Below are 42,614 nucleotides of genomic sequence, written 5' to 3' on the forward strand. Positions count from 1 at the left end.
CACGCCTCCCGCCGGGCATGGCCCGGCGCTACAGAAACGGCTCCTGACTTTCGTCGCCATCCGTCGGATAATCACCGGTCCGGCCCTGCGTGGCGCGAACCGAAGTCCCCCGAATGCCTATCCATTCTTCCGTCCTCGAACTCATCGGCCAGACCCCGATCGTCAAGGCCCAGCGCTTGGATGCCGGCGTCTGCGAGCTCTACCTGAAGCTCGAAAGCGCCAACCCGGGCGGATCGATCAAGGATCGCATCGGCCTGTCGATGATCGAGGCGGCAGAAAAGCGCGGCGACCTGAAGCCCGGCGCCACCCTGGTCGAAGGCACCGCCGGCAATACCGGCCTGGGCCTGGCACTGGTGGCCCAGCAGAAGGGCTACAAGCTGATCCTGGTGGTGCCGGACAAGATGAGCCGGGAGAAGATCTTCAACCTGAAGGCGATGGGTGCCGAAGTGCGCCTGACCCGCTCGGACGTGGCCAAGGGCCACCCGGAGTACTACCAGGACCTGGCCAAGACCATCGCCGAGCAGACCCCGGGCGCGTACTTCATCAACCAGTTCGGCAACCCGGACAACCCGGCTGCGCATGAATTCGGCACCGGCCCGGAGATCCTCGAGCAGATGGGCGGCGATCTGGATGCCATCGTATTCGGCTGCGGCAGCTCCGGCACCATGACCGGCCTGTCGCGCGCCTTCGCCACGCTGTCGCCGAAGACCGAGCTGGTGCTGGCCGATCCGGTCGGCTCGATCCTGGCCGAATACATCAATGACGGCGTGCTCAACGACAAGTCGGGCAGCTGGCTGGTGGAAGGCATCGGCGAGGACTTCCTGCCCTCGATCTCCGACTTCAGCCGGGTGAAGCAGGCCTATGCCATCACCGACGCGGAGAGCTTCCACACTGCGCGCGAGCTGCTGGCCAAGGAGGGCATCCTCGGCGGTTCCTCCACCGGCACCCTGCTGGCGGCGGCGCTGAAGTACTGCAAGGCGCAGACCACGCCGAAGAAGGTGCTGGTGCTGGTCTGCGATACCGGCAACAAGTACCTGTCGAAGATGTACAACGACTACTGGATGCTGGACAACGGCTTCCTTGAGCGCCCGCAGCACGGCGACCTGCGCGACCTGATCCTGCGCCCGTATGGCCAGCGTGACACCGTGGTGATCGGCCCGAACGACCTGCTGACCACCGCCTACCAGCGCATGAAGCTGTACGACGTGTCGCAGCTGCCGGTGATGGATGGCGACCAACTGGTCGGCATCGTCGACGAAAGCGACGTGCTGCTGCATGTCTATGGCGATGAAGCACGCTTCCGCGACCCGGTGGCCACCGCCATGGTCAGCAAGCTGGACCGCCTGGATGTGAAGTCGCCCATCGAGGCGCTGCTGCCGGTGTTCGACCGTGGCCAGGTGGCCATCGTGATGGATGGCAATGCCTTCCTGGGCCTGATCACCCGCATCGACCTGCTGAATTACCTGCGTCGGCGCGTTCAGTAAAGCGTTTATCGCCGCAGATCGCTGCTGAATCCCGGTTTATCCGCGTCAAAGCTCGTTAAGGCCGCGCTGATAGACTCCCGCTCCTTCGACGGCGCCGGTCATCGGCGCCAATCAGGAAACGACATGTCCCACGCTTCTTCCCCGGACCGCGCGCTGGCGCTGGCCACCCTGGCTATCCATGGCGGCCAGTCGCCCGACCCGAGCACCGGCGCGGTGATGCCGCCGATCTACGCCACCTCGACCTATGCGCAGTCCAGCCCGGGCGAGCACCAGGGCTTCGAGTACTCGCGTACCCACAACCCGACCCGCTTCGCCTACGAGCGCTGCGTGGCCTCGCTGGAAGGGGGCACCCGCGGCTTCGCCTTTGCGTCGGGAATGGCGGCCAGTTCGACGGTGATCGAACTGCTGGATGCCGGCAGCCACGTGGTGGCGATGGACGACATCTATGGCGGCAGCTTCCGCCTGTTCGAGCGCGTGCGTCGCCGCACCGCCGGGCTGGATTTCAGCTTCGTCGACCTGACCGATCTGGCGGCCTTCGAAGCGGCGATCACGCCGAAGACCAAGATGGTGTGGATCGAGACCCCGACCAACCCGATGCTGAAGATCGTCGACATCGCCGCGGTCGCCGCCATCGCCAAGCGCCATGGCCTGATCGTGGTGGTCGACAACACCTTCGCCTCGCCGATGCTGCAGCGTCCGCTGGAGCTGGGCGCGGACCTGGTGCTGCACTCGGCCACCAAGTACCTCAATGGCCACTCGGACATGGTCGGTGGCATGGTCGTGGTCGGCGACAACGCCGAACTGGCCGAGCAGATGGCCTTCCTGCAGAACTCGGTGGGTGGCGTGCAGGGCCCGTTCGACAGCTTCCTGGCACTGCGTGGCCTGAAGACCCTGCCGCTGCGCATGAAAGCGCACTGCGCCAACGCGATGGCACTGGCACAGTGGCTGGAAAAGCACCCGGCGGTGGAGAAGGTGATCTACCCGGGCCTGGCCTCGCACCCGCAGCATGAGCTTGCGGGCAAGCAGATGGCCGGCTACGGCGGCATCGTCTCGATCGTGCTGAAGGGCGGCTTCGACGCGGCCAAGCGCTTCTGCGAGAAGACCGAACTGTTCACCCTGGCCGAGTCGCTGGGCGGCGTGGAAAGCCTGGTGAACCATCCGGCGGTGATGACGCATGCCTCGATCCCGGTGGCGCGCCGCGAGCAGCTGGGGATCAGCGATGCGTTGGTCAGGCTGAGCGTGGGGGTTGAGGATCTGGGGGATCTGCAGGTGGATCTGGAACGGGCGTTGGCGGCAGGGAATCGCTGATCCATGCAGAAGCATGCAAATCTCCTGTTCCTGTTCCGGCAGTTGCTAGGTCGTGAGCTGGCAGCCCGTTATCGCACCACCGTGCTCGGTGTGTTGTGGTTGGTGCTGCAGCCATTGCTGATGCTCAGCGTCTATACGCTGGTATTCAGTGGCGTCTTCAAGGCGCGCTGGGCGGGCGCCGAATCCACTGGTGATTTCGCGCTGATGCTGTTCGCAGGCCTTGTGCCGTTTACCTTGCTGTCGGAGGTGCTGATCACCGCGCCGGGCATCATCGCTGGTCAACCCAACTTCGTTAAGAAGGTGGTGTTCCCGCTCCCAATGCTGTCTATTGTCAAGGTTGCGGCCGCACTGACCACGTCGGCAATCGGCTTGGCCATCCTGTTGATCGTGTTGACCTGGCAGTCCGGTCCGCCTTCGCCTTGGGCACTGGTCTCGCCGCTGATCCTGCTGGAAATGACCCCCATGCTGCTGGCCATCGCCTGGTCGCTGTCGGCATTGGGCGTATACCTGCGCGACATCGGCCAGTTTGTCGGCATCCTCAGCAGCGTGCTGCTGTTCCTCAGTCCGATCTTCTTCCCGGCACATGCGATGCCGGCGGCGGCCAAGGGGCTGGTGTACTTCAACCCTCTGGTGACTCCAATTGAACAGCTGCGGGCGGTAACGCTGCAGAACACGGCACCTGACCTGGCCGTGCTGCTGCCGCATTTCCTGCTGTCGATTGTGGCGGCCATGATTGCCTATGCTCTTTTCCGTCGCCTGTCGCGCGGTTTCTCGGACGTCCTATGACCAACACACAGCCCGCCCCGATGCAGGGCAACGCCGATTCGGCGATCGAAGTGCTGGGTGTGACCAAAGACTATCCGGTCTATGCCAGCCCACGCGATCGTTTGCTGTCATTGCTCAAGCCCTCCGGTGATCGTACCAGCCGCACCTTCCGTGCCCTGGATGGTGTCAATCTGGTTGTACCCCGAGGGGAAACCGTTGGCATCATCGGTCGCAATGGCGCCGGCAAGTCCACGCTGCTGCAGATATTGTGCGGCACCGTGCGACCCACCTCCGGTTCGGTTGCCATCCACGGCCGCTTTGCAGCTCTGCTGGAACTGGGAGCGGGATTCAATCCTGATTTCTCCGGGCGTGACAACGTCTACCTGAGTGCATCGCTGCTCGGCCTGAGTCGCAGGGAAGTGGATGACAAGCTGCAGTCGATCATCGAATTCGCTGATATTGGTGATTTCTTCGACCGTCCGGTAAAGACGTACTCCAGCGGCATGTATGTACGCCTCGCGTTCTCCGTGGCCATCCACACCGAGCCGGACGTACTGATCATCGATGAAGCCCTGTCGGTAGGCGACATCCGCTTCCAGATGAAGTGCCTGGCAAGGATCGAGCAGATCCGCGCGCGCGGCGCCACCATCCTGTTCGTCTCCCATTCGCTGGAGCAGGTAAAGCGCTTCTGCCAGACCGCCTTGTGGCTTGAGGGGGGCAAGGTCAAGCTGCACGGTGAGGCAAGTTTTGTCGCCGACCGCTTCCGCGATTATGAGTTGGGGCGCGAACAGGCCAGCGAGACGGCGACCGAGTCGTGCCGTGCGCCCCGTCCGGACAGCATCCCCGCGCACCTGGAGACCGTTGCGCTGAGTACCGACATGCTTGCGCCGTTCGAGCCGCTGAGCGTGGATATCAGCTACACCGTGGTCGATGACACTGTGCAGGGGCTGTTGCTTGGTGTGGCCATCAAGGGCATGGATGGCCTGCATATATTCGGCCCCAACACCTATCTGGAACGCGTGCAGATCCCAACCTCACGCGGGTCGCACAGGGTCACCTACCACATCCCGTCGATGACCCTGCTTACCGGCACCTACCGTATCGATGTTGGCCTGTTCACCGACAAGGGTCTTGTCTGTCTGGACTATCTGTCCGAAGCCAGCGTGTTCACCGTGGCCGCGCCGTACTTCAGTGAAGGCGTGGTCTATATCCCCCATGAGTGGAAGGTCCATGACGTCGACGCTTCTTGATATCCCGTTCGACCACTACCAGCGTTACGGTGCGGCCGCGTACCTGTTGAACGCACTGGACCTGGCCGCGCCACGCGTTCTGGAGGTCGGTGCCAACCGCCAGCGATTGCTGGGTCAGTTCCTGCCGGATGCTTCGTTCCTGTACACCGATCTGCACGCCGAAGGTGACGAAAAGGATTTCATCGTTGCCGACGCGACGGCCCTGCCATTCCCTGACCAGGGTTTTGACGCGGTGGTCTCGCTGGACGTGCTGGAGCACATTCCGGCACCCCTGCGGGCGCGCGCGGCTGCGGAAATGGCGCGCGTTGCTGGCCGTGCGGTCATTGTCGGTTTCCCGCCGGAGCAGGAGTGGGTCAAGGCAGCCGAGGTGGACGCGAACAACCGCTGGTTCGAGCTGTTCGGCGAGGATTACGTCTGGTTGCAGGAGCACAAGGAATTCGGCCTGGTCGATACTGCCGAGATCGTCGCCACGTTCGAGGCCGCAGGCCTGACCGTGCTGCGTTTCGGTCAGGGCAATGCCGAGCTGTGGGCCAGCTTGATGGGGGCACATTTCATCAAGGTGAAGTTCCCCGAGCTGGAACCGCTGGTGAGCGCAGCTGATCGTCTGTACAACAGCCGCGTGTTCGCCGGCGACCACAGCGACCAGCCCTATCGCGAATACTGCGTGGCGCTGCGCCTTGACAGCGATGTCTACCGGTTGCGGGCGGAGCCGCCCTTCCAGGCTGGGCAGGACGAAGAAGCCACCGCGCTGCTGAAGGGCCTGGCCCGTGGCCTGCGCGACCTTGCCGTGCGTACGCGCAATTCGGAAGCCGAATGGGAAGCGACCGCGCGTGCACTCGATGCCTACATCGTGGACCTGGACTCGGCCAAGCGCGAATGGGGCGATACGGCCCGTTACGCGCTGGAACTGCAGGCGGCCAAGGAAGCTGGCGATGCTCATTGGCTGACTCAGCAGCAGCAATGGGAATACCGCGACCAGCAATGCCGGCAGGAACTGGCACTGGCCAATGAGCGCAACGAGCAGCTGATCACAGAGGCATCCCTCATCGAACAGCGCGCCGAACAGGCCCGTCAGAAGAGCGCTGATGAGTTCGAACACCAGGCAGCTGCCTACGCGCGTTCGCGCAGGAAGTGGAAGGTCGCAATGCTGCTGGTAGGCATCGGTGGCGCCGCTGCAGGGGGCCTGCTGGGCTGGGCGGTCCTTTGAACCACTATGAATTTTGCAGCGTGTACGTGCTGAACAAGAGAGGAAACACTTGATGTCCAAGCTGCGCAACTTGACCAGAGGGATCTACTGGGGCCTGCGCCGAGCGAAGGGCCAAGGCATTCCCCTGCGTTCGATCTTTTCTGCCTTGGTGCGTGCATCGCGCAAGGGGCCACGCCATCTGGTGCATTCCATCCTGGCCTATGCCAACGGTAGCCACCCGGTGGTGGGTACGGTCACCACGATCGATGCCTATGAGCAGTGGCTCAAAGCGCAGCCGACGTTGCCGCTGCCAGCCGACGCCGGTCTGATCAGCATCGTGATGCCGGTCTGCAACACGCCGGAGACGTTCCTGCGTGAAGCAGTGGCCAGTGTTGAGGCACAGACCTATCGCAACTGGGAGCTCTGCATCCACGACGATGCCTCCGACAAGCCGCACGTCTCGCTTGTGCTGGACGAGCTCGCCAAGCGCTTGCCGAACCTGCGCGTCTCGCGCTCGGCCACGCGGCAGGGGATCGCTGCGACCACCAATGCGGCAGTGTCGGTGGCCCAGGGGCGCTGGATAACCTTCCTGGATCACGATGACCTGCTTGAGCCCGATGCGCTTGCGGCCGTGGTCGCCTGCCACGTGGAAACGGCCGCCGACGTGGTCTACACCGACCACGACGTGCTGGGCGAAGACGGGCGCTTGCGCAACCCGTATTTCAAGCCCGACTGGAATCTTGACCTGTTCCTTTCGCAGATGTATCTGGGCCATCTGGTGAGCTTCGAGTCAGGCCTCGTTCGCCGCATGGGAGGCCTGCGCAGTGATTGCGACGGTGCCCAGGACTACGATCTGGTGCTGCGGTGCGTGGCGGCAGGTGCGCGCGTGGCCCATGTGCCACGGGTGCTCTACCACTGGCGCGCGCACGCCGGTTCCACCGCGGCCAACGCCGCCTCCAAGCCCTATGCGCACCACGCCGGCCAGTTGGCGTTGCAGGAGCACGTGCAGGCTGGCCACCCCGGCGCCCGTGTGGATGAGGGCGAGCAGCTGTTCTGCTATGACGTGCGCTACTCCTATGCCGATGAGGGCCCGCTGGCCAGCATCATCATTCCCACACGCGACGGGCTTGACCTGCTGCGGACCTGTGTCGAATCACTGTATGCCAAGACCCAGTACCGCGATTTCGAGATCATCGTCGTCGACAACGGATCGACCCAGCCCGAGACCCTGCAGTGGCTGCAGGCCATGTCGCGGCGGCGCAACTTCCGGGTGATCGATGCCGACGTGCCGTTCAACTGGTCGGCGCTGAACAACCTGGCCGCGCGTGAGGCGCGTGGTGAGGTCCTGGTCTTCCTCAACAACGATACCGAAGTGATCGACGGTGAATGGCTGCAGCGCCTGGCCGAGAACGCGTTGCGACCGGACGTTGGGGTGTGTGGTCCGCTACTGTTGTACGGGGACCGCACCATCCAGCATGCCGGCGTGGTGATCGGCATGGGCGGCTGGGCCGACCACGTGTTCAAGGGCGAGTCCCCGATCCATTTCCAGAATCTGTTCGTGTCACCGGTGCTGCAGCGGCAGGTACTCGCCGTCACGGGCGCGTGCATGGTGGTGGCGCGCGAAACCTTCGAGTTGCTCGGCGGTTTCGATGAGAGCTTCATCGTCTGTGGCAGTGACGTCGAGTTGTGCCTGCGCGCGCATGCGCGTGGCCTTGCGACGGTCTACGTAGCGCGGTCGGTGATGATCCACCACGAATCCAAGACCCGCGATCCGCGTGCGATTCCTGAAAGTGATTTCGTGCGCTCGGCGCAGGCGTATTCGCCCTATCGCGAAGAGGGCGATCCGTTCTTCAGCCCGAACCTGGATTACATGGCTTCGTCCCCGCGCCTGCGAGGGGGCGTGCAATGAGTCGTATCGGCCACCTGTTGCGACGCATCGCCGCACGCCTTGACGCCAGTGCACCGGGGGTAGCTACGCCCAACACGCATGTTGCCGAGATCACGCCGTGCACACCGCGCTCTGACCCGTGGGTTGGCCAGCGGCTGAATCTGGTGCTGCCGTCGATCAACAAGCAGCACTATTTCGGTGGTATCCACACAGCAGTGCTGATCTACCGCGAACTGTGCCGGCACTTTCCGGCATCGCGGATCATCCTGGTGGACAGCTCGCCGGATGAAGAGGCGCTTTCGCGGTTCTCCGACCACGTGTTGGTGCCCGCGGATCAGACCTCATCGGCGCTGCGCCAGATCGTCCCGTTCAGTGATCGCTACCAGAAGACGTTGCCGGTTGCCGGCGAGGACATCTGGGTAGCCACCGCCTGGTGGACTGCGTACGCGGCCCAGCGGCTGTCGCAATGGCAGGGGGAAAATGGTGGCGTTGATCGCCCGATGGTCTATCTGATCCAGGATTTCGAGCCGGGCTTCTATGCCTGGTCGAGTCAGTACGCACTGGCATTGAGCACCTATCGCCGCGATCGGGACATCGGAATCTTCAATACCGGCCTGCTTGCAGACTTCTTTGAACAGCATGGCCTGCGCTATACGCAGCGTTCAGTGTTCGAGCCTGTGCTGCATGACGGCCTGCGCCCGGCACTGAAGGAGGCGCGGCAGGCTCCGGCTCCGCGCAATCGCCGCATTGTTGTCTATGCGCGCCCGGGTACGCCGCGCAACGCGTTCGAGCTGATCTGCGAGGGCCTGCGCCTGTGGGGTTGGAAGGACCCGCGCGCTTCGCAGTGGGAGGTGGCGGCGCCCGGCGAACTGCAGGCGGACCTCGACCTGGGGCCTTTCGCGCTCAAGGCGCTGGGCAAGCTGGGTATCGACGCCTACGCGGAGCTGCTTTCCAGCTCTGCCATCGGCCTGTCACTGATGGTCTCCCCACACCCGAGTTACCCCCCGCTGGAAATGGCAGCGTTCGGTATGGGCGTGGTGACCAATCGCTATGACAACAAGCGCCTGGATGAAACCATGGCGAATGTGGTGTCGCTGGACGCAATGACGCCCGAAGCAATCTGCGACGCACTGGTGGGGCAGGTTGACCTCTGCGAGGCCCGCGGCATGCACCCGGGTATGATCGCTGGCGAGGATGATGCGCTGCTGCAGGTTGGCAGCTTCGACCGCGTGGCGGACGACGCGGCATCTGCGCTGGGGTTGTCGATATAAAAGCAATGGACCTGTAATGCTGAATAATAGTTTTGCCAGGCCGGGGAGCGGCCGGTTGCTGCGGTCAGCCCCTGTGCTTGCCGCGTTGGCGGTGTTGCTGCTGGCCCTGCCCTTTATCCATAGCTTCGATCAGGCAAGATTCCTGGTGCTGCTGGGGATTTCCCTTGCAGGCATGGGCTGGCTGGGCGGGATGAGTGCCCGTCTGTTCAGGCTTGAGGTATTGATTGCATCTCCGGCCCTGTTCACGCGAATCCTGCTGGGTCAGGTGACGTTGGTCGTGCTGTGGTTGGCGCTTTCGCCGTTGACCTTGTTGTGGTCGCGTGGGCTGGGCCTGTCCCATGGCCTCCCGCTGGCCATCATGGGGCTGATGGTGGGGACATTGTGGTGGCGTCGTGCGCAGCTGACTGCTTGGAAGCATAGGATCTCCCGCGTTGATGGAGTGTGGCTGCTCATCGCCCTCCTCGCCGCGATGGTCCTGCTGAAGGCAGGTACGCACTACTCGCTGCGTGCGGGAGCGCTTGGCCTGGATACACACCAGCACATCGCCTTTGCACTGGACCAGTTCACCGCCGGCTATCCGAAGCTGTCGGCCGGGCATACGCTGTGGCTGGAAAAGTATCCGAAGATGCTGCACGTGCTGGCCGCCTTGTGGGCTTGGCCGGGATTCGGCCTGCACATCGGCCCCTTCCTGAAGATCCAGCCGGTGCTGCAGGCCACGCTGGCAATCTTCGCCATCGCTGAAGTCGTCCTGCTCTGGATGCGTCATCGGCAGTTGTCAGTGCCGATGTCCCGCGCTTGGGCTGTGATGGTGGTGGTCGTTCTGGGGTACTGCATCCTGCGCGGCACCAGCTTCCTGTATCCGGTGGATGACCTCAACAGCACCGGTCGCCTGGCCGCCATCTCCACGCTGTTGTTCCCTGTGCTCTGCGTGATGCTGTGCTGGTTGGAACCAGCGAAGAGCGGTCGACCCTGGATGCTGGCTTGGCTCAGTCTGCCGCTGGCCGGGGCGATGGCGGCCAAGTTGAATCCTTCGCTCGCTATTGGTTTTGTCAGTTTCGCGGTGCCGGCATGGATGCTGTTGATGCTTCCGTTGTGGTTCCGGGTCGATGGGTTGCGCGGCAAACTTGCCCTGCCGTTGCTTGGCCTGCTGGCTGGCGGAGTGCCAGGCGTGCTGCTGCTGGTGACTGATCCCTACTACCTGCAGCTGCTGGCCGAGGCCTTGCCAGTGGTGCGCCAGTTCGTCGAACAGACGTTGGGGCTTCGCCTGCTGGTAGCTCCTGCCGAGTTGGGGCGGTCGTCGACCGAGATCATTGATCGCCTGTTCCAGGTGCTGCCTTGGGAGCTGTGGTATGGCCCGCAGCCTTCGATGGGGGGGCAGTACCTGCCTGATTCTCAACAGGTGGTAGCCCACACGCTCCTCCCGCTGACCCGCCCGCTCGCCATGTTCACCTTCCTGGTGGGCTTGGCGATGCTGACCATCGCTCCCGCTGCGATACGTAGTCGTCGGGCCTTCGGACTGCTGGTCATTGCTCAGCTGGCGCTGGCGGTAGCGCTTGCCGTGGCCCTGCGAGTCTCCAACATCGCTACTCTGACTCTTGGGCACGACACGCTGGAAGCGAGCCTGCTCAGCACTTACACCCAGCGCTACATTGGTCTGCTGACCATGTACGCGGTATTCCTGCAATGGATCCTGATGCTGGCGACACTGGTGATGACAGTTGATGCCGGGCTTCAATCACGCATGCCCCGTTTGCTGCAGGGCAGGACAACCGACCTGGTGGGCCGGTGCGCGATGGCGGTGGCGGCACTCGCGGTGGTGGCCAGCTTCATCAGCATCGATATCAAGGGGGTGACACCCGCAGATCAGGGGTGGACCTACCCGATCAATGAGTCCGATGTGCGCGCTTTCCAGGCTGCCGAGCGCGCGCTGCCTGACGACGCCGTTGTGCTTGCGCCAGCCTATGCCATTGTTCTCAATGGCCGTGAGGACTGGGTTCTGCCCTCCATGTACGTGACGCCCTACCTGCCGTTTGCACACCGCGACTATTTGTTCAACGTCAGACTGGGCTCTGGGTATGGGTTCTTCGCCAAGGATCTGCGCTCGATGTTCTGCCGCTCGCAGGTACAGCAGACCCGTGAGATCCTTCGTCGCGCTGGCGTAACGCACCTGCTGGTGCATCGCTGGGAAGGGCAGGGGGATGAGAGGGCGCTGGATGGGCAGTACTGCCTGACCGGCTACCGGCAGTTGGGCGCAACGGGCAAGCCCGTGGCTACCGGTCCAGACGGCCTGGTGTTCTATCGTCTGGATCCTTGAGGAAGTGATGGGCAACAACGAAGAAGAGGAGAGGGATATGCTCGGACAGTCCGACAGCGCGCTGACGCGGGGAGCGCAGGCAATTGCCGTGGTCATACCCAGCTACAAGGTCACCCGGCATATCTTGGGCGTCATTGCTGGCATCGGTCCTGAGGTGGATGCGATCTACTGTGTCGACGATGCCTGTCCGGAGCAGTCCGGCCGCTTCATCGAACAGAACAACACTGATCCACGCGTTCGTGTGCTCTACAACCAGGTCAATCAAGGCGTAGGCGGCGCGACCATGACCGGCTACTGCCAAGCGGCTGCCGACGGCATGGCCGTCATCGTCAAGATCGATGGCGACGGCCAGATGGACCCCGCGCTGCTTCCGTCGTTCGTTGCGCCGATCCTCAATGGCGAAGCGGACTACACGAAGGGGAACCGTTTCTGGGACCTCTCCCAGATCAGCCAGATGCCGCTGCTTCGTCGCTTCGGGAACCTGGGGCTCTCGTTCCTGGCCAAGGCATCCAGCGGCTATTGGCGGTTGTTCGATCCGACCAACGGCTACACGGCCATCCATGCGGCAGTGGCCCAACGCTTGCCGATGGAAGCGATCAGTACACGCTATTTCTTCGAGACGGACCTGCTTTTCAGGCTGAACGCGATGCAGGCAGTGGTCCAGGACGTGCCCATGGATGCGCGCTACGGCGATGAAGTGAGCAATCTGAAGGTCAGTCAGGTGCTCGGTGAGTTCGCGCTCAAGCATGCCAGGAACTTCTGCAAGCGAATTGCCTATCGCTATTACCTGCGTGATCTGACGATCGCTTCGCTTGAACTGGTTGCAGCGTTCGCACTCCTTGCAGGCGGCACACTCTACGGTGGCTGGCATTGGATCGCCGCAGCCGGTACCGGGCTGTCTGCCCCCGTGGGCACGGTCGTGCTGCCTGCTATCGCCATCGTCAGCGGTCTGCAGTTTCTGCTCGCCTTCCTCAGCTACGACATCGCCAATCAACCCGTGACGCCGGTTCATCGGTCGCTGATGGGGCTGCGCCGCTGAGCTCCCCAACGATGGCTCGGTAAACAGAAGGAGCTGAGCCCTGCGCTGGTTGCGGCCAGGGGCGCCTGCTACCATCCGATCCCTCAATTCTCCGGGGACATGCGGGCGGGTACTGTCGTGCAGAATCGCGATGCATGCGTATACGACAAACCCATCGATGTCCACAATGACGCTGCAATTTCTGGAAGTAAAATGGATAACAAGGGCACATCGGCACGCACTTCTACCCTGACAAAATGGGGATGGGGCGCTTCGATCATCGCTGGCGTGCTGCTGGTATTGCTGCTGACCCCGTTTGCTTCGCCAATGCCCAGTGCGGGCTTGGATGGCTCCTGGTCCTTCGCCATGAATGTCGCGACGGCCGAGCACCTGCGCTTCGGCAAGGACATCATCTTTACCTTCGGCCCTTGGGCATCGGTTTATACCAATGTTTACCATCCCGGCACTGATGGTCTGATGATCGGTGGCTCTCTGCTGATTGCAGTTGCGATGTCGGCTGGCCTGTTCGCTGTCGCTCTGCCACAGCGGCGCATTCTGCTGCTGCTTTTTCCATTCGTTGTTGCCCTGATCTGGCTGCCCTATGGCAGCGGATGGCGGGACGCAACCCTGATGCTGCTGCCTCTCCTGCTGCCGTTGGCGGTCAAGCGCGGCGTCGAAACCGGGCGTCAGCACATCGGCATTCTGTGCCTGCTGGCTGCGGCAATTGCGATACTGCCCTTGGTGAAGGGCAGCTTCAGCCTTCTGGCCGCAGGCTCAAGCCTGGTCGCCGTGTTGATGTGCTGGCGGACGTCGCCACGACTGGCGATCGTCATTGCCATGACCGAAATATTGGTCATGGTTGTGGCATGGCTGGTCGCTGGGCAAGCGCTGTGGGATCTGCCGGGCTACTTCATTGCCCAGGCTCCGATCGTTTCCGGCTACACCAATGGCATGTCGGCTTCCGGTGATCCGAAATTGACGAGCCTTTTCCTGTTCCTCGCAACGGCTGTTGTATTGGTGGGCATTTCCGCATTCGGAAATTTACGGCGCCGATGGTACGCGCCGATTCTATTTGGCCTCTATCTGTTTGTAACCTTCAAAGCCGGTTTCGTCAGAGGCGACCAAGCGCATGCGATGATTGCATCGACCGGGTTGCTGTTGCTTGGCCTGCTGCTTTGCATTGCGCCGGGCAGCGAGCAAGGCCGAGGCGTCGCAGCGCTCGCGGTCGGAGTGCTGGGTTCTGCACTCATCGTGTTCTCCTACAATGTTCCGAGCCCCGCGGCGGCCGTGGCCAATCTGGGCGAGGCGGTCAATTCGCCTGCAAGGGGCCTCTGGCAGCGTCTTTCCGACCCCCACGCCATGGATCGGAACTTCCAGAAGCGCATCGCAGAGTTGCGCGCGGAGTCTCCCTTCTCGTCGGAGAGGGGGGAGGTGGACCTGTACTCCTATGACCTCACGCTGGTACTGGTTGCGGAGGGCCTGAAATGGAAGCCGCGACCCATCCTGCAGAGCTACACCGCTTACGTGCCGTCACTGATCAGGACCAATGCCGATCACCTGCGCAACAATCCGCCGGCGCAGATATATTTCAACGCAGACACCATCGATCACAGATACCCTGCGCTTGAAGATGGTGCGAGTTGGCTTGAACTACTGGGCAGCTTCAGGCCGCAGCGGGTCGATTCCGGATACGCGGTGCTGGAACGTCGCGCTGGATCGGCAACACCTCTGCAGCCTCAGCCTGCGAAGGAGATTGAAGTCCGGCTCGGCCAGGAGATTGCAGTTCCAGGATCGCAAGGACCGGTGTGGGCGACGCTGGACATCCAGCCGACCTTGCTCGGGAAACTGCATGGTGCGTTGTATAAATCTCCCCAGCTGGTGCTGTCGGTACGCTATGACACGGGGGAAGTCGCGACGTTCCGCATGATCGCGGGTATGGCATCGACCGGCTTCATGCTTTCACCGACGGTGACCGACGCTACCGGATTCGTCGCGCTGGGCTCGCATTATCGCGATGACCTCTTGGGGGAACGGAAGGTCGTCGCGATGAGCGTACGTGGTGAAAGTGGTACCCGTTTCCTGTGGAAGGGCTCTTATCGCGCCACCTTGGCGCCCTTGGAAATTCCGATGACGGCCGATGCAGACCGTGCCTTGACCGGCACGTGGAAAGAAGGACTGTCTTCCGATGCCTACACTATGGGGGGCAACTGCAATATCGAGGAAGTCAGCGGGCAGAGCGTTACAGTCGAACCAATGGCGCTGCCGGGTCGGCTGTTCAAGGTACGTGGCTGGGCCGCAGTGAACGCGGAGAAGGGCGTGGCCAATCAGGGCGTCTCCTTGCTTGCCGCGATGCCCGACGGCCGCACCCTCATCCTGCCTGCGAGGAATGTGCCGCGTCTGGATGTGTCTGACCATTTCAAGAAGCCCGCGCTCGCGTATGCTGGATATGAGGCTTATGTAGATGTACGCAAGCTGCCCTCGGATGTGCACTTCCGTGTGCTGCAAAGCGATGGCGACCAGTGGTTGATCTGTCACCCGCCACTACTGACCATTCACCGTACCGATACGCTGGCCGCGCCCCCCAGCAATTGATGGCGGGCACCTGAACGCTGCCGCTGAGTGGAGGCACTGCTTAGCGGCGAAACGAAAGCTTCTTGTGGCCGATGTAGCTGGTGATGGCTGGAATCATCACGCCGATCGCATGGGCGATGGTCTCATTGTGGAAATCAATCCTCAGCGCCGGCAGCAGCCAGTGGGCCGTGATCAGGCTGGCCAGAACTGTCTGCGCGACTGCGGCAAGATTGATCAGCAGGAACCACAGGAATTGATGGTGCAGCCGGTTGCTGGACTCGCTGAATACAAATACTTTGTTGAGCGAGAATGCAGTGATCAGGCCGAGGCAGAACGCCAGCAGGATCGCTGGAACATAGGGCATCCAGTGGCTGAGTATGATGCGCGAGCCGACATTGACCAGGGCGGCAACGCCGCTGGCCATCAGGAAGCGCATGAACTGGGTGGAGGGGGGGCGTACTTTCATGCCGGTTCTGCCATTGGGTTATTGCCGCGGACAGTGCCGTGGGGTGGTGGAGCAATTGTCATTTCTTCTCGTCTGGCACAGCCGTTTCCACCTCGATCTTCCAGTCGTAGGGATTGACGGGGATGGTATGCGGGCCCGGTTGGCTGAGCTGCGCCGACTGACCCTTCCAATCGAAATCCTTGAAGGGTGGCCGGCGTAGGTATTGCGCATTGGTCAGGGCGAATAGGCAGATCAACGCGGTGGTGGTTGCGGTGGCATTTACGCGGCTGCGCCGTGTCTGGCCACTCAGCGCAAGCCACACAGCCCACCACCAGACCACCTTCGCCAAGTAGAAATAGCGGTCGCCATTGAGTGGCACAAGGCCTGCTGGATCGGTCATCCTGAGCATTGGCACAAACGTCTCGACGACGGCAAATGCGATGAAACCGAGCACCGTCAGGCGTGCAAGGCCGTCGATGCGGCGCGCCAGCAGCAGCGTACCGATCAGCAGGGCGTAGAGCAGCAGCCAGGCTGTGCCCGTAAGGAAGTCGCTGCCGAAGATATGAGGCGGCACCAGTTTGATGAACGTTGTGTCGAATACCCAGGCCGGCCCCATTCCCGCCAGACGCTGGGCTTCGGGATAGGACAGGATGACCCCGGCCTGTACGATGCCACCGATAGCGGTCGCGGCAATGACCGGCCAGTCGCGGTTGGTCGTAAAACCAGACAGAGCGCCATTGAAGGGATCAATGCGCGTACGTGCCGCCAGCCAGGAAGCGGCCGTGATCGCACAGACGACCGCAAGCAGCAGGGCGGAGAACGGCCCTGTGAGAGCGATGAGCATGACGATGGCCGCGCGCAGCCAAGGAGTGATGCGCGATGTCGTAGCCTCCACCGGCAGCAGGCAGCAGACAGCCATCACAAATTGCAGAAACCACTGGACATTGGTGAGTGTGCCGAAGATTTCACCGTTGGTTGGCACCGCCAGCATCGACAGCGCCACGATCCACGCTGGTACCAGTCCACGCAGGCGTCGGCAGGTGTAGGTGATGGCCATCGTCGAAAGCAGGATGGCTGCAGCGTTGTAGATCAGTGGCGCCTTGGCGACTGGCAGCCAAGCGGCGATCCAGGCAACCAGGCGGGGTATCGCCAGCAGGTAGCCGGCATAGGGCTCGAACACCTGAGGCAGCGCAAGCCCGTACTGGTCGGTGAAGAAAACGGTGGCATCTTCCGCCCAGAACTGCGGGAGACTCAGCGCGTCGTTGCTCTTGTAGGCCATCACGAAGAGAACGACCAGGAATGTTCCCAGCCGCTCTCCCAGCGTGCCTTCTCGGCGTCCCGGCGTGATCAATGATAGTGAGGTCATGGGGAAGGCATCAGCAGAAGGAGGTCGGACCCGGCAGGCAGCGGCCCGCGACTACTCGCCGGCTGTTGCATGGGTAGGCGGTGAACCGGCGGCAGCAGCAGCTGCCAGCGTCGCACCCACTGCGATGCTCTCGTTGATCGAACGATCTTCCGGGTAGTAGTACGCGGTGTCGGCCATGAAGAAGCCCTGCAACGGGGTCTTCATCGGCGGCAGCATGTCCTGGAAACCGGGGGGGCAGATGGTCTGCGCGAACTCATAGCGGTGGCAGTGCGTCGCCTTGATCCATTCCGGCTTGAAGGCCTGGTTGATCATCGGCAGGTAGCTGATGACCTCGTCGATCAACTGCTGGTTGCTCCACTGCCACTTCGGGTGGGTCTTGGGCATGTAGTACGGCGCGTAAACGATGTGCTCGCCGGGGCCCTTGCCTGGGTTGAGGTTGCTGTACTCGATCAGGCCGGGGATGCTGATGCGTTCATCGCTGATGTTCATCCAGAAGTTCTCGCTCACCGGCTGCGAGAGCTTCAGGATCACGCAGGCCACGGGAATGTTCTCGATGGCATCGACCTGGTCCGCGAATGCCTTCGGCAGGCCAGGCACCAGCCTGGGCACGTACTGGATGGGGGCGGTGGACACCACGGCGTTGTACGGCTGATGGCCTTCCTGAGTGCGGATGCCGGTGACCTTGCCCTCGACCGAGGTAACTTCCTCGATCGGCTGCGACAACAGGATGCGACCACCGCGACGGTGCACGTCCGCCGCCATTTTCTGCAGCAGCACGGCCGAGCCGCCTTCCAGATAGCCCATGCTTTCATTGAGCAGATTGCGCCGCGACAGTGCCACGCGCTTGATGCGGGTGCCGATCCACGATGCCGACAGCCGGTCCTGGTATTCGAAGAATTTCAAGGCGAACGCCTTTTCCCACATCACCTTGTAGGCCTTCGGGCCGATCCAGCGGGTGATCCAGTCGCGTGCGTTTTCCTTGTCCAGCGCAGTCCAGTCCTGGATGCCCTTGGTGTGCATTACGTGGAGGGCGTAGCGCACCTTGTCGATGATGCCCAGGTGGGGGAAGCCCAGCAGGGCGAACGGCGTCCCCCACTTCTGCAGCTTGCCCTTGTAGTAATACCCCATCTTCGTGTCCGTCCAGTGCAGGCGATCGGACAGCTGCATGTCATCGAGCAGCTTGAAGAGCGGATAGTCGGTCTTGCAGATGAAGTGGTAGTAGCGCTCGATGCGCAGGCCATCGAAATCAAAATCCGCCGACATGCCGCCAATCCGGTCGTCGCGCTCGTAGACGTCAACCTGGTGGCCTTGCTTGAGCAGCTCCAATGCTGCCATGAGGCCCATGGGGCCGCTGCCGATGATGGCGAAACTGCTCATTCGAATGTTCTTCCGTCTGTTCTGTTGGGTCAGCGCTGCAGCACGATATGGCTGTAACGCGGGTCGGTGTAGCTCTCGCGGATCGCTTCCTCGAACGGTGTCTGCCTTACCCCGAATACGGCTTCAGTATCGATGCCCTTGAAGTCGTCGCCCGCGCTCAGCGCCTTCAACTGGTCGGCGGTGAAGGGAGGCTTGCTGCTGAACAAGCTGTAGACCTTCAGCAGAAATGCGAAGAATCCGATGGGAATGTGCACGATCAGCGTGTGCAGGTTCTTCACCCGCTTGATGGTGCGGATGATGTCCACGTAGTCCACGCGGGTATCGCCGACGATGTCGAAGACTTCGCCGTCGGGCTCGGTCTCGATGCACTTGGCAATGCAGCGGCAGAAGTCGCGTTCGTAGAGTGGCTGACGCATGAATTTTCCGTCGCCGGGAATGGGGAATACAGGCGTGCGGGCCATGAAACGCGAGAGCCAGCCCAGGTGCTTGGGATCGAACCAGCCGAACATCAGCGTCGGTCGCAGCACGCAGTGGCGCTGGCCGCTGTCGACCACCATGGCTTCCTGCACGCGCTTGGTGTTGGTGTAGTCGTCCTTGGCCACCGAGTTCACCACCGACGAACTGATATGGACCATGTAGGGAACCGCCGCAGCTTTGCTGGCGGCCAGCACGTGCGCCGTTGCTGTCTGGTTGTTGCGAACGAACAGGTCGGTGGTCTTGCCGGTGATCTGTGCGTGCAGCTGCACGACCAGGCGCGCATCTTCAAATGCGCGCGCCCAGTCGCCTGGCTCGGCCAGGTCTGCCAGCACCGTCTGCACGTCCGGGTGCAGTTTGCGCAGTATTTCCAGGTTGTGGGCGTGCTTGTCGATGGCAACCAGCTGGGTATAGCCCTGCTGTTTCATCTCCACGATCAGGTTTTGACCTACCAGCCCGGCAGCGCCGGTGAGGACGATCTTGTCGTTTTTCTGTGCCATGGACCAACTCGACTACGAAAGGAAATGGAATCAGCGCGGCTTGTAGGCCACGACCAGCGCCTGCTTGCCCAGGATGTGCCACGCCAGCGGAATCTTCAGGTACAGCGATACCAGCCAGGGTGCCTGTGGCAGGCGGCTCTTGGTGGTGTAGGGCAGGAACCTGGGGATCACCACGCGGGGTTCGAGTCCGGCCATCAGAACACCTTCAACCAGGCTGCGGTCGCTGAGAGCGGTGTGGTGGTCGAAGTAATCCCAATACTCGTCGTACAGGAAACGGATGTTCGGCTGCAGGATGATGGCGCGGCCGCCGGGCTTGAGCATGCGCGCGCTTTCGCGCAACGTCTGCAGTACCAGGTCCTTGCTGGGCAGGTGTTCCAGGAAATTGCTCATGAATACAGCATCGACACTCGCATCGGGGATCGAGGCCACGGCCGTGCACGATTCATTGATGATGCGCACGCCCTCTGCCGCGAACTGGCGAACGTCGGGGTTCAGGTCGACCGCGATCTTGCCGGCCGCCGGAATGTTGTTGATGAACTCGCAGTAGCCGGCACCGATATCGACGACAGTGTCGGACGGATTTACGAACCGATTGAAGTACTGGCCACACAGTACCTGCCAGATCCGGTTCTTGTTGGCGAGTTCTTCCTTGGGAAAGCGGTGCTGGTACAGTACGTCGAGATCGCGATCGATATCCGGCATGCGGGTCGTCCTGGTTCGTGGTTCAGGTCAGAGGGAAATGCGGCGGAACACAAACTCGGGGATATTCTTGATGATCATCATGATCGCCCACCAGAAGCCCGGCAGGTAGGCAACGGGCTTGCGCTTGCCGATGGCCTTCAGGATGCCGGCGGCCACCTTGTCCGGTGTCGCCCACAGTGCGCCTTTCTTGAAGGCGGCGGTCATCGGGGTATCGACGAAACCGGGCTTGATCACCAGTACGTTCACCCCGGCCGGTCGCAGGCGCTGGCCGAGGCCGCTCAGGTAGGCCGTAACGGCCGCCTTGGCGCTGCCATACAGGTAGTTGCTGGCACGACCGCGATCACCTGCCACCGAGGAGATGACCGCCAGCGTGGCGCCCGGCTGCAGGCGCTGTGCCAGGGCGGCGGACAAAGCGATCGTGGAGGTGCCATTGGTCGAAAACTCGCGCAGCGACACCTCCACCGACGCATCGCAGGCGGCCTGGTCGGGCAACGTGCCATGCGCGATGAGTACGGTATCGATACCACCCAGTGCTGCCCAGGCTGTGTCCAACAAGGGGCCGTGGGCATCGACATCATTGACGTCGAGCACGCCGCTCTCCACCCGCTGAGCACCGCGCACGCGCAGGTCTGCGGCGATGGTCTCCAGCCTGCCAGCGCTGCGACCGACCAGATAGAGCGCCGCGGCACGGCCGGCGTATAGACGCGCTACCGACTCGGCAATGGCCGAGGTGGCGCCGACGATCAGGATCTTCTGCATGATTACTCCATTACCCGGCGCCAGAAGCCGGATGAGAATCGAGGGTCGATGAAGCGGGAGAATGCCTCCCAGGCCGGGTAGGCCTGGCGGAACAGGGCACCGGACATCCGCGCATCCTTGGCGGGATACACCGCGCCGCCAGCGTCGCTGACGATGCGATGAAGCCGATCGAGCATTTTCAGCAGGTCCGGCCCGTCATTGGGGAAGTCCAGCGCCAAGGTCGTACCCGGACGCGGGAACGACAGCATGCCCGGTGAGGGACGGTCGCCAAATTCCTTCAACACCGCCAGGAACGAGCCACGTCCGCTGCGGGCGATTTCCGCCAGCAGTGCTGCAGTGGCATCTCGGGCGGTGGCCGGAGGCAGTACGCATTGGTGCTGCAGGAAACCACGCGGACCATACATCCGGTTCCAGTGATTGATGCCATCCAACGGATAGAAATAGCTCTGGTAGTGCGATATGTGGCGGACGTGGCGCGCCGGCTGCCGCCAGTAGTACAGCGTATTGAAAGGACGCAGGGTCAACCGGTTGACCAGCGACACTGGCGGTACCAGTGGCATGCTGCGTCGCGGGGCCGAACTGGGCGTGGCGGCCTGCGCATCGCCTGGTGCATGGTCGCCCCGGAGGAAGTGGCCGCGGCCGAGGTTGGCGCCCTTTGCAAGGCAGTCGATCCACGCCACCGTGTACTCGAATCCTTCAGCCGAGTCGCGCGACAATTCGAAGAATTCGTCGAGATTGTCGAAGCGGATCGACTCGGTTTCGATCCAGGGGCCGGGCACCCGGCGAAGCTGCAGTTCGACCCAGGTGATGAATCCGGTCAGGCCCAACCCGCCAGCGGTGGCCGCGAAAAGGCCGCTGCTGTCGGCCGGCGTGAGTTGCTGGCGCGAACCATCGCTGCGCAGCAGTTCGATGCACCGCACGTGGTGGCAGAACGTACCCGCTTGGTGATGATTCTTGCCATGCACGTCATTACCGATGGCGCCGCCAACCGTGGCGTAGCGCGTACCGGGGGTAACCGGCAGAAACCAGCCACGGGGCAGGGCGATATCCAGGATGTCGGCCAAGGTGACGCCTGCCTCGCAGCGTACGACGCCGGTAGAGGGATCGAAATCGATGAACCGGTCCAGTCCACGGCTGGTCAGCAGCGTGGCACCTGGGTTCAGGCAGCTGTCACCGTAGCTGCGGCCATTGCCATGCGCCAATACCGTACCCCCGTCTGAGGGCAGCGGCAGGGCGCCATTGCGGTCGAGCACCGGGATGATCCGTTGCTCGACGCGCGGGTAGCGCCCCCAGGACTGGCCGGTCGTCGCATTCATATTGCAAGCAGCACGATCAGCACGCACAGCCCGATGACGATCTGGCTGCTGCGGTCCATGGCCGCGAACACGATCGGATCATCATGCATGTCGCCGCGATGGGACACGATCCACATCCGGCTGATCCAGTACAGCAGGATCGGGCACAGCAGCCACAGCAGTTTCGGGCTGCTGTAGAGCTCCAGACTCTCGGGGCTGTTGATGTACAGCGCGAACACCAGTACGCCGATGTAGCCGGCAGCTGCACCCAGTGACTGCACCAGCGGCAGGTCGGCGACGGAGTAGCCGCGACCGATCGCCATTTCCTTGCCGTTGGCCAGTGCCGAAGCCAGCTCGGTGTAGCGCTTGAGCATGGCCAGGCTGAGGAACACGAACATCGAGAACGCCAGCAGCCAGAACGACAGTTCGGAGTTGATCGCCACGGCGCCGCCAATGATGCGCACGGTATAGAGCGCTGCCAGCATCACAACATCGATCATCACGATGCGCTTGAGCTTGAGGGAATAGCTCAGGGTCATCACGTAGTAGCACAGGAGTACGGCGGCAAAGGCCGGGCTGCAGACCAGCGCAAGCATGAAACCGGCAAGGGTGATCAGTGGCGCAAGCAGCAGGCCATGCAGCAGCGGCAGCGTGCCGGCCGCGAACGGCCGCTTGCGCTTGCGCGGGTGCATGCGGTCAGGGGTCAGGTCCAGCAGGTCGTTGAGCAGATAGACGCCTGAAGCGCACAGGCCGAATGCCAGAAAGGCCACGCCGGCATCAATGATCGAGCCGATATCGAAGAAGCGGTGTGCGGTCAACAGCGGCACCAGCACCAGCAGGTTCTTCAACCACTGGTAAACGCGAAGGGCCTTGATCCATGTGAACAGGCCGCCGTTCTGCGATGGCAGGTGGGCCAGAACCTCGGTCTGCTTCGCTGCGGCACGAGCGAGTGCTGCATCGTTGTTGACTACGATCGCGCCACCGGCATGGGCCCATACCTTCAGGTCAACCTGGCCGTTGCCCATGTAGTCAAAGCCGCGTTCGCCAAATCGCTCAGCCAGGGCTCGCCCCTTGTTGCTGCCGGATAGGTTGGTCTGACCGTCACTGGCCATGACCTCCTCGAACAGGTCAAGGTGTTCTGCGATGGGTTGTACGAGCAGGCGGTCTGAGGCGGTGCACAATACGCGTGGGCGCTGGGTGGTGGTGCGCAGGATTTCCAGCACACGTTCGTCATACGGGAGCGTGTCGGCGGGCAGCTTCACGCGGGATGCCAGTTGCCTCTTCACATGCGCCTTGCCACGGAGCAACCAGAACGGCAGCAGAAGCAGGTACAGGGGATTGTGCGCCAGCAGGGCCAACAGGGACTCGTACAGGATGTCGCTGCGCAGCAGCGTGCCATCAAGGTCCACGCAGAGGGCACGAACGTCAGTGGCCAAGGTCGGGGGCTCCAGGAAACAGTCGGGACATGGGAACTTCTTTCAAGAATCGAATGCGCCTTCGGTGGCAGCGCTGGCGCTCCTGGAACATTGCCGGGCCGGGCGGATTTCCAGGCTTGCCATGGCCAGCATGCCCATCACGATTGCCAGCCATAGACTTGCAAGCCGTATGCCGATCGCGGCGGTGACGGCGACGTCCATGTTGGCGCCCACTGTGGTCAACATCAACACGATGGCGGCTTCGGTCGTGCCCACCCCGCCGGGGACGAAGGACGCGGCGCCGGCCAGCATTGCCACCGGATAGATGCCCAGTGCTTGCGGCCAGCTCAGATGCATGCCGAGGACAGAGCAGAGTGCGGCGAAGGCAAGCGCAATGAGCAGCCATGCGGAGCCGCCTAGTACAAGCCCCGGCAGCATAACGCTCCACCGCAGCAGCGGGCTTACACCGCTGACGCCGGCAATGAGGAAGGATGCCAGGCGCCGTCCCCACGCGAATGGAAGGCGATCTCCAATTGCGCCCATTTTTTGTAGCAACCAAGGCCAGCGAGTGGCGAGGTAGAGGACGCTCAAGCTGCCCGCTACCAACATGGCCAAGGCGCCAAATGCGGGGATCAACGCGGATACCCCAACCCCCAGCGCGGTGATGACCAGGAGATCCTGGCCTCGTTCGACGATGAAGGTCGCCAGCACCACCTGTGGCGGGACGTTCAGGTTGCCGAAGTAGCGGATGCGGAGCAGTTCGCCGGCTTTGCCCGGTGAGGCCGTGAAGGCGAACCCGGCCACGTACGCGCGCAGGCCCACACCCCAATGGACTTCATATCCTTGGACGCGGAGGAGGCAGTGCCAGCGTTGATAGCGCATTGCGAAGCTGCCCGACACAAGTACGGCACACAACGCCAGCGAGCCGGGCAGTTCAGCCAACCGTGAGAGCACACCGGTATCACGGTCCACGTACAGCAGCAGTGCCAGGTACACCGAACTGATGGCCAGCAGAAAAGCAAGGCCACGCCACCGGGGAGGCGGCGCGATGGCTGACACGGGCTGCTGGTCAAGGAGCGGACGCAAGTTGGCGAGGCTCCGGTTGGGGGTTCAAAAGGCCTGGCCGGGCATTCTAGCGGTATTCTTCGACAAGATTTGCCCGAACTCCTTCGAGTAGCGCCATGTTCCGCCAATCAGGCGTGGCGGGACATGGCGCCTGTCCTTCCGTCCCCGATGGTGGCCTGCTGGTTGCAGGCGGGTGTCAGCCAGGACGACCAGCGGTCGCATGGTGATCGTCCGCTACGGCGCTTGTTCAGTGCTCCTGTGTGTCGATTATCAGGTCCATCGACTTGTAGCGTTCGATGGTGCGCCTTGCCCGGTCGTAATGCGCCTGCGTCCCTTCCGGGATATCGGACTCCCGATAGGATCCATGTGCGTCGGTCAATACGTATTCGCCGCCGACGTTGGAAATACGGTCCAGTTCGCACTCTTCGAAGAACGTACAGCCCAGGAACAGATTGTGGCCCTTTCTGGCACCCAGAAGGCTCAGGAGCGAAGGAGCAAGGTCCAAGGAGTTCTTGCCAGCGACATCGATTACCTGGTGCTGGACACCTTTCCAGTAAATCAACAAGGGTATGGTGTCAACAAAGTATCCCTTGATGCGACGATCCGCATCGACGGTCACGGGCTCCGGGAACGTTGAGTGGTCCGCAGTGACCACGAGAATCGTGTTCTCGTGCAACCGGCTGGCCATGAATCGTTCGATAAAGCGACCGATGTCGCGATCATATGTATGGAAGCGATTGAGGACGATGTTGTTGCCGTCGCCAAATCTTTCGTCGCCATCCAGGAATGCATGGGTCTGGAAGTTGTAAGCCGCTGCGAAGAATGGCTTGTCCCGCGGCTGTGCTTCCAGTTCGGAAAGCATGCTGTCGAACAATTCAGGGTCACTTAGATACTTTGGCATTGCCGAGTCGGCACTGCCCCGCACATGCGACTCGAAAAGATAGTCGCGCCCCAACGTACGGTCGAAGCCGAGAGTTTCAACCATCTTGTTGATGTACTCCTGCTGGGACAGGAAAAACATGCTGTGATAGCCGTGTGCGCGGAGTATTTCCGGAATGCTGATCCGAGATACCGCTGTGACGTCTCCTGATACGTCGCGTTGGCCGATTCCTGTGCCTTCCTTGTTATACCCATCAATCTCCTGATGACCTGAAGTCAGTTGGCCGCGCAGGCCGCGGAACGTTGCAGCAGTGTGATTGTAGTAATTGGTAAGGACCAGCGAGCCTCCTGCCAGTCGATCAAGATTGGGGGTCAGTCCTGGATGGAGACTGCCATAGGTTTCCATCCAGCGCGCTGACATGCCCTCGGTGAATATCACGATGACATTCGGTCGTGGTCCAAGGGTCTGCGTCATTTCTGGCGGGAAACCCTGCTGATAGATCGTTCGCCGCGAGAACTCGGCGCGCGCTTCGACCAATTGTGCTGCGCTGAGCTGCACCCGGCTACTCATGCCGATATACGCCATGTACGCGCGGACCAACGAGGCTACTGGCACTTCACCACGCGCGACAATGATGCCGCGCGCCATGGGCTGGTCGTGGATCAAACCGGCATACGCAGCAGCAGCTACACCAAGGCATAGCATCGAAGTGCGTGGGTTGAAGCGTGGGGGGGAGGGGCGTTGGAGCAAAGCAAAGGCGATGAAGGCCAGCAGATAGGTGCCTAGCATCGCGTACACGCCGTTGAAGGCGATAAGGCCAGCCACTTCCTGGTTCGCAAAGGCGATGGGTGGAATCAATCCGCCGGAGAGCCAGATGGAATAGAGCTGGGCCACGTAGATGAAGCCGGCTGCTGCAGGCAACAGCAGGACGATGATCCGTAAGACTCGATTGCGAAGACCCAGCGCGAGATGGGTGAGCAGATCGATCAATACCAACTCCAGCAGAAAGCTGATGGACAGGTACAGCAGTTCGCTCGGAGGGTAATAGCGGTTCATCCGCAGCAGCAGGACGCCGGTGAGCAATCCTGCGACGCAGGTTCCCCATGCAGGGAAACGCCGCGTGATATTCAATATATTAATACTCATCAGCCAAATGGAAGAATCTCCATGGAATCCTTCCTCGTTGCCTCTCTGGAATGGGAATGAGCGTCGGAGGCCGAATGACAGCGATGGGCCTCCATGCCTGGTCCAATGATACGGCGTTGTTCACATTTTATGCACATTGGTGAATGAGTCGGGTCGCCTGCTTTGGTGTGCATCTGGATACATGGCGACATATTTTGCGTTGGAGCGGCGCATTGGTTTGCCGATCGTGGCTTTAGCGTTCGGGTGGGGCTGGAATCTGCATGGACGAAACGAAAAAGGGCCGGCACATTCACATGCCGGCCCCATATCTGAAACACAGTGTTCTCGTTTGGTGCATCTCCACATGTCGCCGATGGCAGAATCTGCCTTGCTCCAGGAGAGTGCCGGCGATCTGCTGCTACGTGACCGGCTTCCTGAAAACCAGTCGCGAGAAAATAAGATAGTTCCACGCGGCGATCATTCCCATTACCAGGAACTTCGCGATCAATGGATGGATATCTGCGGGGCCAACCAGCAGGAAGATCGCCAAATTGCCGGCAGCGAGATTTATTGTCGCAACAATGCCGTACTTGAAAAGCTCGCTCCCCATGTGTCCATCGCTTTGGAATACCCAATGGCGATTAAGCAGGAAGCTGACTACAAACCCGCAGCCGAAGCTGAGCGACTGGTTGAGGAAAAGCCAGTTCTCGCCCAATGCCATTTGCAGCGCAATGAACACGGCATATTCGACTGCAGCGGCCGAACCACCGGAGATCAGGAAACGGAGAAGTCGTTGTTTCATGGGGTGTCCAGGCGGGGCCAGGGTATCGAGTGATACCCTGGCTTCAGCCTTTGGGGCTCAGAGCGCCTTTTCCAGCTCCGGCAGGATCGCAAACAGATCCCCCACCAGACCGATATCGGCAATCTCGAAGATCGGCGAATCCGCATCCTTGTTGATCGCCACGATCGTGCCGGCATCCTTGATGCCGGTCAGGTGCTGGATGGCACCACTGATACCCACGGCCACATACAGCTCCGGCGAAATGATCTTGCCGGTCTGGCCAACCTGCAGGTCGCTGGGCACGTAGCCGGCATCCACCGCAGCGCGCGAGGCACCCACGGCGGCGCCGAGCTTGTCGGCCAGCTGGAAGATGACCTTGAAGTTCTCTTCCGAACCCACGCCACGGCCGCCGGAGACCACGCGCTTGGCGCTCTGCAGGTCCGGGCGGTCGCTGGCACCGGCGGCCAGGCCGACGAAACGGGTGTGGGTCGGCAGGGAGGCGTCGACGCTGGCCGCTTCAATGGCGGCACTGCCGCCCTGGGCCGCTTCCGGCCACGACGCGGCACGCACGGTGGCGACCACGATCTGGTCGGTTGGCGCTTCCACGGTGATGATCGCGTTGCCGGCGTAGATCGGACGCCTGAAGGTGTGGCTGCCTTCGACGGCCATCAGGTCGGAGACCTGGTTGACGCCGAGCAGGGCGGCCACGCACGGCATCAGGTCCTTGCCGAAGGTGGTCGACGGGCCGAACACGTGGCTGTAGCCCTTGGCCAGCTGCGCGATCTGCGGGGCCAGCACCTGGGCCAGGGCCTGGGCGTTGGCGGCGTTGGCCACGGTTAGGACCTTGGCGACGCCGGCGATCTTCGCCGCTTCAGCCGCAACGGCGGTCGGGTCGGCGGCCAGCACCAGCACATCGATGCTGGCGCCGGAAATGGCTGCAGCAGCGCTGACGGTCTTGGCAGTAGCGGCGTTGAGCTTGCCGTCGTGGTGCTCGGCGATGACGAGAATCCTGCTCATTACAGCAACCCCTTCTGCTTGAGTGCGGCCACCAGTTCGGCGGCGTCCTTGACCATCACGCCCTTGCTGCGCTTGGAAGGCGCGGTGTACTGGGTGGTCTTGAAGGTATCGGCGGCTTCAACGCCGAGGTCGGCCAGCTGCAGGGTCTCCAGCGGCTTGGCCTTGGCCTTCATGATGTCGGGCAGCTTGATGAAGCGCGGCTCGTTCAGGCGCAGGTCCGTGGTAACCACGGCCGGCAGGTCGACTTCCAGCGTTTCCAGGCCGGCGTCGACTTCACGGGTCACGGTGGCCTTGCCGTCGGCAATGTCGAGCTTGCTGGCGAAGGTCGCCTGCGGACGGCCCCAGAGCGTGGCCAGCATCTGGCCGGTCTGGTTGGCGTCGTCGTCGATGGCCTGCTTGCCGAGGATCACCAGGTCCGGCTGTTCCTTCTCGACCAGCTTGAGCAGGGTACGGGCGGCGGTCAGCGGCTGGATGGCCTGGTCGGTGACGACGTGGATGGCGCGATTGGCGCCCATGGCCAGGCCGTTGCGCAGGTGCGCCTGGGCATCGGCCGGGGCGATGGTGGCGACCACGACTTCGCTGGCGATGCCCTTGTCGCGCAGGCGCAACGCTTCTTCCAGGGCGATTTCATCGAAGGGATTGGGCGACAGCTTGACGCCGTCGGTGACCACGCCGGAACCGTCCGGCTTGACCTGAATGCGGACGTTGTAGTCCACCACGCGCTTGTACGCGACGAGGATTTTCATCTGGTACTCGATCCTTGTAGTGCCGGCCGCTGGCCGGCTCACAGTTGCGGAGAACGCCCGGTCCTGCAACAGCAACCGGTTCGGGGGTGGGACCCCGATTCTAGCTGGCTTGGGGTAACCATGCGAATGCGTATGGTTGACGTGCACCATGCTGCGATGCGGCAATCCAGTGGGCGCCAGTTCACCTGTGTGATCGCCCGCTACAGGAAGTGCGTTGTATCCTTTCACGTTGCATTGTCGGGGCCACGAAGGCCCTGTCCCGCGAATCATAATCAGGAGAACAGGTAGTGCCCACATGGCTTGTCACCGGCGGCGCCGGATTCATTGGCGGTAACTTCGTTCTCGAGGCTGCCGCCCGCGGCGTCAAGGTCATCAATCTCGATGCGCTGACCTACGCCGGCAACCTGAAGACCCTGTCCAGCCTGGACGGCAATCCCAACCACGTGTTCGTGCAGGGTGACATCGGCGACAGCGCGCTGGTTGCCCGCCTGCTGGCCGAGCACCAGCCCGATGCCGTGCTGAACTTCGCCGCCGAAAGCCACGTCGATCGCTCCATCGATGGCCCTGGCGCCTTCATCCAGACCAATGTCGTCGGCACCCTCGGCCTGCTTGAGGCGGTGCGAGACTACTGGAAGGCGCTGCCGGCCGAGCAGGGCGCGGCGTTCCGCTTCCTGCACGTCTCCACCGATGAGGTGTACGGTACGCTGGGCGAGACCGGCAAGTTCAGCGAAACCACCCCGTATGCACCGAACTCGCCGTACTCGGCGTCCAAGGCCGCCTCGGATCACCTGGTGCGTGCGTTCCACCACACCTACGGGCTGCCGGTGCTGACCACCAACTGCTCGAACAACTACGGCCCGTACCACTTCCCGGAGAAGCTGATCCCGCTGGTGATCGCCAAGGCCCTGGCCGGCGAACCGCTGCCGGTGTACGGCGACGGCAAGCAGGTGCGCGACTGGCTGTTCGTGTCCGACCACTGCGAAGCGATCCGCACCGTGCTGGCCAAGGGCCAGGTGGGTGAGACCTACAATGTCGGCGGCAATTCGGAAAAGCAGAACATCGAAGTGGTGCAGGCGATCTGCGAGCTGCTGGACCAGCGCCGCCCGCGCGCGGACGGCCAGCCGCGCAGCAGCCAGATCACCTACGTCGCCGATCGCCCGGGCCATGACCGCCGCTATGCGATCGACGCTTCCAAGCTGAAGAACGACCTGGGCTGGGAACCGGCCTACACCTTCGAGCAGGGCATCACCTTTACCGTCGACTGGTACCTGGACAACCAGGAATGGGTGAACGGCGTGCTCGACGGCAGCTATCGCCTGCAGCGCATCGGCACCGCGGCCTGAACCAAGGACACGACATGACCCAACGCAAGGGCATCATCCTCGCCGGCGGCTCCGGCACCCGGCTGTATCCGATCACCAAAGGCGTCAGCAAGCAGCTGCTGCCGGTGTACGACAAGCCGATGATCTACTACCCGCTCAGCGTGCTGATGCTGGCGGGCATCCGTGAAGTATTGATCATCAACACCCCGCACGAGCAGGCGCTGTTCCAGCAGTTGCTGGGTGACGGCTCGCAGTGGGGCATGGACATCCAGTACGCCGTGCAGCCGAGCCCTGACGGCCTGGCCCAGGCCTATCTGATTGGCAAGGACTTCGTAGGTGGCAAGCCGAGCTGCCTGGTGCTGGGGGACAACATCTTCCACGGCCATGGCCTGCGCGAAGTGCTGCGCAACGCCGACCAGCGTGATCATGGCGCCACCGTATTCGGCTACTGGGTAAACGACCCGGAGCGCTACGGTGTGGCCGAGTTCGACAAGAGCGGGAAGGTCATCGATCTGGTCGAGAAGCCCGAGAATCCGCGTTCCAACTACGCGGTGACCGGTCTGTACTTCTACGATGGCAACGCCAGTCACCACGCAGCGGAGTTGAAGCCGTCGCCGCGTGGCGAGCTGGAAATCACTGATCTGAACCAGCGTTACCTGCGCGAGGGCAACCTGCACCTGGAGCCGCTGGGCCGTGGTTATGCCTGGCTCGATACCGGTACCCACCAGTCGTTGCTGGAAGCGTCCAACTTCATCGAGACCATCCAGACCCGCCAGGGCCTGCAGGTGTGCTGCCCCGAGGAAATCGCGTTCGGCCAGGGCTGGATCAGCGCCGAGCAGCTGGAAGCACTGGCTGCACCGCTGATCAAGAATGGCTACGGCCAGTACCTGCACAAGCTCGCTCTGCGTGGAGTCGTTCCGTGAAAGTGATTGAAACCAAGTTGCCCGGTTGCGTGGTGATCGAACCGGCTGTGTTCGGCGATGCCCGTGGCTATTTCTTCGAGACCTGGAATGCCGAGCGCTTCGCTGCGCTGGGCCTGCCCGACCGCTTCGTGCAGAGCAATGTCTCCACCTCGGCACAGGGCGTTCTGCGCGGCCTGCATTACCAGTGGCCGCGCCCGCAGGGCAAGCTGGTCAGCGTGCTGGAAGGCGAGGTGTATGACGTGGCCGTCGACATCCGCCGCGGCTCACCGACTTTCGGCCAGTGGGAAGCGGTGGTGCTCAGCGCGGAGAACAAGAAGCAGTTCTGGATTCCGGAAGGCTTTGCACACGGGTTTGCCGTGTTGTCCGAGCGTGCGGTGTTCAGCTACCTGTGCACCGAGGTGTACCTGAAGGACTTCGACGCTGGCGTGCGCTGGAATGACGCCGATATCGCCGTGGACTGGCCGATCAGCGCGCCGACGTTGTCGGCCAAGGACGAGAACGCGCCGTTCCTCAAGGACATTGCTGAAGACCGCCTGCCGGTCTACGTCGCATGACGGTGCTGGTATTCGGTGGCAACGGCCAGGTCGGCCAGGAACTGCTGCGCGCGCTGGCGCCGCTGGGCAAGGTGGTTGCGACCACCCGCAGCGGCCAGTTGCCTGATGGCAACGCCTGCGAAATGGCCGACTTCGGCCAGCCCGACAGTTTGCCTGCATTGCTGGACCGGCTGCAGCCGTCGTTGGTAGTCAACGCGGCCGCCTACACGGCCGTGGATCGTGCCGAGCAGGAGGTAGAGGCCGCATTCGCCGCCAACGCCGAAGCGCCGGGCGTGATCGCCCGCTGGTGTGCAGCGCATGACGTACCGTTCGTGCATTACTCCACCGACTACGTGTTCGATGGCCAGGGCACGGCCCCGTACCGCGAAGACGAACCGACCGCGCCGCTCGGCGTGTACGGCACCAGCAAGCGTGATGGCGAGGATGCGGTGCGTGCGGCCGGTGGTCGCCACCTGATCTTCCGTACTGCGTGGGTGTATGCCTCGCACGGCGCGAACTTCCTGCGCACGATGCTGCGCGTCGGTGCCGAGCGCGATCAGCTGCGTGTGGTGGCCGACCAGATCGGCACGCCGACGCCGGCGGCGCTGATCGCTGATGTCACCGCACAGGCGCTGCAGCACCCGGGTGGCCTGTCGGGAACATGGCATCTGACCGCATCGGGCCAGACCAGTTGGCATGGTTTTGCCGAGGCGATTTTCGCTGAAGCGCTGGCGACGGGCGTGCTGGACAAGGTGCCGTCGGTTGAAGCCATCCCCAGTTCCGAATACCCGACCCCGGCCAAGCGTCCCGCATGGTCGGTGCTCGACAACCGCAAGCTGCAGCAGGATTTCGGCATCGAACTGCCGACGTGGCAGCACGGGTTGAAGCGGGTCATGGCTGAGATTGCCTGACCCGGTAGGCGGCGTGCCGACCAACGGTCGGCACCCACCGCAGGGCGACGACTCAACTGCGTCCGTACGTATCCTCGAAGCGCACGATATCGTCTTCGCCCAGATAACTGCCTGACTGCACTTCGATCAGTTCCAGCGGCAGCTTGCCCGGGTTGCGCAGGCGATGGGTCACCCCCAGCGGGATGTAGGTGCTCTGGTTCTCGCTCAGCAGGATTACTTCATCGCCGCGGGTAACTTCGGCGGTGCCGCTGACCACGATCCAGTGCTCGGCACGGTGGTGGTGCATCTGCAGGCTCAGCGTACCGCCGGGCTTGACCGTGATCCGCTTGACCTGGAAACGCTCGCCGTTGTCGATTGAATCGTAGGCTCCCCACGGCCGGTACACCTTGCGATGCCAGGTGGCTTCGCTGCGACCATCAGCCTTCAGCTTCGCCACCACCGTCTTGACCTCCTGCATGCGATCGGCCTTGCCGACCAGCACTGCATCGTCGGTCTCGACCACGATCACATCATCCAGCCCGACCATTGCCACCAGGCGTTGGCCGTAGGCATAGGTGTTGCGGCAGTCGATGGCGATCACATCACCCTGGTGCGCATTGCCATCGCCGTCCTGCTGCGATACATCGCGCAGTGCGGTCCAGGAGCCGACATCGTTCCAACCGGCATCCAACGGCACTACCACCGCATCGGCGGTCTTTTCCATCACGGCGTAATCGATCGAATCGGACGGCACCGCAGTGAACGCGTCCTTGTCCAACCGGGTGAAGTCGGCATCGCGGCGCGCGCCCTCCCATGCCGTGCGGCAGGCCGACAACATGGCCGGCTGCAGGCGTTCCAGCTCCTGCAGGTAGCGCGAGGCCTTGAACAGGAACATGCCGCTGTTCCAGTAGTACTGGCCACTGGCCACGTAGCCGGTGGCGGTGTCCAGATCGGGCTTTTCGACGAAGCGTTCGACTGCGCGCACGCCCTGGCCATCGGCGGCCTTGATGTAGCCGTAGCCGGTTTCCGGGCCGGTCGGCACGATACCGAAGGTGACCAGCTTGCCGGCTTCAGCGGCGCTGGAAGCCGCCTGCACCGCCGCACGGAAGGCGGCCTCATCGGTGATCACGTGATCGGAGGGCAGCACCAGCAACAGCGCATCGGCGCCATCACGGGTGGCTTCCAGCGCGGCCACGGCAATCGCCGGGGCGGTGTTGCGGCCAACCGGCTCGAGGATGATCGCGGCCGGCTCGGCGCCGACCTGCTGCAGTTGTTCGGCCGCAACGAAGCGGTGTTCTTCGTTGGCAATGACCAGCGGGCCGCGGCTGGCGATGGGGGCCACGCGCTGCCACGTTGCCTGCAGCATCGTCAGCTCACCGGCCAGAGGCAGGAACTGCTTGGGATACGCCTCGCGCGACAGGGGCCATAGGCGGGTGCCGGAGCCCCCGGAGAGGATGACAGGCTGGACGGTGTTCATCGCGACATCTCCGCTCAGGCCTTCAACAGCGCGGCGATTTCATCGGTGCGCGCCTGCATCAGCGCCGCATCCCCGCGCGATTCCACGTTCAGGCGCAGCAGCGGTTCGGTGTTGGAACTGCGCAGGTTGAAACGCCAGTCGCCGAAGTCGGCACTGATGCCATCGGTATGATCCAGCGCCGGCGACTGCGCGGCGAAGTGTTCCATCACGCGGGCCACGGACGCCTTCGCATCGCTGACCTTGAAGTTGATCTCGCCACTGCACGGGTACGCCGCCATGCGGTCCTCCACCCAGTCGGCCAGCGAACGGCCGCTTTCGGAAATCAGCTGGGCGATCAGCAGCCAGGGGATCATGCCCGAGTCGGCATAGGCGAATTCGCGGAAGTAGTGGTGGGCGCTCATTTCGCCGCCGTACACCGCATCCTCTGCGCGCATCTTTTCCTTGATGAAAGCATGGCCGCTCTTGCACAGCACCGGCACGCCGCCGGCCTGTTCGACCATCTCCACGGTGTTCCAGACCAGGCGTGGGTCATGCACGATCTTGCCGCCCGGGTTGCGGTCCAGCGCCGCCTTGGCCAGCAGGCCGACGAGATAGTAGCCCTCGATGAAGCGCCCGCTGTGGTCAAAGAAGAAGCAGCGGTCGAAGTCGCCGTCCCAGGCAATGCCGAAGTCGGCGCCGTGCTCGCGAACCGCCTCGGCAGTCGCGGCGCGGTTCTCCTGCAGCAGTGGATTGGGAATGCCGTTGGGGAAGTTGCCATCGGGTTCGTGGCAGATGCGGATGAACTCGAACGGCAGATGCGGCGCCAGCAGGTCGACGATGGCGCCGGCGCCGCCGTTGCCGGCGTTCACCACCAGCTTCAGCGGCTTCAGCTTACTGACATCGACATAGGACAGCAGGTGCTGGATGTAGGCGCTTTTGTCGTGCTGGGCGGTCTGCCCGGCCTTGGCCGGTGCGGCGGGCGCGGTATCGGCGGCAACCGCATCGGAGATCGCGAACAGGCCGGTGTCCGAGCTGATCGGGCGCGCGTTCTCCTTGACCAGCTTCATGCCGTTGTAGTCCATCGGGTTGTGGCTGGCGGTTACCATCACGCCGCCGGCTGCACCGCGATGGTCGGTCTGGAAGTAGACCTCCTCGGTGCCGCACAGGCCGATGTCGATCACTTCCCGGCCCGCGCCGCGCAGGCCCACCGCCAGCGCGTCCTGCAGTGCCGGACTGGTCAGGCGCACGTCGTGCCCCACCACCACCGGCCCGGGCGACAACTGATCGGCCAAGGCCACACCGATCCGGCGGGCGAGGTCTTCGTTCAGTTCTTCCGGCACGCGGCCGCGGATGTCATAAGCCTTGAAGGCGGGCAGGGGCATCGCTGGAATCCTTTGTCAGATCAGTTGGCTAGTGTAATCCCAGCCTTGTATGGGAATCGTTTCCATAGCCCCAACGCTGCCTGACCGCCGAAGCTGTCACGTGTGGGCGGACCGGCGTTTGCGCGCGGGGCGCTTGGCCGGCGCGCCGGGCAGCGGAGACAGCAACGCCTCCAGATCGGCGGCATCGAAGCGCGGCCCCGTGCCCCCGTTACCTTCCAGGATCGCGTCGGCCAGGTCGGCCTTGCGCTGCTGCAGCTCGGCGATCCGTTCCTCGACGCTGCCCGCGGCGATCAGCTTGTAGACGAACACAGGCTGATCCTGGCCGATGCGATGGGCACGGTCGGTGGCCTGGTTCTCGGCAGCCGGGTTCCACCATGGATCGAAGTGGATGACGGTGTCGGCGGCGGTCAGGTTCAAGCCCACGCCGCCGGCCTTCAGGCTGATCAGGAACACGGGAACCTCGCCTTCCATGAAGCGCTGCACCGGCGTGACCCGGTTCTGGGTGTCGCCGGTCAGGGTCACGTAGGCCAGACCGAGTGCATCCAATGCCTGCGCGATCAGGGCCAGCATGCCGGTGAACTGGGAGAACAGCAGGATGCGGCGTCCTTCTTCGACCATGGACGGCAGCATCTCGCGCAGCAGGTCCAGCTTGGCTGAGCCTGCAGTGCGCGCGGGTGCAGGGCCCGGCAGAAGGCGCGGATCGCAGCAGACCTGGCGCAGTTTCAGCAACGCGTCCAGCACCACGATGTGATTGCGCGCCAGCCCGCTGCCGTTGATCGCTTCGCGGACCTGCTTTTCCATTGCCGCGCGCACGGTTTCGTACAGTTCGCGCTGGCCGCCTTCCATCGCCACAGTGCGGGTGATGACCGTCTTCGGCGGAAGTTCGGAGGCGACCTGGTCCTTGCGTCGGCGCAGGATGAAAGGGCGCAGGCGCTGGGCCAGGAGCTGTGCGCGCCGGCGGTCGCTGCCGCGCTCGATGGGGTGGCGCCAGTGCTGGTTGAACTGCTTTTCGCTGCCGAGCAGCCCGGGCAGCAGGAAGTCGAACTGCGTCCACAGCTCGCCCAGATGGTTTTCCAGCGGGGTGCCGGTCAGGCACAGTCGATGACGGGCCAGCAGCGTGCGCAGCGTGGCCGCTGCACGCGACCTGGGGTTCTTGACCTGCTGTGCCTCGTCCAGGATCAGCAGATGGTAGGAATGCGCCTGCAGCGCGTGTTCGTCGCGCCAGAGCAGGGGATAGGTGGTCAGTATCAGATCATGTGCGGCAATGGCATCGAACTGCGTGTCACGCCCAGGCCCGTGCAGGGTCAGGACGCGCAGATCCGGAGTGAAGCGCGCAGCTTCACTCTGCCAGTTGTGCAGCAATGAGGTTGGCACGACCACCAGCGCCGGCTTGTCCAGGCGGCCGCTCTGCTTTTCAACCAGGAGATGGGCCAGGGTCTGCAGTGTCTTGCCCAGGCCCATGTCATCGGCCAGCACGCCGCCCAGGCCCTGCTGGCGCAGGTACTGCAGCCAGGACAGGCCTTCAAGCTGGTAGCTGCGCAGCGTCGCGCGCAAGCCCTGGGGCGCTGGGACTGCGGTCATCGCCGGTGCGTCCAGCAGGCGCTGCACGCGTGCACGGGTATCGTTGCTGCTGTGCAGTCGCAGCTGCGCGGCGTCCTGCAGTGCCAACAGGCGTCCGCGGTCGTGCGCCTGCAGGCGCAGCGGTTGCCCGCGGTCGCCGAAAAGATCCGCCAGCAGCGCGATCACCGGTTTCAGCCGGGCTGCCCGCAGGGCAAGACGTTCATTGCCCGCTGTCGTCAGCAGTACGTTCTCGTCATCGCCGATCGCGTCCAGCTGGCCGCGCAGCCAGCGCGGATCGGACTGCAGTACGCCCTGCAACAGCGGAGCCAGCGCAATGCTGCGGCCATCGATGTCGATGGTCAGGGCCAGGTCGAACGCGGAGTTGTCGGTGGGCACCGACCGTACATCCAGGTCGATCTCCTCCACCCGGGTGATGCGATGACGGAAGGCATCGTCGGTCTCGATCTTCCAGCCCAGCGCTTCCAGCCGCAGCACATCCTCCAGCAGGAAGCGGGTCCAGTCGAAACTGCGCAGCTCGAACAACGGACCGCCGCCCTCCAGCACGATGCGCGGTTGCCGCTCGCGGTGCAGGTGGACGCTGTTCAGTTCAGCTTCGCGCCGTGCCTCCCCGGCCAGGTCGCGCGGCAGCAGGTAGAGCTGGCCTTCGGCGCCATGCACGAACAGCGACGGGTCATCGAGAAAACGTACGTGCTCGTCGTACTCGAAGGCCACGGTGGCGACGTCGAGCCACTGCGAAGGATCGCGCTCGGTGAGCCAGGCAGGACGGTATTCCATGCTGTGCAGATGCAGGATCGGCGTCATCGCCTGGGTCTGCAGGGCGGGCAGTATCGGATCGGCGGCCGCACGCAGCGAACCCGGTTCACCCTCCAGTGAGTTCTGCAGCGCGGCCAGCAGCACGGCGGCGACATGCTCGCAGTGCCCGCCCGCTGGACAGGTGCAGCGACTCTGCAGGGGGCTGTGCGGTGTGCGGGCGCTGGCGTCCAGGTCGATCGACACCTCCCAGCCCTCGAGCTGGGCGGTCAGCAGCGGTGACTGGTAGCGCAGTTCACGCACTGCCGAAACGAGGTGGTTGCCCTTTCCCAGTGTCCCGGCATCCAGCCAGCGGGACAGTTCCCCTCCGGTGAATACTACGGCCATGCGTCGTCCTGTCCTCTCCATCTGCAGCACGCGTTGCCAAGGGCACCGCAAGCGGGGAAGCGGACATTCTACGGACTGAGGGCCCGGCATGCTGGTTCATGCTGCGGCGCATCCCAGCCGGCAACGGGTGTGCCGCTAGAATGGCGGCATTCTCACCGGGTAGGGCAGTAGAGATGCAGCAATCGACTTCCAGCGGCACGCGCAGCAAGCGTTTCGCCTCTGCGGCGGATGCCCTGCAGGGCGTGGTCGCTGATGGCCAGGTTCTGGCCGTGGGTGGCTTCGGCCTGTGCGGTATTCCCGAGGCACTGATCGCCGCGCTGCGCGACAGTGGCGCCAAGGGCCTGACCGTGATCTCCAACAACGCGGGCGTGGATGGCTTCGGCCTGGGCCAGCTGCTGGAAACCCGGCAGATCAAGAAGATGATTTCGTCCTACGTGGGCGAGAACAAGGAGTTCGAACGGCAGTTCCTGGCCGGCGAACTGGAGCTGGAATTCAATCCGCAGGGCACACTGGCCGAGCGCCTGCGTGCCGGCGGTGCGGGTATTCCGGCGTTCTTCACCGCCACCGGTTACGGCACGGTGGTGGCCGAAGGCAAGGAAACCCGTGAGTTCGACGGCAAGCACTACGTGATGGAAACCGCGCTGCGCGCCGACGTCGCCTTGGTCAAGGCGTGGAAGGCCGACGAGGCCGGCAACCTGGTGTTCCGCAAGACCGCGCGCAACTTCAACCCGGCCTGCGCGATGGCCGGCAAGGTCTGCATCGTGGAAGTGGAGGAGGTGGTGCCGGTCGGCAGCATCGATCCGGACCAGGTGCACCTGCCGGGCATCTACGTGCACCGCATCGTGCATAACCCCACCCCTGAAAAACGTATCGAACAGCGCACCATCCGTGCGGAGGGCAACTGACATGGCATGGACCCGCGACGAGATGGCGGCGCGCGCTGCGCGTGAACTGACCGATGGCGCCTACGTGAACCTGGGCATCGGCCTGCCGACCCTGGTGGCCAACCACATCCCCGAGGGCGTGGACGTATGGCTGCAGTCGGAAAACGGCCTGCTGGGCATCGGCCCGTTCCCGACCGAGGCCGAGGTGGACGCCGACCTGATCAATGCTGGCAAGCAGACGGTGACCGCGCGCGCCGGTGCCAGCTACTTCGGCAGCCATGACAGCTTCGCGATGATCCGCGGTGGCCACGTGAACCTCGCAATCCTGGGTGCGATGCAGGTGACCGACAAGGGTGACCTGGCCAATTGGATGGTGCCCGGCAAGATGGTCAAGGGCATGGGCGGTGCGATGGACCTGGTGGCCGGCGTGCAGCGCGTGGTGGTGCTGATGGAGCACACCGCCAAGAACGGCGAGCACAAGATCCTGGCCGAATGCACGCTGCCGCTGACCGGTGTGGGCGTGGTCGACCGCATCATCACCGACCTGGCGGTATTCGATGTGACCGATGACGGTCTGGTGCTGGTGGAAGCCGCGTCGGGCGTTGGCGATGATGAGTTGAAGGAAAAGACGGGCGTGGCGTTCAAGCGCACCTGATTGATCCGTGACAGGAGGTGTGCGGTGCCTCCTGTCGGTCAGCTGCGTCGGGCGTAGGCGTATCCGCTGCCGTGGGCGTCGGGCTCACCCACGCACGCGGCCGCCGTCGCTACACGTAGTCCGGCGTGTTCACAGCATGTACCGAGCACGCGTTCGATGGCATGGGCGAGTGTCCCGTCTATCTGGCCGTGCTCAGTCTCGAAGTTGCTTCGATACAGGTGTGCGTCCAGTAGCGGGCGCAGGGCCTGCAACCGCCACCAACCCATGCTGCCGGCACCGAACTGGCCGCCGTCTGCTGCAGCGTGCAGGCCGATCCGCGCCTGGAGCCGTTGCAGCGCGGGACCATTGCCGCCAACGTATGCGGCCACCGGCAGCAGGTGACCCTCGGCGACCACCATGCCCAGGCTGGGATCGGCCTGGAACGCGGCGTGGATGCGTGCGGCCCGCCCGCCCTGTACCAGGCGCTGCAGCAGTTCCTGCCGCCACTGATCGCCATCGGAACGATGGCTGGAACGTTTCGTATGCAGCTTCAGGATCACTTCGTGCTGGTCCTGTAGCAGTTCAGCCACTTCAAGGAACGGCAGGATGTCGCGGCCGCGGTTGTCCACTGCCATGACCTCACCCTGCAGGCCATGTGCGGCAAGCGCCTGATGCACTGCGTCCACGTGCTGCGCCGGAGTGGTCACCACGATCCGCCAGGGCAGTGCTGCGTCGTGCAATGCAGACAGGACTTCCGGGAGCGTCTCCAGGTACCAGGCATGGAGATGCACCGCCGGCTGCTGGATCGGTGCAGGAGCCGGTGACAGCGCATCACGGGTGGCCTGCAGCCATGCATGACCCAGCCTTGCATCCGGTTCCAGCACGGCGCCCTCGGCCCATTCGTTCCAGGCGTTGATGAAGACCAGGCGTTGTTCTGCCGGTACTGCCGACAGCCGCTGATGCACTGTGGTGCGCAGCCAGTCGCGATAGCCGCGCGGCGAGGCATGCAGGTACACCCGGCCGCGCCCCGAACGGCGAGCCTCGTTGTCCCAGCCCGGATTCACGCCGGGGTAGAGCGGATAGTCCGGCAGCGGACGTGTGCTGAGCTCGGCGGCGAGTTCACGCCAGTCGCGCACGTCGCCATTGAAATCGGGATTGAGCAGCCACTGCCGCGCCGACAGCGAGGAAGGGTTGCTCATGTTTGGAGGGAATTCGACCGCAGCGTCGAATCCGATGTCACGTGGGTCGGGGCGCTCGAAGCCTTGAACGTAGGCCAGATGGATCTCGCCCACGCCATTGTCGCGGCACCAGCGACGCCAGCGTTCGGCAGTCGCCCGGGCATCGGGCAGCAGATGTGGCCGGTAGACCAGCAGCATCGGCAGGCCATCGACCTTCAACGCGCGGCGGTCACGCAGATAGGGCGCGATGTGGGCGATGAAGGCCAGATCGTCTTCGGCGCTGTGCTGCTGGCTGATCAGGATGTCGTCGTCGCGCCCGTCCCAGCGCCGTGCCCAGTTCTCGTTGGCCCAGCACAGGCAGAACGGCAGGTTGATGCCGTCGTCGTCCAGCCACTGGCGCAGCGGGTCCTCCATCAACGTACGGCCGCTGAACCAGTAGTAGTAGAAACAGAACGCGCCGATGCCATACTCCGCAGCCAAACGCGCCTGGTCACGCATCACCTGCGGATTGCGCAGGTCGTAGAAGCCCAGGTCGGCAGGCAGTCGCGGTTGCACATGGCCTTCGAACTGCGGCAGGGCGCGGCTGACGTTGCGCCATTCGGTGAAGCCCTTGCCCCACCAGGCGTCGTTCTCCGGGAAGGTGTGGAATTGCGGCAGGTAGAACGCCACCAGCGTTGCTGGCAGTGGCGAGGGCAATACGCTTTCGCGCCAAGGGACGTGGCCGATCGCGGGCTCGTCGGCGCGCCAGCGCAGTTGCGCGCTGGCCCGGGGGCCACCGGTGTCCTGCTGTCCCTTCGGCGGTGGGGGCACCCAGTCGCCATGCCGGGCCAACAGGCGGGTACGCAGGCGATCGCGCTGTGCCTGCGACATCGGCAACGCACGGAACACCGCGCGCAGCAGTGGAAACAGGGCTTGGCGCAGGCGGCTGCCGCTCATGGCTGGGCGCCCCAGCAGTGGGTGTGGACGGCAGGCGGCGGTAGCATGGCAACGGTCATGCCGCCATTTTCGGTGCTGGCGGCCACGACGGCAAACGTGGCCGTGCTAGCGTGTGGCGATGCTGTTTCCCCACGACCTGCCCGACGCGGATGTGCGCCACCTGCCGGGTTGGCTGTCCGCCGCTGCGGCCGATGCCCTGCTGCCAGCCCTGCAGGCGCAACTGCCTTGGGAAATCCACCGCATCCGCATGTTCGGCAATTGGGTGGATTCGCCTCGCTTGAGCTGCTGGATCGGTGATCCGCAGGCACGCTACCGCTATTCAGGCGCCGAGTTCGTGCCCCATCCGTGGCCACTACAGCTGTCCGCGCTGCGCGACCGGCTGCAGGCCGAGGGCGTCGGCATATTCAACAGCGTTCTGCTCAACCGCTATCGCGGCGGCACCGACTACATGGGCTGGCACAGCGACGACGAGCCCGAGCTGGGGCCTGCGCCGCTGATCGCCTCCTTGAGTCTGGGAGCAGCACGACGGTTCCTGCTGCGCCGACGGGACGATCCGGCACGCAAGGCCGAGTACCTGCTCGGTCACGGCGACCTGCTGCTGATGGGCGGGCAGACCCAACGCTACTACCAGCACGCGCTGCCGAAGATGGCGCGGGTGCAGGGGGAGCGCATCAACCTGACGTTCCGCTGGATCACGCCGCGCTGAGGGCTGCCGCCGGGCATGGCCCGGCGCTACCGGAACCGCGCGGGGTAGCG

The 42,614-nt window shown here is 63.3% G+C and carries 34 protein-coding genes and 1 pseudogene; 18 read left to right on the forward strand and 17 right to left on the reverse strand.

From position 1 onward, the window contains the following. Nucleotides 1-113 precede the first annotated feature (113 nt). From ACFX4F_RS08300 to ACFX4F_RS08350, 11 genes and pseudogenes are all read left to right on the forward strand, one after another. Nucleotides 114-1,484: a pyridoxal-phosphate dependent enzyme gene (locus ACFX4F_RS08300; protein WP_380654060.1), complete on the forward strand. Its 1,371-nt coding sequence runs from the start codon at nt 114-116 to the stop codon at nt 1,482-1,484. 123 nt (nt 1,485-1,607) lie between these two features. Continuing rightward, entirely contained in the window at nt 1,608-2,792 is a 1,185-nt protein-coding gene (locus ACFX4F_RS08305; protein WP_380654063.1) for a cystathionine gamma-synthase, read from the forward strand. Between the two features lie 3 nt (nt 2,793-2,795). Further along, nucleotides 2,796-3,578 (forward strand): ABC transporter permease, encoded by a 783-nt coding sequence (locus tag ACFX4F_RS08310; RefSeq protein WP_099820396.1) that lies wholly within the window; start codon nt 2,796-2,798, stop codon nt 3,576-3,578. Nucleotides 3,579-3,598: 20 nt separating this feature from the next. After that, nucleotides 3,599-4,807, forward strand: coding sequence for an ABC transporter ATP-binding protein (locus tag ACFX4F_RS08315; RefSeq protein ID WP_243380165.1), 1,209 nt, complete (start codon nt 3,599-3,601; stop codon nt 4,805-4,807). Then, nucleotides 4,788-5,054, forward strand: a pseudogene (locus tag ACFX4F_RS08320) (methyltransferase domain-containing protein); the annotation flags it as partial. The gene ACFX4F_RS08315 and the pseudogene ACFX4F_RS08320, both read left to right, overlap by 20 nt. 48 nt (nt 5,055-5,102) lie before the next feature. Next, nucleotides 5,103-6,014, forward strand: coding sequence for a wsae (locus tag ACFX4F_RS08325; RefSeq protein ID WP_243380163.1), 912 nt, complete (start codon nt 5,103-5,105; stop codon nt 6,012-6,014). A 241-nt stretch (nt 6,015-6,255) separates the two neighbouring features. Beyond that, the gene (locus ACFX4F_RS08330) at nt 6,256-7,902 is read left to right on the forward strand and encodes a glycosyltransferase family 2 protein (protein ID WP_099820424.1); all 1,647 of its coding nucleotides are present in this window, start codon (nt 6,256-6,258) and stop codon (nt 7,900-7,902) included. Nucleotides 7,903-8,042: 140 nt separating this feature from the next. Then, nucleotides 8,043-9,152 (forward strand): hypothetical protein, encoded by a 1,110-nt coding sequence (locus tag ACFX4F_RS08335; RefSeq protein ID WP_243380161.1) that lies wholly within the window; start codon nt 8,043-8,045, stop codon nt 9,150-9,152. Between the two features lie 16 nt (nt 9,153-9,168). Continuing rightward, complete coding sequence (locus tag ACFX4F_RS08340) at nt 9,169-11,466, forward strand: hypothetical protein (RefSeq protein WP_380654067.1); 2,298 nt, start codon at nt 9,169-9,171, stop codon at nt 11,464-11,466. Between the two features lie 37 nt (nt 11,467-11,503). Next, complete coding sequence (locus tag ACFX4F_RS08345) at nt 11,504-12,505, forward strand: glycosyltransferase family 2 protein (protein WP_380654119.1); 1,002 nt, start codon at nt 11,504-11,506, stop codon at nt 12,503-12,505. A gap of 192 nt (nt 12,506-12,697) precedes the next feature. Further along, entirely contained in the window at nt 12,698-15,076 is a 2,379-nt protein-coding gene (locus tag ACFX4F_RS08350; protein WP_380654070.1) for a hypothetical protein, read from the forward strand. Between the two features lie 40 nt (nt 15,077-15,116). On the opposite strand, the gene ACFX4F_RS08355 is transcribed toward ACFX4F_RS08350, so the two are convergent. The 13 genes from ACFX4F_RS08355 to ACFX4F_RS08415 all read right to left on the reverse strand — a co-directional run bounded on the left by ACFX4F_RS08355 (nt 15,117) and on the right by ACFX4F_RS08415 (nt 29,002). After that, nucleotides 15,117-15,521, reverse strand: coding sequence for a GtrA family protein (locus tag ACFX4F_RS08355; protein WP_099820392.1), 405 nt, complete (start codon nt 15,519-15,521; stop codon nt 15,117-15,119). A 58-nt stretch (nt 15,522-15,579) separates the two neighbouring features. Beyond that, complete coding sequence (locus ACFX4F_RS08360; protein WP_380654074.1) at nt 15,580-16,866, reverse strand: hypothetical protein; 1,287 nt, start codon at nt 16,864-16,866, stop codon at nt 15,580-15,582. A 51-nt stretch (nt 16,867-16,917) separates the two neighbouring features. Further along, nucleotides 16,918-18,243 carry an NAD(P)/FAD-dependent oxidoreductase gene (locus ACFX4F_RS08365; RefSeq protein ID WP_380654077.1) on the reverse strand — a complete coding sequence of 442 codons (1,326 nt, stop codon included), beginning with the start codon at nt 18,241-18,243 and terminating at the stop codon, nt 16,918-16,920. 29 nt (nt 18,244-18,272) lie between these two features. Then, on the reverse strand, nt 18,273-19,217 hold the full coding sequence (locus ACFX4F_RS08370; protein ID WP_099820389.1) for an NAD(P)-dependent oxidoreductase: 945 nt from the start codon (nt 19,215-19,217) through the stop codon (nt 18,273-18,275). A 30-nt stretch (nt 19,218-19,247) separates the two neighbouring features. Further along, nucleotides 19,248-19,919: a class I SAM-dependent methyltransferase gene (locus ACFX4F_RS08375; RefSeq protein WP_099820388.1), complete on the reverse strand. Its 672-nt coding sequence runs from the start codon at nt 19,917-19,919 to the stop codon at nt 19,248-19,250. A 27-nt stretch (nt 19,920-19,946) separates the two neighbouring features. Continuing rightward, nucleotides 19,947-20,678, reverse strand: coding sequence for an SDR family oxidoreductase (locus tag ACFX4F_RS08380; protein ID WP_380654081.1), 732 nt, complete (start codon nt 20,676-20,678; stop codon nt 19,947-19,949). A 2-nt stretch (nt 20,679-20,680) separates the two neighbouring features. Then, a complete protein-coding gene (locus ACFX4F_RS08385; protein ID WP_380654084.1) occupies nt 20,681-21,994 on the reverse strand; it encodes an FAD-binding oxidoreductase in 1,314 nt (437 codons plus the stop codon). Then, complete coding sequence (locus ACFX4F_RS08390; RefSeq protein WP_099820421.1) at nt 21,991-23,382, reverse strand: UbiA family prenyltransferase; 1,392 nt, start codon at nt 23,380-23,382, stop codon at nt 21,991-21,993. Before ACFX4F_RS08390 ends, ACFX4F_RS08385 begins: the two co-directional genes overlap by 4 nt. A 69-nt stretch (nt 23,383-23,451) precedes the next feature. Continuing rightward, nucleotides 23,452-24,474: a YbhN family protein gene (locus ACFX4F_RS08395; RefSeq protein WP_380654087.1), complete on the reverse strand. Its 1,023-nt coding sequence runs from the start codon at nt 24,472-24,474 to the stop codon at nt 23,452-23,454. A 226-nt stretch (nt 24,475-24,700) separates the two neighbouring features. Beyond that, nucleotides 24,701-26,479: an LTA synthase family protein gene (locus ACFX4F_RS08400; protein ID WP_380654090.1), complete on the reverse strand. Its 1,779-nt coding sequence runs from the start codon at nt 26,477-26,479 to the stop codon at nt 24,701-24,703. A 397-nt stretch (nt 26,480-26,876) separates the two neighbouring features. Continuing rightward, nucleotides 26,877-27,260: a GtrA family protein gene (locus ACFX4F_RS08405; protein WP_099820385.1), complete on the reverse strand. Its 384-nt coding sequence runs from the start codon at nt 27,258-27,260 to the stop codon at nt 26,877-26,879. A 57-nt stretch (nt 27,261-27,317) separates the two neighbouring features. After that, nucleotides 27,318-28,256: an electron transfer flavoprotein subunit alpha/FixB family protein gene (locus ACFX4F_RS08410; protein ID WP_099820384.1), complete on the reverse strand. Its 939-nt coding sequence runs from the start codon at nt 28,254-28,256 to the stop codon at nt 27,318-27,320. Next, the gene (locus tag ACFX4F_RS08415; RefSeq protein WP_099820383.1) at nt 28,256-29,002 is read right to left on the reverse strand and encodes an electron transfer flavoprotein subunit beta/FixA family protein; all 747 of its coding nucleotides are present in this window, start codon (nt 29,000-29,002) and stop codon (nt 28,256-28,258) included. The genes ACFX4F_RS08410 and ACFX4F_RS08415 overlap by 1 nt, the downstream gene beginning before the upstream one ends. Before the next feature lie 287 nt (nt 29,003-29,289). Between ACFX4F_RS08415 and rfbB the strand changes: the two genes are divergently transcribed. The 4 genes from rfbB to rfbD are packed head-to-tail and all read left to right on the forward strand — an operon-like array spanning nt 29,290 to nt 32,691. Beyond that, the gene (gene rfbB, locus ACFX4F_RS08420) at nt 29,290-30,345 is read left to right on the forward strand and encodes a dTDP-glucose 4,6-dehydratase (RefSeq protein WP_380654095.1); all 1,056 of its coding nucleotides are present in this window, start codon (nt 29,290-29,292) and stop codon (nt 30,343-30,345) included. Between the two features lie 14 nt (nt 30,346-30,359). After that, complete coding sequence (rfbA, locus tag ACFX4F_RS08425) at nt 30,360-31,247, forward strand: glucose-1-phosphate thymidylyltransferase RfbA (RefSeq protein WP_380654098.1); 888 nt, start codon at nt 30,360-30,362, stop codon at nt 31,245-31,247. Then, on the forward strand, nt 31,244-31,801 hold the full coding sequence (gene rfbC, locus ACFX4F_RS08430; RefSeq protein ID WP_380654101.1) for a dTDP-4-dehydrorhamnose 3,5-epimerase: 558 nt from the start codon (nt 31,244-31,246) through the stop codon (nt 31,799-31,801). The genes rfbA and rfbC overlap by 4 nt, the downstream gene beginning before the upstream one ends. Next, complete coding sequence (gene rfbD / locus ACFX4F_RS08435) at nt 31,798-32,691, forward strand: dTDP-4-dehydrorhamnose reductase (RefSeq protein ID WP_380654104.1); 894 nt, start codon at nt 31,798-31,800, stop codon at nt 32,689-32,691. The genes rfbC and rfbD overlap by 4 nt, the downstream gene beginning before the upstream one ends. 52 nt (nt 32,692-32,743) lie before the next feature. On the opposite strand, the gene ACFX4F_RS08440 is transcribed toward rfbD, so the two are convergent. From ACFX4F_RS08440 to ACFX4F_RS08450, 3 genes are all read right to left on the reverse strand, one after another. Beyond that, nucleotides 32,744-34,147, reverse strand: coding sequence for a mannose-1-phosphate guanylyltransferase/mannose-6-phosphate isomerase (locus ACFX4F_RS08440; RefSeq protein WP_099820378.1), 1,404 nt, complete (start codon nt 34,145-34,147; stop codon nt 32,744-32,746). A 14-nt stretch (nt 34,148-34,161) separates the two neighbouring features. Further along, nucleotides 34,162-35,508 carry a phosphomannomutase gene (locus ACFX4F_RS08445; protein ID WP_380654107.1) on the reverse strand — a complete coding sequence of 449 codons (1,347 nt, stop codon included), beginning with the start codon at nt 35,506-35,508 and terminating at the stop codon, nt 34,162-34,164. 96 nt (nt 35,509-35,604) lie between these two features. Continuing rightward, on the reverse strand, nt 35,605-38,226 hold the full coding sequence (locus ACFX4F_RS08450; protein WP_380654110.1) for a DEAD/DEAH box helicase: 2,622 nt from the start codon (nt 38,224-38,226) through the stop codon (nt 35,605-35,607). Between the two features lie 173 nt (nt 38,227-38,399). Between ACFX4F_RS08450 and ACFX4F_RS08455 the strand changes: the two genes are divergently transcribed. Both ACFX4F_RS08455 and ACFX4F_RS08460 read left to right on the forward strand, forming a co-directional pair. Next, nucleotides 38,400-39,131: a CoA transferase subunit A gene (locus tag ACFX4F_RS08455; RefSeq protein ID WP_089238633.1), complete on the forward strand. Its 732-nt coding sequence runs from the start codon at nt 38,400-38,402 to the stop codon at nt 39,129-39,131. A 1-nt stretch (nt 39,132) separates the two neighbouring features. After that, nucleotides 39,133-39,765: a CoA transferase subunit B gene (locus ACFX4F_RS08460; protein WP_099820375.1), complete on the forward strand. Its 633-nt coding sequence runs from the start codon at nt 39,133-39,135 to the stop codon at nt 39,763-39,765. A 38-nt stretch (nt 39,766-39,803) separates the two neighbouring features. On the opposite strand, the gene ACFX4F_RS08465 is transcribed toward ACFX4F_RS08460, so the two are convergent. Further along, entirely contained in the window at nt 39,804-41,873 is a 2,070-nt protein-coding gene (locus ACFX4F_RS08465; protein WP_380654124.1) for a glycoside hydrolase family 99-like domain-containing protein, read from the reverse strand. 103 nt (nt 41,874-41,976) lie between these two features. Here ACFX4F_RS08465 and ACFX4F_RS08470 point away from each other — a divergent pair, with 103 nt between their 5' ends. Beyond that, nucleotides 41,977-42,564 carry an alpha-ketoglutarate-dependent dioxygenase AlkB gene (locus ACFX4F_RS08470; protein ID WP_099820373.1) on the forward strand — a complete coding sequence of 196 codons (588 nt, stop codon included), beginning with the start codon at nt 41,977-41,979 and terminating at the stop codon, nt 42,562-42,564. Nucleotides 42,565-42,614 lie beyond the last annotated feature (50 nt).

The organism is Stenotrophomonas sp. YIM B13575, from assembly GCF_042787595.1.
GTDB lineage: Bacteria > Pseudomonadota > Gammaproteobacteria > Xanthomonadales > Xanthomonadaceae > Stenotrophomonas > Stenotrophomonas lactitubi_B.

Bases quoted from the DNA above. Each gene is read 5' to 3' on its own strand.
- ACFX4F_RS08315 (WP_243380165.1), top strand. From the start codon at position 3,599: ATGCAGGGCAACGCCGATTCGGCGATCGAAGTGCTGGGTGTGACCAAA.
- ACFX4F_RS08310 (WP_099820396.1), top strand. From the start codon at position 2,796: ATGCAGAAGCATGCAAATCTCCTGTTCCTGTTCCGGCAGTTGCTAGGT.
- ACFX4F_RS08415 (WP_099820383.1), bottom strand. From the start codon at position 29,002: ATGAAAATCCTCGTCGCGTACAAGCGCGTGGTGGACTACAACGTCCGC.
- ACFX4F_RS08470 (WP_099820373.1), top strand. From the start codon at position 41,977: ATGCTGTTTCCCCACGACCTGCCCGACGCGGATGTGCGCCACCTGCCG.
- ACFX4F_RS08405 (WP_099820385.1), bottom strand. From the start codon at position 27,260: ATGAAACAACGACTTCTCCGTTTCCTGATCTCCGGTGGTTCGGCCGCT.
- ACFX4F_RS08440 (WP_099820378.1), bottom strand. From the start codon at position 34,147: ATGAACACCGTCCAGCCTGTCATCCTCTCCGGGGGCTCCGGCACCCGC.
- ACFX4F_RS08375 (WP_099820388.1), bottom strand. From the start codon at position 19,919: ATGCCGGATATCGATCGCGATCTCGACGTACTGTACCAGCACCGCTTT.
- ACFX4F_RS08345 (WP_380654119.1), top strand. From the start codon at position 11,504: ATGCTCGGACAGTCCGACAGCGCGCTGACGCGGGGAGCGCAGGCAATT.
- ACFX4F_RS08400 (WP_380654090.1), bottom strand. From the start codon at position 26,479: ATGAGTATTAATATATTGAATATCACGCGGCGTTTCCCTGCATGGGGA.
- ACFX4F_RS08410 (WP_099820384.1), bottom strand. From the start codon at position 28,256: ATGAGCAGGATTCTCGTCATCGCCGAGCACCACGACGGCAAGCTCAAC.
- ACFX4F_RS08460 (WP_099820375.1), top strand. From the start codon at position 39,133: ATGGCATGGACCCGCGACGAGATGGCGGCGCGCGCTGCGCGTGAACTG.
- ACFX4F_RS08380 (WP_380654081.1), bottom strand. From the start codon at position 20,678: ATGCAGAAGATCCTGATCGTCGGCGCCACCTCGGCCATTGCCGAGTCG.
- ACFX4F_RS08445 (WP_380654107.1), bottom strand. From the start codon at position 35,508: ATGCCCCTGCCCGCCTTCAAGGCTTATGACATCCGCGGCCGCGTGCCG.
- ACFX4F_RS08385 (WP_380654084.1), bottom strand. From the start codon at position 21,994: ATGAATGCGACGACCGGCCAGTCCTGGGGGCGCTACCCGCGCGTCGAG.
- ACFX4F_RS08325 (WP_243380163.1), top strand. From the start codon at position 5,103: ATGGCGCGCGTTGCTGGCCGTGCGGTCATTGTCGGTTTCCCGCCGGAG.
- ACFX4F_RS08450 (WP_380654110.1), bottom strand. From the start codon at position 38,226: ATGGCCGTAGTATTCACCGGAGGGGAACTGTCCCGCTGGCTGGATGCC.
- rfbA (WP_380654098.1), top strand. From the start codon at position 30,360: ATGACCCAACGCAAGGGCATCATCCTCGCCGGCGGCTCCGGCACCCGG.
- ACFX4F_RS08455 (WP_089238633.1), top strand. From the start codon at position 38,400: ATGCAGCAATCGACTTCCAGCGGCACGCGCAGCAAGCGTTTCGCCTCT.
- ACFX4F_RS08370 (WP_099820389.1), bottom strand. From the start codon at position 19,217: ATGGCACAGAAAAACGACAAGATCGTCCTCACCGGCGCTGCCGGGCTG.
- ACFX4F_RS08340 (WP_380654067.1), top strand. From the start codon at position 9,169: ATGCTGAATAATAGTTTTGCCAGGCCGGGGAGCGGCCGGTTGCTGCGG.
- ACFX4F_RS08360 (WP_380654074.1), bottom strand. From the start codon at position 16,866: ATGACCTCACTATCATTGATCACGCCGGGACGCCGAGAAGGCACGCTG.
- ACFX4F_RS08350 (WP_380654070.1), top strand. From the start codon at position 12,698: ATGGATAACAAGGGCACATCGGCACGCACTTCTACCCTGACAAAATGG.
- rfbD (WP_380654104.1), top strand. From the start codon at position 31,798: ATGACGGTGCTGGTATTCGGTGGCAACGGCCAGGTCGGCCAGGAACTG.
- ACFX4F_RS08355 (WP_099820392.1), bottom strand. From the start codon at position 15,521: ATGAAAGTACGCCCCCCCTCCACCCAGTTCATGCGCTTCCTGATGGCC.
- ACFX4F_RS08300 (WP_380654060.1), top strand. From the start codon at position 114: ATGCCTATCCATTCTTCCGTCCTCGAACTCATCGGCCAGACCCCGATC.
- ACFX4F_RS08365 (WP_380654077.1), bottom strand. From the start codon at position 18,243: ATGAGCAGTTTCGCCATCATCGGCAGCGGCCCCATGGGCCTCATGGCA.
- ACFX4F_RS08305 (WP_380654063.1), top strand. From the start codon at position 1,608: ATGTCCCACGCTTCTTCCCCGGACCGCGCGCTGGCGCTGGCCACCCTG.